Raw genomic sequence first — 53,858 nt, 5'->3', positions numbered from 1 at the left:
AATCTGCGTATGCAGAAAGCAACTGGCCAGTTGGGGCAGTCGCATCTGCTCTCGCAAGTTAAGCGTGACATCGCTCGCGTGAAGACTGTGCTCAACCAGCAGGCAGGTAAGTAATCATGGCTGAAGCCGAAAAAACTGTCCGTACGCTGACTGGCCGTGTTGTCAGCGACAAGATGGACAAAACCATCACCGTACTGATCGAGCGTCGCGTTAAGCACCCGATCTACGGTAAATACGTTAAGCGTTCGACTAAGCTGCACGCGCACGACGAAACCAATCAGTGCCACATCGGCGACAAAGTCACTATTCGTGAAACTCGTCCTTTGGCCAAGACCAAGTCTTGGGCGCTGGTTGATGTTCTCGAACGCGCTGTGGAAGTCTAAGGACTAGGGGTCGGAGAAATTATATGATTCAGACTCAATCCATGCTCGATGTGGCCGATAACAGCGGCGCTCGCCGCGTTATGTGCATCAAGGTGCTGGGTGGCTCCCATCGTCGTTACGCTGGTATCGGTGACATCATCAAAGTTACCGTGAAGGAAGCAATTCCTCGCGGTAAAGTGAAAAAAGGCCAAGTGATGACTGCTGTTGTAGTCCGCACTCGTCACGGCGTACGTCGTGCTGATGGCTCCATTATCCGCTTTGATGGCAACGCTGCTGTTCTTCTGAACAACAAGCAAGAGCCGATCGGCACCCGTATCTTTGGGCCAGTGACCCGTGAACTTCGTACTGAGAAGTTCATGAAGATCGTCTCGCTCGCCCCAGAAGTGCTGTAAGGAGATCCGACATGCAAAAGATTCGTCGTGACGACGAGATCATCGTGATCGCCGGCAAAGACAAAGGTAAGCGCGGTAAGGTGCTTAAGGTTCTCGCTAATAACCGTCTGGTTATCAGCGGTCTGAACCTGGTTAAGCGTCATACCAAGCCTAACCCGATGTCGGGCGTGCAAGGCGGTATCGTCGAAAAAGAAGCTCCACTGGATGCTTCTAACGTCGCCATTTTCAACGGCGAAACCAACAAGGCTGACCGCGTTGGTTTCAAAGTAGAAGACGGCAAGAAAATTCGTGTCTTCAAGTCGACCCAAAAAGCGGTTGATGCTTGAACACTGCTAGGTAGAAGACCATGGCACGACTAAAAGAGATTTACTGGAAGGAAATCGCACCGAAGCTTAAGGAAGAACTTAAGCTTTCGAACGTGATGGAAGTTCCACGCGTTACAAAGATCACCCTGAACATGGGTCTGGGCGAAGCTGTTGGTGACAAGAAAGTCATCGAGCATGCTGTTGCTGACCTGGAAAAGATCACCGGCCAAAAAGTCGTTGTGACCTACGCTCGTAAATCCATCGCTGGCTTTAAAGTCCGTGAAGGATGGCCGATCGGCGTCAAAGTGACTCTGCGCCGTGAGCGTATGTACGAGTTCCTGGATCGTCTGCTGTCGATCTCCCTGCCTCGGGTTCGCGACTTCCGCGGCCTGAATGCCAAGTCCTTCGATGGTCGTGGTAACTACAGCATGGGCGTGAAAGAGCAGATCATTTTCCCGGAAATCGACTACGACAAGATCGATGCTCTCCGCGGTCTGGACATTACCCTGACCACCACTGCCAAGAACGATGATGAAGGCCGCGCTCTGCTGCGTGCTTTCAAATTCCCGTTCCGCAACTGATTGGAGTAGGAAAATGGCCAAGAAGAGCATGAAAAACCGTGAGCTGAAGCGTCAGCTCACTGTTGCCAAGTACGCCACCAAGCGTGCAGCGCTGAAAGCTATCATCGTTGATCTGAACGCAAGTCCAGAAGCACGTTGGGAAGCTACCGTAGCTCTGCAGAAGCAACCACGTGACGCAAGCGCTTCGCGCATGCGTAACCGTTGCCGCCTGACTGGTCGTCCGCACGGCGTTTACCGCAAGTTCGGCCTTGGCCGTAACAAGCTGCGTGAAGCTGCAATGCGTGGTGACGTACCAGGTCTGGTTAAAGCCAGCTGGTAATTGCTGTCAAAGTCTCGATGTTCAGGTTCGCAAGAACCTGACCATCGGTGGCCTTGAATCTGAATCAAGCCCCTTTTGGGGCTTGATTCATTTCTGGGGTGTGTCTAGAATGACCGGCTCGCCTGAGCCCGTGTTTTTCATGCCCGGAAGTTCTCGGCGACAAGTAGTAGCCGCAAGGCTAATTTTTCTGTATTAGGAGCGTCTAGCCCATGAGTATGCAGGACCCGTTAGCGGACATGCTAACTCGAATCCGTAATGCCCAGATGGCTGAAAAGTCTGTCGTAAGCATGCCGTCTTCCACGTTGAAGGTGGCTGTAGCAAAAGTCCTGAAGGACGAAGGTTACATCGCGGATTTTCAGATCACCACCGACGCCAAGCCGTCGTTGTCCATCGAGCTGAAGTACTTCGAAGGCCGTCCGGTTATCGAAGAAGTGAAGCGCGTTAGTCGTCCAGGCCTGCGTCAGTACAAGTCCGTTGAAGATCTGCCGAAAGTTCGTGGCGGTCTTGGCGTGTCTATCGTCTCCACCAACAAAGGTGTGATGACGGATCGTGCTGCGCGCGCTGCCGGTGTCGGCGGCGAAGTTCTTTGCACTGTGTTCTAAGGGGGGATAAGCATGTCTCGCGTCGCTAAGAACCCCGTTAAGCTGCCAGCCGGTGTCGAAGTAAAATTCGCAGGCCAACAGCTTTCGGTGAAGGGTGCCAAGGGCACTCTCGAACTGAACATCCATTCGTCCGTTGAGATTGTTGAAGAAGCTGGTGAGCTGCGTTTCGCTGCTCGCAATGGCGATCAACAAACTCGCGCAATGGCCGGTACCACGCGTGCGTTGGTAAACAATATGGTCCAAGGCGTAAGCCAAGGCTTCGAGCGTAAGCTCCAGCTGGTCGGTGTTGGTTACAAAGCGCAAGCAAAAGGCACGGTTCTGAACCTTGCCCTTGGCTTCTCGCACCCAGTGGATTACGAACTGCCGGAAGGCATCACCGCTGAGACTCCTAGCCAGACCGATATCCTGATCAAGGGCATCGATAAGCAGCTGGTAGGTCAAGTGGCCGCTGAGATCCGCGACTTCCGTCCACCAGAGCCGTACAAAGGCAAAGGTGTGCGCTACGCGGACGAAGTCGTCCGTCGTAAAGAAGCCAAGAAGAAGTAGGGCATAGCAAATGACCGACAAAAAAGTTACTCGACTGCGTCGCGCTCGCAAAGCACGCCTGAAAATGCACGAACTAGAAGTCGTGCGTCTCTGCGTGTTCCGCTCGTCGCAGCACATCTACGCCCAGGTCATCTCGGCCGACGGCAACAAAGTTCTGGCATCTGCCTCGACTTTGGATAAAGAACTGCGTGATGGCGCCACTGGCAACATCGACGCGGCCACAAAGGTTGGCCAGCTGGTCGCTACGCGTGCTAAGGCCGCTGGCGTCTCGCAAGTGGCTTTCGACCGCTCTGGCTTCAAGTACCACGGCCGCGTTAAAGCGCTGGCTGATGCTGCTCGTGAAGCTGGGCTGGAGTTCTAAGTTATGTCAAATAACGACCAAAAGCGCGACGAAGGCTACATTGAGAAGCTGGTTCAAGTTAACCGCGTAGCCAAAACCGTTAAAGGCGGCCGTATCTTCACTTTCACCGCGTTGACCGTGGTTGGTGATGGTAAAGGGCGTGTTGGCTTCGGCCGTGGCAAGTCACGTGAAGTGCCTGCTGCGATCCAGAAGGCAATGGAAGCTGCTCGCCGCAACATGATCCAAGTTGACCTGAACGGCACCACTCTGCAGTACGCAATGAAGTCCGGTCACGGCGCTTCGAAGGTGTACATGCAGCCTGCTTCTGAAGGTACCGGTATCATCGCTGGCGGCGCTATGCGTGCTGTCCTCGAAGTTGCTGGCGTTCAGAACGTTCTGGCCAAGTGCTACGGCTCGACTAACCCGGTAAACGTGGTTCACGCCACTTTCAAAGGTTTGAAAGCTATGCAATCTCCTGAATCCATTGCCGCCAAGCGTGGCAAAAGCGTCAAGGAGATCTTCTGATCATGGCTACCGTTAAAGTAACGCTGATCAAAAGCATGACCGGCCGCATCCCTAACCACAAACTGTGCGTTAAGGGTCTGGGTCTGCGTCGCATCGGTCACACTGTAGAAGTCCAGGATACTCCCGAGAATCGCGGGATGATCAACAAGGCTTACTACATGCTGCGTGTCGAGGGTTAATCGATGAAACTCAATGATCTGAGTCCAGCGCCGGGTTCCCGTCGCGAAAAGCATCGTCCGGGCCGTGGTATCGGTAGCGGTTTGGGTAAGACTGGTGGCCGTGGCCACAAAGGTCAAACCTCCCGCTCCGGTGGCACTATTGCTCCAGGCTTTGAAGGCGGTCAACAGCCGCTGCATCGTCGTCTGCCGAAGTTCGGTTTCGTTTCCCTGAAGGCCATGGATCGCGCAGAAGTGCGTTTGTCCGAGCTGGCTAAAGTGGAAGGCGACATCGTTACCGTGCAGTCCCTGAAAGATGCCAACGTGATCAACGTCAACGTACAGCGTGTGAAAATCATGCTGTCCGGTGAAGTGACTCGCGCTGTCACTATCGGCAAGGGAATCGGCGCCACCAAAGGTGCGCGTTCGGCTATCGAAGCAGCTGGCGGCAAGTTCGAGGAATAAATGGCTAAGCAAGGTGCTCTCTCTGCGCTCGGCAAAGGCGGTATGTCTGAACTCTGGGCTCGTCTGCGTTTTCTGTTCCTGGCGATTATCGTCTACCGAATAGGCGCACACATCCCGGTTCCAGGTATTAACCCGGACCGACTCGCAGACCTGTTTCGACAGAATGAGGGGACCATTCTTAGCTTGTTCAACATGTTCTCCGGCGGCGCGCTGGAACGGATGAGCATCTTTGCACTGGGGATCATGCCGTACATTTCGGCATCGATCATCATGCAACTGATGACCGCCGTCAGCCCGCAGCTGGAGCAGTTGAAGAAGGAAGGTGAAGCTGGCCGTCGCAAGATCAGCCAGTACACCCGCTACGGCACCGTCGTCCTCGCTCTTGTTCAGGCTATTGGCATGTCCATAGGTCTGGCGGGGCAGGGCGTTGCGTTCACTGGTGACTTTGGCTTCCATTTCGTCGCGGTATCCACGTTTGTGGCTGGTGCGATGTTCATGATGTGGCTGGGTGAGCAGATTACTGAGCGCGGTGTAGGTAACGGTATCTCGATGTTGATTTTTTCGGGTATCGTCGCCGGTCTTCCGAGAGCAATCGGGCAGTCTTTCGAGTCTGCACGTCAGGGTGATATCAACATCTTCGCCTTGGTTGCCATCGGTTTGCTGGCAGTAGCGATTATCGGTTTCGTGGTGTTCATTGAGCGTGGTCAGCGTCGTATTGCTGTTCACTACGCCAAGCGTCAGCAGGGCCGCAAGGTTTTTGCTGCGCAGACAAGCCACTTGCCGCTGAAAGTGAACATGGCTGGTGTTATTCCAGCTATTTTCGCGAGCAGCATTTTGCTGTTCCCGGCTTCGTTGGGTGCCTGGTTTGGTCAGTCTGAAGGTATGGGCTGGTTGCAGGACATCTCGCAGTCGATCGCTCCTGGTCAGCCGTTGAATATTCTGCTGTTTAGTGCAGGGATTATTTTCTTCTGCTTCTTCTATACGGCGTTGATGTTCAATCCGAAAGACGTAGCGGAAAACCTGAAGAAGTCCGGTGCCTTTATTCCGGGCATCCGTCCAGGTGAGCAGTCTGCGCGCTACATTGATGGCGTTCTGACTCGCTTGACCATGTTCGGTGCTCTTTACATGACGGCCGTGTGCCTGCTTCCCCAGTTCCTGGTGGTCGCAGCAAACGTACCGTTCTACCTTGGCGGGACCTCGTTGCTGATCGTGGTCGTGGTTGTGATGGACTTCATGTCCCAAGTACAATCGCACCTCGTTTCGCACCAGTACGAATCCCTGATGAAGAAAGCCAACCTGAAGGGCTACGGCAGCGGCATGTTGCGCTGAGTACCCCATAAGGTTCGAGGAGTTGGTGATGAAAGTTCGTGCATCGGTGAAAAAGCTGTGCCGTAACTGCAAGATTATTCGCCGCGAAGGTGTTGTTCGAGTAATTTGCAGCGCGGAACCGCGTCACAAACAGCGCCAAGGCTGAGTGTGATCCGCTTGAAGCCCGGCAGCTAGTGCGCTGCCGGGTTGATTATTTGTTATTACAGCGATATTATCTCGCGCCCTATTTCTTGGCTTCCGGGGCGTAGGTAGCTGTCAATTGGAGTCCCACTGAATGGCCCGTATTGCAGGCGTTAACATTCCAGATAACAAGCACACTGTTATCTCGCTGACCTACATCTATGGTGTTGGTCGCACTACTGCGCAGAAAATTTGCGCAGTGACTGGGGTAAACCCAGCCGCAAAGATCAAAGATCTGAGCGATGAGCAGATTGAGCAATTGCGTGGCGAAGTGGCGAAGTTCACCACTGAAGGTGACCTGCGTCGCGAAATCAACATGAAAATCAAGCGTTTGATGGACCTCGGTTGCTACCGTGGTCTGCGTCATCGTCGTGGTCTTCCAGTACGCGGTCAGCGTACCAAGACTAACGCGCGTACCCGTAAAGGTCCGCGTAAGCCGATCCGCAAGTAATCGCCCACGCGAATCGACAGGAAATTAATCATGGCAAAACCTGCTGCTCGTCCTCGTAAAAAAGTTAAAAAGACAGTGGTTGATGGCATCGCCCACATCCATGCTTCTTTTAACAACACAATCGTGACCATCACCGACCGTCAAGGTAACGCGCTTTCTTGGGCTACCTCCGGTGGTTCGGGTTTCCGCGGTTCCCGCAAGTCCACCCCGTTTGCTGCTCAAGTAGCTGCTGAACGTGCTGGTCAAGCTGCGCTGGAATATGGCCTGAAAAACCTCGACGTTAACGTCAAAGGTCCAGGTCCAGGTCGTGAGTCTGCTGTCCGTGCATTGAACGGCTGTGGCTATAAGATCGCCAGCATCACCGACGTGACGCCAATCCCGCACAACGGGTGCCGTCCGCCGAAGAAGCGCCGCGTGTAATCCAGGAGATTGTAAAGAATGGCTCGTTACATTGGTCCAAAATGCAAACTCGCTCGTCGCGAAGGCACCGATCTCTTCCTGAAGAGCGGCGTGCGCGCGATCGAATCGAAGTGCAACATTGAAGCAGCACCTGGTATCCACGGCCAACGCCGCGGTCGCCAGTCCGATTACGGCACCCAACTGCGTGAAAAGCAGAAGGTCCGTCGTATCTACGGCGTTCTCGAGCGTCAATTCAGCGGCTACTACAAAGAAGCTGCTGGCAAGAAAGGTGCAACCGGTGAAAACCTGCTGCAACTGCTCGAATGCCGTCTGGACAACGTTGTATACCGTATGGGCTTTGGTTCGACTCGTGCCGAATCCCGTCAGCTGGTATCGCACAAGTCGATCAGCGTTAACGGTCAGACCGTAAACGTTCCGTCGTATCAGGTTCGTGCTGGTGACGTGGTTGCAGTTCGCGAAAAAGCAAAAAACCAACTTCGCATTGTCCAAGCTCTCGATCTGTGTGCCCAACGTGGCCGCGTAGAATGGGTAGAAGTAGACACTGAGAAGAAGTCGGGCGTTTTCAAGAACGTTCCTGCTCGCAGTGATCTGTCCGCCGACATCAACGAAAGCCTGATTGTCGAGCTCTACTCCAAGTAAGGGCTAGAAAATAGGTGCATCCATGCAGATTTCGGTAAATGAGTTCCTGACACCCCGCCATATTGATGTGCAGGTTGTCAGTCCAACCCGCGCCAAGATCACTCTCGAGCCTCTCGAGCGTGGTTTTGGCCACACCCTGGGCAACGCGCTGCGACGCATCCTGTTGTCCTCAATGCCCGGCTGCGCAGTAGTCGAGGCCGAGATTGACGGTGTACTCCACGAGTACAGCGCCATCGAAGGTGTACAGGAAGACGTAATTGAAATCCTGTTGAACCTTAAAGGTCTGGCTATCAAGCTGCACGGTCGTGACGAAGTTACGCTGACCTTGTCGAAGAAGGGTTCGGGGGTGGTTACCGCTGCCGATATTCAGCTGGATCATGATGTCGAGATCGTTAATCCCGATCACGTAATCGCTAACCTGGCGTCTAACGGCGCCCTGAACATGAAGCTCACCGTAGCTCGTGGTCGTGGTTATGAACCAGCAGACTCGCGTCAGAGCGATGAAGACGAAAGCCGCAGCATCGGTCGCTTGCAGCTTGACTCTTCGTTCAGCCCGGTTCGCCGTATCGCATACGTGGTGGAAAACGCCCGTGTCGAGCAGCGTACTAACCTGGACAAGCTGGTTATTGATCTGGAAACCAACGGTACTCTGGATCCTGAAGAGGCTATTCGCCGCGCTGCAACCATCCTGCAACAGCAGTTGGCTGCGTTCGTCGACCTCAAAGGTGACAGTGAGCCAGTGGTTGTCGAGCAGGAAGACGAGATCGATCCGATCCTGCTTCGCCCGGTTGACGATCTGGAACTGACTGTACGTTCGGCTAACTGCCTTAAGGCGGAAAACATCTACTACATCGGTGACCTGATTCAGCGTACCGAAGTAGAGCTGTTGAAGACTCCGAACCTGGGCAAGAAATCCTTGACTGAAATCAAGGACGTTCTGGCCTCCCGCGGTCTGTCCCTCGGCATGCGCCTCGACAACTGGCCGCCTGCAAGTCTTAAGAAGGACGACAAGGCGACTGCCTGATCGTCGTAATCACCGAACGTAGTGTTTGGTAAGGAATGAACCATGCGTCATCGTAAAAGTGGTCGTCACCTGAGCCGCACCAGCTCGCACCGCAAGGCCATGTTCCAAAACATGGCGGTGTCGCTGTTCGAGCACGAGCTGATCAAAACTACACTGCCGAAAGCCAAAGAACTGCGTCGCGTTGCTGAGCCGCTGATCACTCTGGCCAAGACAGACAGCCTGGCTAACCGCCGTCTGGCATTCGACCGTACTCGTTCGAAAGCCATCGTTGGTAAGCTCTTCAACGACCTGGGCAAGCGTTACGCTACCCGTGAGGGTGGCTACCTGCGCATCCTCAAGTGCGGTTTCCGCACTGGCGACAACGCGCCTATGGCGTACGTCGAGTTGGTTGATCGTGCTACTGCTGGCGAAGCTGTATCCGCCGAGTAAGACGTCAGTCTGAAACAAAGAACCGGGCCTAGTGCCCGGTTTTTTGTGTCTGCAAGAAAAATGCGCTGTTCGTACAAGCTTCTGACATAGGTCAGCTGTCACCATGGGCCGGGAATCATAATTAGTAATTATCTATCGATGTGCACGAGTTAATGAATTTGTGGCTGTTACATCGATGATCAATACTTCCCACCAAGCCGATTAGCCGGCAGTTCCAAGACTGACAGAGGAAGAAGACCGTATGAGCCAGATCAAAACGCTTACGACCGCCAGTGGCGCACCTGTCGCTGATAACCAGAATTCTCGCTCCGCCGGCCCACGTGGCCCGCTGCTTCTCGACGATTTCCACCTGCTCGAGAAACTTGCTCACTTCAATCGTGAAAACATTCCTGAACGTCGTGTCCACGCTAAAGGCTCGGGCGCTTACGGCACGTTCACTGTCACTCGTGATATCACCGAGTACACCAGCGCCAAACTGTTTGAATCTGTAGGCAAACAAACCCCGACGTTCCTGCGTTTCTCTACCGTGGGTGGCGAACGCGGTTCGGCCGACACCGAGCGAGACCCGCGTGGCTTCGCGCTGAAGTTCTATACCGAGGAAGGCAACTGGGACATTGTTGGCAACAACACCCCGGTGTTCTTCATTCGTGATCCTCTGAAATTCCCGGACTTCATTCACACGCAAAAGCGTCTGCCACAAAGCAACCTGAAAAGCGCGCAGATGATGTGGGACTTCTGGTCGCATTCGCCCGAAGCGCTGCACCAGGTGACCATTCTGTTCTCCGATCGCGGCATTCCTGACGGTTACCGTCACATGCACGGCTTCGGCAGTCACACGTACAGCCTCATCAGCGCGCAAGGCGAGCGTCACTGGGTGAAGTGGCACTACAAGACAAAACAAGGCATCAAGAATCTGGCACCTGCGGATGCTGCCCGTATTGCCGGCACCGACCCGGATTACGCCCAGCGCGATCTGTTCGAAGCGATCGAGCGTGGTGATTTCCCGAAATGGCGCGTGTGCATTCAGATCATGACCGAGGCGCAAGCGGCGGCGCATTACGAGAACCCGTTCGACGTGACCAAAACCTGGTCGCAGAAAGAATTCCCGCTGATCGAAGTGGGCGAGCTGGAACTGAATCGCAACCCGCAGAACTACTTCGCTGAAGTTGAACAAGCCGCGTTCGGCCCAAGCAATATGGTGCCAGGTGTCGGTCTGTCGCCGGATCGCATGCTGCAAGGTCGCGTCTTCGCTTACGCCGATGCGCATCGCTACCGCGTAGGCACCAATCACCAGCAACTGCCGGTGAACGCGCCACGCAGCCCGGTGAATACTTACCAGCGCGACGGTTCGATGGCGTTCGGCAGCAATGGCGGCGCAGCACCGAATTACGAGCCGAACAGCTACATCGAATCGCCAAAACAAGCTCCGCATTACGCTGAGCCTGCGCTGGCCCTGAGCGGCTCGGCTGATCGTTACGATCACCGCGAAGACACCGATTACTACAGCCACGCCGGTGCGCTGTTCCGGTTGATGAGCGACGATCAAAGAGCACTGCTGGTCAGCAACATCGCCGGTGCAATGAGTGGTGTTTCGAGCGATGTCGTTGATCGCCAGTTGCAGCATTTCTACAAAGCCGATCCGGCGTATGGAGAAGCAATCGCAAAGCTGCTCAACGTACAGCTTAACGAAGTCTAAACGAGAAGCAGAACCGCCCTCATTTGGGCGGTTTTTGCGTTATTTAGGCTGCTTTTCTCAGAATATCTTCGCTTTTATTGCGCTAAGCGGGTGACCTTCCGGTCATGTTGGTTCAAACTACAGACTTTCAAGTAGGGAGATGTAGGGCGATGCAAGGCCACCCAGACGTAATCGATTACCTCAACACGTTGCTGACCGGCGAACTGGCCGCGCGTGATCAATATTTCGTTCATTCGCGGATGTATGAGGACTGGGGGTTCACCAAGCTCTACGAGCGAATCAACCACGAAATGGAAGAAGAAGCGGGTCACGCTGATGCGTTGATGCGCCGCATTCTGATGCTCGAAGGCACACCGCGCATGCGTCCGGATGATCTGGATGTCGGCAGTACTGTGCCGGAGATGCTCGAAGCGGATCTGCGCCTTGAGTACAAAGTTCGTGCAGCGCTGTGCAAAGGCATCGAGCTGTGTGAACAGCACAAAGACTACGTCAGCCGCGAAATCCTGCGTGTGCAGTTGAACGACACCGAAGAAGATCACACCTACTGGCTGGAAAAGCAGTTGGGCCTGATCAAACTGATCGGTCTCGAGAACTACCTGCAATCGCACACCTCCTGATCGCAGTAGGTACAAAAAAGCCCCTGTCACTGTTGAAGTGACAGGGGCTTTTTCATGCCCGGCGTTTAAGCCCGATCGCGGATCAGCAACGGTTTGAGGTAATGCCCAGTGTGAGATTGTTTCATCTCGGCCACTTGCTCCGGCGTACCCACGGCGATGATCTGCCCACCCTTGGAACCACCCTCCGGCCCGAGATCGACCAGCCAGTCGGCCGTCTTGATCACGTCGAGGTTGTGCTCGATCACCACCACGGTGTTGCCGTGATCGCGCAGGCGATGCAGCACGTCGAGCAATTGCTGGATATCCGCGAAGTGCAGGCCTGTGGTCGGCTCGTCGAGGATGTACAGAGTTTTGCCGGTGTCGCGCTTCGACAGCTCGCGGGACAGCTTGACGCGCTGCGCTTCACCGCCGGACAACGTGGTCGCCGACTGCCCGAGCTTGATGTACGACAGGCCTACATCCATCAACGTTTGCAGCTTACGCGCCAGCGCTGGCACCGCATCGAAGAACACCCGCGCTTCCTCGATCGTCATTTCGAGAGTTTCGTGGATATTCTTGCCCTTGTATTTGATCTCAAGGGTTTCGCGGTTGTAGCGCTTGCTCTTGCACACGTCGCACGGCACATAGATGTCCGGCAAGAAGTGCATTTCGACCTTGATCAGACCGTCGCCCTGGCAGGCCTCGCAGCGACCGCCCTTGACGTTGAACGAGAAACGCCCCGGCCCATAACCACGGGAGCGCGACTCGGGCACGCCGGCAAACAGTTCGCGAATAGGCGTGAACAGCCCGGTGTACGTCGCCGGGTTGGAGCGCGGCGTACGACCGATCGGGCTTTGGTCGATGTCGACAACTTTATCGAGATGTTCCAGGCCCTTGATGCTGTCATGCGCGGCGGCTTCCAGCGTCGTCGCGCCGTTAAGTGCGGTGGCGCTCAGCGGAAACAGCGTGTTGTTGATCAGCGTCGATTTGCCCGAGCCGGACACGCCAGTCACGCAGGTCAGCAGGCCGATCGGGATTTCCAGATCGACATTGCGCAGGTTGTTACCGCGCGCGCCCTTGAGAGACAGGGTCAGCTTCTTGTTGCGTGGCGTACGTTTGGCCGGCACTTCGATCTTCACCCGGCCGGACAGGTATTTACCGGTCAGGGAATCCGGGTGCGCCATGACTTCGGCCGGCGTACCTTCGGCAACAATCTGCCCGCCGTGCACACCGGCGCCCGGGCCAATATCCACGACATAGTCGGCCAGACGAATCGCATCTTCGTCGTGCTCAACCACGATCACCGTGTTGCCGATGTCACGCAGATGTTTGAGTGTGCCGAGCAGGCGATCGTTGTCGCGTTGGTGCAAACCAATCGACGGTTCATCGAGGATGTACAAAACACCGACGAGGCCGGCACCGATCTGGCTGGCCAGACGGATACGCTGTGCTTCGCCGCCGGACAGGGTGTCGGCGCTGCGATCCAGCGACAGATAGTCGAGACCGACGTTAACCAGGAACTGCAGACGCTCGCGGATTTCCTTGAGAATCTTGTCAGCGATCTCGCCGCGACGCCCGGTCATCTTCAGTTCGCCGAAGTACACGCAGGCATCGCCGATCGGCAGGTTGGTCACCGCTGGCAGCGTCTTCTCGCCCACCCACACATGGCGTGCTTCGCGACGCAGACGTGTGCCACGGCAATCCGGGCAGGACTGGGTGCTGAGGAACTTGGCCAGCTCTTCGCGCACGCTCGCCGATTCGGTTTCGCGGTAGCGACGCTCCAGATTCGGCACGATGCCTTCAAATGGATGCGAACGTTTGACGATGTCGCCACGGTCGTTCAGATACTTGAAATCGACGTTCTGCGAGCCGCTGCCGTGGAGGATTTGTTTCTGCTGCTCGGCGGTCAGTTCGTTGAACGGTTTTTCCAGGCTGAACTTATAGTGCGAAGCCAGTGAGCCGAGCATCTGGAAGTAATAGACGTTACGCCTGTCCCAGCCGCGTATCGCGCCTTCGGCCAGGGTCAGCTCGCCGTTGACCAGTCGCTTGATGTCGAAGAACTGCTTCACCCCCAGACCATCGCACGTCGGGCAGGCGCCGGCCGGGTTGTTGAAGGAGAACAGCTTCGGTTCCAGCTCGCTGATCGCGTGGCCGCAGATCGGGCAGGCGAAGCGTGCGGAGAAGATCATCTCTTCACCCGGCTCGTCGTCCATCGGCGCAACCAGTGCGATGCCGTCTGCCAGTTTCAGCGCGGTTTCGAAGGACTCGGCCAGACGCTGTTGCAGATCGGCGCGCACTTTGAAGCGGTCGACGATCACATCAATCGAATGCTTCTTCTGTTTATCCAGTTTCGGCAGCTCGTCGAGCTCGCAAATGCGCCCGTTGACGCGCGCGCGGACGAAACCTTGCGCACGCAGCTCTTCGAAAACTGAAAGGTGTTCACCTTTGCGCTCGCGAATCACCGGCGCCAGCAGCATCAGTTTGCTGCCTTCGGGCTGCGCCAGCACCAGGTCGACCATCTGGCTGACGGTCTGCGCTTCCAGCGGAATATCGTGATCCGGGCAGCGCGGCGTACCCACGCGTGCATAGAGCAGGCGCAGGTAGTCGTAGATTTCGGTAATGGTGCCGACCGTGGATCGCGGGTTATGCGAGGTCGATTTCTGCTCGATGGAAATTGCCGGCGACAGGCCTTCAATGGTGTCGACGTCGGGTTTTTCCATCATCGACAGGAACTGGCGGGCATAGGCCGACAGCGATTCGACATAGCGGCGCTGACCTTCGGCGTACAGTGTGTCGAAAGCCAGGGACGACTTGCCGGATCCGGACAGGCCGGTGATGACGATCAGTTTGTCCCGTGGCAGGGTCAGGTCGATGTTCTTCAGGTTGTGGGTACGGGCCCCACGTATCAGGATCTTGTCCAAAGTGGCCTCGCTCGGCGGGCGTCGAAAGCGTAAGAGTATACGGGCAAATACTGGATGGATGCACACTATCAAGCGTAGCGTTGTTTGCCCTGAATGAAGAGTGTTTCATCTGTACGCGTCAAAGCGTCGCGATCTACCCCGTCTTTCGATGGGACTGGTAGAATCGCCGCCGGTTCACACGAGGTTTATCCATGCACGATCCCCACAGCGAACGCATGAGTGGCAGCGAGACCCGCGCAGCGAGCGGTCTGGCCCTGGTGTTCGCCTTCCGTATGCTTGGCATGTTCATGGTGTTGCCGGTACTGGCAACCTACGGCATGGATTTGGCGGGAGCGACCCCGGCCCTGATCGGGTTGGCCATCGGCGCTTACGGCCTGACCCAGGCGATTTTTCAGATCCCGTTCGGGGTCATTTCCGACCGCATTGGCCGTCGCCCGGTTATTTACCTCGGGCTGATCGTCTTCGCCCTCGGCAGCGTGCTCGCCTCTCAAGCCGATTCGATCTGGGGCGTGATCGCCGGGCGAATCCTGCAAGGCGCCGGGGCGATTTCCGCAGCGGTCATGGCGTTGCTTTCCGACCTGACTCGCGAGCAGCACCGTACCAAAGCGATGGCCATGATCGGCATGACGATTGGTCTGTCGTTCGCCGTGGCCATGGTCGTCGGGCCATTGCTGACCCGTGCGTTTGGCTTGTCCGGACTGTTTCTCGCCACCGGTGGCATGGCGCTGGTGGGCATCGTCATCGTCATGTTCATGGTGCCGAAATCGACCGGGCCGCTGACTCACCGCGAATCCGGTGTGGCGCGTCAGGCGTTGATGCCGACGCTCAAACATCCTGATCTGCTGCGCCTCGATCTGGGCATCTTTGTGTTACATGCCATGTTGATGTCGAGCTTCGTCGCGCTGCCTCTGGCACTGGTGGAAAAAGCCGGTTTGCCCAAGGAACAGCACTGGTGGGTCTACCTCACCGCGTTGCTGGTTTCGTTCTTCGCCATGATCCCGTTCATCATCTATGGCGAGAAGAAACGCAAAATGAAACGAGTTTTGCTCGGCGCCGTGACGACGCTGATGCTGACTGAGCTATTCTTCTGGCAGTTCGGTGACAGCTTGCGGGCTCTGGTGATCGGCACGGTGGTGTTTTTCACCGCGTTCAATCTGCTGGAGGCTTCATTGCCGTCGCTGATCAGCAAGGTTTCACCGGCGGGCGGGAAGGGCACGGCCATGGGCGTGTATTCCACCAGTCAGTTCCTTGGTTCGGCACTCGGCGGGATACTCGGCGGCTGGTTGTTTCAGCATGGCGGTCTGTCGGTTGTGTTCCTTGGATGTGCCGGGCTGGCTGCACTTTGGCTGGCCTTTGCTGTTACCATGCGCGAACCTCCCTACGTGACGAGCCTGCGCTTGCCGTTGTCGCCCGAGGCGATCCGCGAAGCGGGTCTGGTCGAGCGCCTCAAGGCCCTCGTAGGGGTAACCGATGCAGTGATAGTTGCTGATGAAGCGGCTGTTTACATCAAACTGGACAAAGAATTAGTGGATCGCGACACCCTCGAACGCCTGGTGAACAACCCGGCCGGGGCTGCTTGCGACGCCTAGGAGAACGTTATGGCCCGTGGGGTTAACAAAGTCATATTGGTCGGCACTTGCGGCCAGGATCCCGAAGTTCGCTACCTGCCTAACGGTAATGCCGTGACCAACCTGAGTCTGGCAACCAGCGAACAGTGGACCGACAAGCAAACCGGTCAGAAGGTCGAAAAGACCGAGTGGCACCGTGTTTCGATGTTCGGCAAAGTGGCCGAAATCGCCGGCGAATACCTGCGCAAGGGTTCGCAGGTTTACATCGAAGGCAAGCTGCAGACCCGTGAGTGGGAAAAAGACGGTATCAAGCGTTACACCACCGAAATCGTGGTCGACATGCAAGGCACCATGCAACTGCTCGGCGGCCGTCCACAACAGGGCGACCAACAAAGCGGTGGCAACAACTATCAGCAGTCCGCTCCGGCACCACGCCAGCAGGCGCCGCGTCCGCAGCAGTCGGCTCCGCAACAGCGTTCGGCCCCGGCTCCTCAGCAGGCCGCACCGCAACCGGCTCCGGATTTCGACAGCTTTGATGACGATATCCCGTTCTGATTTGCCCGCTGAATCACCTTTGATTTAGCCACGAAGCCCCCGCATTGCGGGGGTTTTGTCGTTCTGGACGGGCCAAAGATGTCGCCTCGTTCAACTCATGACCGATGAGTCGTTTGGTCTGCTCGCGGAAAGTTTCGCACTGAGTCTTGAAGGCTGCCGCCAGTCGCACCATGATCCTTACCTGCGACTGGATATTCAGGCGCCTTTTTGCAAAAGCAGGATCCCGGGGAGCTGGGCTGCGTCCATCACAAAAACAAGAGAAAACGATGAGCAGTAGCAAGAACAAGGAAATCGAGTATCTGCGCGGCGTGGCCATCCTGATGACGGTGTTGGCCCATAGTTCGTTGTTGTTGCCATTCCATAGCGACTTCATGCAGAAAGTATTCAATGTGTTTTCCCCGTGGTCAGGGGTGGATCTTTTTTTCTGTATTTCCGGTTACGTGGTCAGCAAAGCGTACCTCGATTATTTTGATAAAAATCGTGAGCAGGGCCGATTCGGCCTCGCGGCCACCTCGTTCTGGATCCGGCGGGCCTACCGCCTGCTGCCCACGGCATGGCTGTGGGTGTTGATTCCGCTGGCGTTCTCGATCTTTTTCAACCAGTCGAATGCATTCCAGTCGTGGTTCGATAATTTGCGCAGCTTCACGGCCGTCGCCACCTTCACCGGCAATCTGGCGAACCAGTACGGTGTGCTGCTGGGGCCGAACTCGGTGTACTGGAGCCTGGCGCTGGAGGAGCAGTTTTACTTTATCTTCCCGCTGTTTCTGCTGCTGATCACATCCACCCGTTGGCGAGTAATCGCCCTGCTCGCACTGATTGCCGTGCAGTTCCCGTTCAATCGCTATGCCTTCGGCGGGCCAACGGCGGCCATGCTCTTCTCGTTCCGTCTGGATGCGATGATGTGGGGCATTCTTCTGTGCCTGTTCACGCGCACCTCACTGTACAAAGACATTGAGCCAGTGGCGCTGGGCGCCAGCCTGATCAAACGGTTCGGGTTGACGCTGTTCCTGCTGTACATGCTCGGGGCCATTGCCGGGCAACTGATCGCCATGCCCATCGCGGTGGGGCTGATCGCATTGAATGCATTGGTTCTGGTCTGGCTCTCCAGTTATCAAAAAGGCTATGTCTACTGCCCGGCGTTCTTGAGTGGAATTGCCCAATGGCTAGGCTCGCGTTCTTACGCTTTGTACGTCATACACATGTTCGCCTACCACTTGAGTACCGAAATCTGGAGTCGAGTGGCCAGCGACAGAGGTGTCGAACTGGGGCCTGAGTTCACCGTGGAAATGTTGCTCACCTCGTTTGCGATCATGTTGGTCTGCAGCGAGTTGAACTACCGTTTTGTCGAAACTCCGCTGCGTCGACGCGGCGCGGAAATCGCACGGCGCAGAATGGCTGGTGTGAGCACGTCGGAAACCGCCAGGGACAAACTCCCGGCAGATCGTCCGGTACGCTCGACAGAGCTGTCTTGACCGAGGGCGAAAAAAAACCGTAGAGCTCACGCGCTACGGTTTTTTTATGGCTGAAAAAGTGGCCTATGGCTCAGTCGAGAATCAGGTGCGGCAGAAAGCGGCTCGAGTCTTTGGTGATCAGGCTGTTGTCTTCGCGCACGCCAATGCCTGCGGCTTGATCGCCAATCACCCACGAACCAATCAGCGTGTAGCTGTCGCCAAACTTCGGCAGTGGCGCAAATTCCTGCAGGATAAACGGCGCATCGGTGTAGGGCCCGTCTTCTTTGACGATCAGACCTTCAGCCGTCTGCAACTCAATGTTCGCGCCTTCACGGGAAAAGTACGGCTTGCGCACCCAACCCTTGGGCACCGCACTGGCCGGGTTTGGATCAAGGTGCGCCGCGAGCAAGTTCGGATGACCCTTGTGCAGTTCCCACAATAAAGGGAGCGCGCCTTTGTTCGACAGAATCGCCTTCCACGCCGGTTCAAAAAACTGCGTATCGCACTCGGCAATCGCCGCGCCGAAAGGTTCGTGGAAGATGAACTCCCAGGCGTGCAGCTTGAACAGGTGCGGGATCCAGCGATCCTGCAGATCGACAAAGCGGCCCTCAGAAGTCAGGCCAATGTCTTCAATGTCGATGTGCCGCGATTCGATGCCGACTTTTTCTGCGATCAGCCGCAAGTAATCGGTGGTGCCCTTGTCTTCGACCGAGTCTCTCATCGAAGAGAAATAGAACGGCCGCGTCAGCTTCAGTTCAGCAAAGGCCTGATGCAGCTTGGTGTCGATGCTGTTGAACTGGTCGGCATTCGCCGGCAGCGTGCCGCGCTCAATGCATTGCTCCAGCCAGCCCCACTGAAACGCCGCTGCCTCGTACAGGCTGGTCGGCGTGTCGTAGTTGAGCTCCAGCAGTTTCGCCGGGCCGTTGCCGCTGTAGGAAAAGTCCATGCGGCCGTACAGATGCGGATGACCTTCGCGCCAGGAGGTGCGGATCATGTCGTAGTACGGCGCCGGGATGCTCAGACGATCCAGCAACTCTTCGCTGTTGACCACGCGGTCGACCAGATCAATGCACATCTCGTGCAGCTCGGTGGTCGGATCCTCAAGATCGTTTTCGATCTGCGCGAGCGTGAACTGGTAGTACGCGCTTTCGTCCCAGTAGGGCTCGTCGTCGATGGTGTGGAACATAAAGCCGAGGCTTTCGGCGGTCTGTTTCCAGTCCGGGCGCTCGGCGCAGAGGATTTTCTTCATCGTCAGCTGCTCGAGCGACCGGAACTGCTGCCCCAGCCACCCCAACCGCTGCGAGCACTCGACTGGCTACCGAAGCCGCCGCGCGAGGTCGACGAGGCGACGTTGACCGGTTTGCTTTTGCTGCTTTCGTAATCCGTTTGGCTGCGCGTCGTGGTTTCGGCTCTGCGGTATTGCGTCGAAGTGTTGTAGGGCTGGCGCGTGTCGCGATCGCGGTACACCGTGCGATTGACGTTGTTGCTCATCGCGTTGCCGATCAGCCAACCGGTCAGCCAGCCACTGCCGCCGCCACTGGAGGTGTGCGAAGTGTTTTGCACATTCTGCGCGGCATCACCTGCCGGCATTTGCGCGCCGGCGATGGCGTCGAGGTTCTGCGCCGGTTCACCGTTCTGCGGCACTTTGAAGCCGCCGAGTTTCGGCACGAAGCGGCCGTCGGAATTTTTCTGACACCAGTCGGCGGCGAAGTCGGCGTCGCACTTGGCCTTGTCGTCGTACGCCGGGGCGATGCGCCGGTGTTCGGTCAGGGCAGCGACGTAAGCGTTGGAGCAGACATCGGCGGCCACTTCGGCATCGACGCACTGTTCCACGCTCTGGAAGTTACGCGGCTGCTCGACCGCCGCCGCTTCACCGGAGATGGCCATGGCCACCGACGCGGCGAGGGACAACTGCACATATTTACTGCGTTTCATCGAAGGCTTCCTGCCAGTCAGTTGGACGGGGTCATGCACGCGGCGTTAAGCATGCCAACGCTGATGGCGACCGCTGCCACGTAAATGCCCGAAGCGATTTCACCGTTGGCGATGCGCTGCGAGGTGCCCTTGAGCACCAGGCCGGTGGCGAGAAATGCCAGCAGTTGCACAACCGCGGCAATCACCGCCCACAGGACGAAGTCGAGGACGTTGACCGAGAAGGCGATCACGTTGCTGGCCGGGATCGCGAAACCGATGATCGCACCGGACAGGGCAATGGCTGCAGCGACGTTGCCGGAGCGAATCAACTCGAACTCTTTGTGCGGGGTGATGCGGGTGTAGACGAATTGGAACAGCATGAACAGCAGCACGGCGCCGATCAGGTAGACGACGAAACCGACCAGCGCGGTTTTGTTCAGGGAAACGGCCAGCACTTCCAGCATGAAAAACTTCCTTTTTTAGATGGGGCTCAGATCAGTCGTGTACAGCGAGATACCCAACGAGGTGCTCAGGCTGACGGTGCCTTCTTCGTCTTGTTCGACGGAGAACAGCAGCAATTCGCGGCGATCGGTCAGGCCGGTTTCGCGTGCGTAGAGCATCGAGTGGTGTTCGATGGTGTAGGACTCGTCCGGATTGATGACTTGTTCGGTCATCGGCACCAGTTCGGTCTGGCCCTGTTCGGTGCCCCATTCGCGGGTGTACTCGACGCCATCGTGGGTGTAGGTCGGCAGGCCGATCGCGCTGTTAGGGCCGGCCAGGCGCTGCAGTTCGGCGTCACTGTTGACGGTCACGTAACTGAGGTAGTTGAACAGCGTGACCGATTCGATCTGGTCGTCGCCTGTAACGTGGATCTGCAGCCAGAAATCCTCGTCGTTCATGTAATAGCGGTGCAGTTTGTTCGACTGGCCGAGATCGACCCAACCGGCGCTCCAGATCGCTTGATCGAAGGGCACGCGCACCGTGGTCGAACCGTCGAGCAACAGCGCCAGCGTCGTATCGAACCTGACAGCCTTGCCCTGGGCCATGCCGAGTGGGCCACTGGCAACGGTCGGTGTCGGCGCAGCGGTCTGCCAGTTGCTGGTGCCCAGCAAATCTTTAAACCATCCCATGGGTACGTTCCTTGAGGCGGGTGGAAGTGTTCGTCGGCGGAAAAAGCGTGGCTAGTGTACCGGGCCGGGATCCCATGTAGGAGCTGCCGAAGGCTGCGATCTTTTGATTTTGTTTTTAAATACAAGATCAAAAGATCGCAGCCTTCGGCAGCTCCTACACAGGGCAGGTTGCGATGTTACTGAGCGGATTTCTGCTTCAGGCGCTCAAGGATCGCATTGGCGCTGCCAGCATTCGGCGTGATGCCGGCTTCTTGCAGTTTGCGATCCAGGTCATTGCCGGCCGCGGCGTCTGCCAGTTCATCGGCAGCGCTCAGTTCGGCAGCGCGTTGTTGCTGCTTGGCTTGCAGGCGGTTCAGCGTACCCACTGCAGTTTCCAGTTTGCCGTTGGCGCCGCCGCTGGCGATGGATGCACTGACCTGAGCCTTTTGCACGCTGTCGCGGGCCTTGGCCATGTCGACTTGCTGGCGCAGGCTCTTGATGCGGGCTTCGGCCTTGTTGATGTCTTTGCGCATGTTTTCGGCGTAGACACCGAACTCGTCGCTCTGCTTTTTCTCGGCATCGAGGTCGTTGGTCAGGGTCGAAATCGCTTCGGCCACTTCCAGCGCCAGATCTTCACGGCCAGCGTTCAACGCCGACACAGCCTTGGCTTCGAGATCCTTGATCTTGGCGTCGTACTCGCTCACACGGTCGGCGGCCAGTTTGTGTTTGGCCATGATGGTGACCAGCTCGCGACGTGCGTTCGACAGGGCGGTGTCGGCATCGCGGATTTCCTGATCGAGGATGCGCAGGGCCTGTTGGTCGACGATCGATTCGCCGACTTCATTGGCGCCGCCGCGCAGTGCGGTGAACAACTTGCTCCAGATGGACTGAGTCATTGGATTTTCCCTGTTGATTACTTGAAGAAGTGTTCGAAGGCTTCGCTCGCGCGCTGCACGTTGTCGACCAGGGTTTTCACCTCGGTGACGACGTTGGTCAGGCTCGAGTCGGCGCTGAGGGCGCCAAACATGTTGTAAACGGTCTGTCCGTTGGGCATCGATTCGATACCGATCGACGACAGCGGGAACATTTCCCGGCTGCGCAACACGGCGTCATTGAAGGCGTGCACGTCGGTGATCGAATCGATATCGACCAGCACGGTGTCAACGATGATCTGTTGACCGGCGACGGCGATGTGAATCGGCAGACCGCCGAATTCGTTCATTTCCAGCTTGATGCTGGGTTCGGAGCTCTGGATCAGCGACAGCGTGATCTCGTGCGAAGCCACCTCGTCCAGGGCCTTGAGGGCGTTGAAGAGGCTATCGATATTCCAGTTGTTGCCTGCGCTCATGTAATTCTCCGACATGAAAGAGCCAGCCAGAATCGGTTGGCGTAGCTGTTGCTCCATTTGCTTGAGCAAGCTTCGGTTTTCGGGAAGCACCCAAGTTTCGTGTTTCACATAACCGGCAGCGGCCAGGCCCGCACGCATCTGCTTCATATAAAAGCTCGACGGTTTTTTTGCGGACGCCTTCGCGCGCTCTCCCTTGGGACTACCAGATTTCGCGGTGGGGGAACGGCTTTTCATGGCTATGACTCGGTTATGAACATCTCACGCGTGAGCCACACTACAACCAATCCAAAATGCCAGCAATGACTCACGCGTGAGTTTTTTATGACAGACGAAAAAAGGCCCGCAACGTGGCGGGCCCTCTGTTTATAGACTGTTTGCAAAGTGTTGCTTAGCGATCAGCCGACAGAAATTCGTCCGTCGAGATCACATTGGCGTAGGCAAAGCCCAGTGCCGACATGAACGCGGCGTGTACATGGGCGGCAGGCACGGTCAGGCCGTTGAATTCCAGATCGCGGCTGGCGCAGGCGTCGTGAATCACCGTCACGGTGTAGCCAAGATCCGCTGCCGCGCGAGTGATGCCATCGACGCACATGTGGCTCATACTGCCGACCACCACCAGCTCCTTGATGCCTTGCTCATCGAGGATCGATTGCAGTTCAGTCTCGCGAAACGAATTGACGAAGTGTTTGAGCACGACCGGCTCGTCGGCGCGGTTGAGCACTTTCGGGTGCAGTTTGGCGCCGTCCGAACCTGGAGTGAAAAACGGCGCATCCGGCGAAGTGAATTCGTGGCGGATATGCACCACCGAATCGCCCGCTTCGCGGAACGCTGCAATCAGTCGCACGGCATTGTCGGCGGCGGCATCCGCGCCGACCAGCGGCCACTTGCCTTGGGGGAAGTAGTCGTTCTGGATATCGACTACGATGAGTGCTTGCTTGGCCATGGGTGTGTCCTCGAAGTGCTTGTTGGTGTGGTGCAAGTATTGGCGCTGGCCGATGATTCGAGGATTGGCCGCACCGACAATAGACAGGGGAAAACTGACAATGGGCGTTGAAAAAGCCGCCATCGCTGAACTCGGCGTGCTGATTTATCCCGGCGCGCAGATGGCGGCGGTGCATGGCTTGACCGATCTGTTCGGCGTGGCCAACCGCATTGCCGCTGAGCATCAGACCGCGCAATTGCCGGTGCTGCGGGTCAGTCATTGGCAGGTCGACGGTGATCAGCCGCCCGTGCGGGTTTACGACAGTCATCCGGGCGACGAAAGCGATTTGCTGGCGGTGCTGATTCCGCCGTCAATTGGCGGCTTCAGTTCGGCAAACATGCCAGCCAGCCTTGCGCAGTGGTTGCGCGATCAACATGCCCGTGGCGCGACACTCGGCGGAGTCTGCGTGGGTTCGCTGATGTTGGCGGAAAGCGGTTTGCTCGATGGCCGTAGCGCCACCACCCACTGGACGTCGGCCAAGGCGTTTGCCGAGCAATACCCGAAGATCAAATTGAAAGCCGATACGCCCATCGTCGATGACGGCGACCTGATTACTACCGCTGGATTGATGGCCTGGTCGGAGCTTGGCTTGCGCCTGGTCGACAGGCTGCTCGGGCCGAGCATCGCCACCGGTACCGCGCGTTTTCTGGTGATCGAACACAGCGACAGTGCCAGTGAGTGCGGGAGCAATTTTGCGCCGATTCTCAGCCATGGCGATGCGGCGATTCTCAAGGTTCAGCATTGGCTGCAAAGCACCGGCGCGACGGATGTTTCGCTGACCGCGATGGCCGAGCGTGCAGGGCTGGAGGAGCGCACGTTTCTGCGGCGGTTTCGCGCGGCGAGCGGGTTGAAGCCGACCGAGTATTGTCAGCATCTGCGGGTGGGCAAGGCGCGCGAGATGCTCGAGTTCACCAATGGCACGATCGATCACATTGCGTGGACGGTGGGGTATCAGGATCCGGGAGCGTTTCGGGCGATTTTCAGGAAGATCACCGGGCTGGCGCCGAGTGATTATCGGGCGCGGTTTGGTGTGACCCCAACCCCAAAAGCAACGAATGCCTAATGTGGGAGCAGAGCTTGCTCGCGAAGGCAGTGTGTCAGTCACATATTTGCCACCTGACACAGCGCTTTCGCGAGCAAGCTTTGCTCCTACAAGGGCCATAGATCGTGCAATTTGCCGGGGTTTTGTCGGCGGTCGTGCAGATTGAAACAGGCGTGGTGCCAGCACGATTCCGCCAAGTTTTTGATTAAACGAGAGTTTCCGTAGAGCAGCGGTTGGCCTGATCTCTGCACCCTTCACCGCTACAGTCATCGAACCGAGGGAAGGGGGACGCATGACCCCGATCACCCGCAGGAAAATCGTCGTCGCCCACTCGGTGCGTGCCAGCGCGCCGCAGCACGAAGTGCAAACCAACAAAGCGCTGGCCCGCTGGCTGGCGCAAATTCTCGGGTTCAAATTCGGTGGCAGTTACGACCCGGAAAAACATCGCGGTCGTGACCTCTACTTGCTGCCGACGCAAACCATCGTCGGCGCCACCCACGCTCACGAGCTCGGCATCAAAGGCCCGGAAGATTTGTGGGGCGGATTTGTCGAGCACGACTTCATTTGCACCAAAGCCATCAGCCACGGTTTGCGCAGCCACTTGGCCCATGCGCCTGAGGGCTGGTCGCCGCTGTTTTCCGAACGGGTGCGCAACGTGGTGCTCGACGGCCTCAGCGTATTTTCCCTGGAAGATGCGCGACCCGCCGCCGAGCATTTGCTGTACAGCGGGCCGATTCGTTTGAAGCCGGTTCACGCCTGCGCGGGTCGTGGCCAGGAAGTGATCAAGAGCCTCGACGCCTTCGATGAAATCCTCGCCCGGCCCGATATCGCAAAACAGTTCAGCGAAGGCGTGGTACTGGAACAGGACTTGAGCGACGTCGTCACCCACAGCGTCGGCCAGACGTTCATCGGCGACAAAGTGCTGAGCTACTGCGGCGATCAATACTTGACCAAAGATGCCCACGGCGAAGACGTGTATGGTGGTTCGAACCTGCTGGTGGTGCAGGGCGGCTATGCTGATCTGCTGGCGCTGGATCTGGCGGACGATGTCCGGCTGGCCATCGAACAGGCGCAGATTTTCGACAGCGCTGCCGATGAAGCTTATCCGCGCTTCTACGCCTCGCGGCGCAATTACGACATCGCCCAAGGGTTGGACAGCAACGGCAAAACCCGCAGCGGCGTGCTCGAACAATCCTGGCGCATGGGCGGTGCCAGCAGTGCTGAAGTTGCCGCGCTGCAAAGCTTCGTCAACGACCCGGGGATGCGCGCGATTCGTGTGTCGTCGGTGGAAACCTACATCGATCAGCCGCTGCCGGCAGACGCCATCGAGGTGTATCGCGGCCCGGCGGAAAACAGTGAATTTCTCCTCAAATACGTAACGGTCAAATCTTATGACGGCTAGAAGCGAAAGCATTCAAATCGACATTGATGATGAACAGATGAGCGGGACGTTTCTCAGTCCCAAATCGAAAGTCCCGGGGGTGTTGTTTGTTCACGGATGGGGCGGCAGTCAGGAGCGAGATCTTGAACGGGCCAAAGGTATTGCAGGGCTAGGGTGCGTGTGCCTGACCTTCGACTTGCGCGGGCATACCGGTGGCACCGGGATTCCGCTGACTCGCGTCACCCGTGAAGACAATCTGCGAGATCTGCTCGCGGCGTATGACCGCTTGCTCGCGCATCCTGCGCTCGATACCTCGGCGATTGCCGTGGTCGGCACCAGTTATGGCGGTTATCTGGCTGCAATCCTGACGTCGCTGCGCCCGGTGCGCTGGCTGGCGCTGCGGGTGCCGGCGCTGTATCGCGACGAGCAATGGCACACGCCGAAGCGGGAGCTGGATAAAGCGGATTTGCGTGATTATCGAAGCACACTGGTGCGCGCTGACAGTAACCGTGCGCTGCATGCGTGCTCGCAGTTCACCGGGGATGTGTTGCTGGTGGAATCGGAAACCGATGACTACGTGCCCCACGCGGCGATCATGAGTTACCGCGCGGCGTGTCAGCAGACGCATTCGCTGACGCACCGGATTATTGATGGCGCCGATCACGCGCTGAGCGAGCCGGTTTCGCAGCAGGCGTACACCTCGATATTGGTGGACTGGATTACCGAGATGGTCGTCGGCGAACGGTTGAGCATTATTCAGTCTTGAAGATCAAAAGATCGCAACCTGCGGCAGCTCCTACAGGGAGAATGCATTCCAACTGTAGGAGCTGCCGAAGGCTGCGATCTCTTGATCTTAATGCCTAGGTTTTTTCTCTATCCGCAACGCCTTGGCTTTGGCCTCAACCACCAAATACATCACCACCGTAATCAACAACGGCAACAGAAAATAAATCGCCCGATACGCCAGCAACCCCGCCACCAGACTCCCTCGCGAAGCCTCGTGTTGCAGCAGCGCAACAAACACCGCTTCCAGCACGCCAAGCCCCGCCGGAATATGCGTGATCACCCCGGCAATCGCGCTGATCAACAACACGCCCAGCACCAACGGATAATCCAATTTGCTCGGCAATAATGTGAAAATCACCGCCGCCATCAGCGACCAGTTCAACGCGCCCAACAGCAGCTGCAACACCGCCATGCGCAGCGACGGCAGGTTGATTTCCACGCCACGAATCGACCACTCGCGGCGCTTGGAAAACTGACACGCCGCGAGGTAACCGGCGCTGACCAGCAGCAACAAAATCCCGATGCCCTGCAACGCGCCGCTGCTGACTTTCCACCCCGGCGGCATAGTCACCAGACCGCTGCTGAATACCGCACCGGCAATGGTCATGTAGCCAAACCAGTTAGTCGCCAGGCTCAGCCCGAGAATCTTGGCGATGTTGCCTTTACTCACGCCCAACCGTGAATACAGCCGATAACGCATGGCGATGCCGCCGACCCACGCGCTCAGGTTCAGATTGAACGCGTAGCTGATAATCCCCACCGGCAGGATCTGTTTCCAGGTCAGATCCTGACGAATGTAAGTGCGGCCGATGAGGTCGAAACTGGCGTACACCAGAAAGCTCAGCAGCGTCAGGCTGGCGGCAATGATCAGCGTGCGCACCTTGAAGTCGGCGAGGGTTTCCAGCACTTCTTTCCATTCGATGCGCGTGGCGAACATCGTCAGCAGCACGATCAGTGCGAGGAAAAACAGCAGCGTCAGCGGACGTTTCCAGCGGCTCCATTTCGAGTGCGTCGCTGGCGCCGCGTGACCGCTCGGGTGCGCTTCGGAATGGCTCATGAGCGGTTACCTCGAAACGGCTTGAGCCGCGGTTTGTGCGCCGGCAACCAACCCGCCATCGCCGGGAAATGCCGCAGAAAGTGGAACACCAGAAAGCCCACGGTCATGTGCCAGATGCGCCCTCGTGGCGACTTGCTGGCGTCCATGGCTTTGCAATGGTTTTGGCTAAGGTCTTCGAGGCGCTCGAACAGATGCTGATTGAACGCGCGATCGCGGATCAGCACATTGGCTTCCAGGTTCAGCGACAGACTCAGCGGATCGAGATTGCTCGAGCCGACGGTGCTCCATTCTTCATCGACCAGCGCGACTTTGCCGTGCAGCGGACGCTGGCAATATTCGTGAATCTGCACGCCAGCCTTGAGCAAATAATCGTAGGTCATGCGCGCCGCGAGTTTCGCCACCAGCATGTCTGGCTGGCCTTGCAGGATCAGCCGCACATCGACACCGCGCCGGGCGGCATTGCGCATTTCACGCAGCAAGCGGTAACCGGGGAAGAAGTAGGCGTTGGCGATCACTACACGGCGTTTGGCGCGGCGCAGCACTTGCAGATAAACGTCTTCGATATCAGTGCTGTGTTGGTCGTTGTCGCGGAACACCAAGCGTACCTGACCGTCATGATCATCGAAGGCCATTTCCGCGCGACGCTGGCGCCGGCGTTGCCACCAGAACCGCGCGCGACCGGGGCGACCACTTTGCAGCAGGGCGAAGTGATGGATATCGGCGACCGCCGGGCCCTGAATTTCCACCGAATAATCCTGCTTGGCTTCAGGGCCGAAATCAGCCAGATGATCGCCGGAAAAATTGATCCCGCCGATGAACGCAACCATGCCGTCGACCACGACGATTTTGCGGTGCAAGCGGCGGAACCAGTTGGTACGAATGCCGAGACGTTTTGGCGCCGGATCGAAAATCTGCAAATGCACGCCGGCCTCACTCAGCGCGGCGAGATAGCCGGTGGTCAACTCGCCACAACCGAAGCCGTCGAGGCTGACGGTGGTGCGCACACCGCGCTTGGCCGCATCAATCAGAATCTCCTGCAACTCGGCGCCGACCTTGTCTTCGAAAACGATGAAGGTCTCGAGAATGATTTCACTCTTCGCCGCGCGCATCGCTTCAAACACACGCGGGAAGTATTCCTCGCCGTTTTCCAGCAATTGCACATGGTTGCCGCCCTGCCAGCGGTACTCGACGTCGACCTGACCGGGCTCGCGCACTGGCGGGGTAATGCTGATGGGTTCCACGGCGGATTTCTCCAGCGGCGCGCTGTTCATAGTTCGATCTCCACCGATAACGGTGCGTGGTCGGAAAGGTGAGACCAGGGCCGGTTGGCAAGGACTTTCGGCTGGCTGGCTTTGAGGTTGCGTACATAAATACGGTCGAGGCGCAGGGTCGGCAGACGTGCGGGGAAACTGCGCGCCGGTTTGCCGTGGTGCTCGGCGAACACTTCACGCAGGCCCGAGGGTTTGAGCAACGCATCGGCGCGCTGGCGCCAGTCATTGAAGTCACCGGCGACGATCACGGGCGCGTCGTCCGGCAGTTCGGCCAAGCGTTCGCCGAGTAGCTTCAACTGGGCGTTGCGATGACTTTCACGCAGCCCCAGATGCACGCAGATCGCATGGATCTCGGCGCCGTCGCCGGGCAGACGCAGCACGCAATGCAGCAGGCCACGGTTCTCATGGCCGCTGATCGACACGTCGAGATTGTCGTGGCGGATGATCTGGAATTTCGACAACAACGCATTGCCGTGATCGCCGTCCGGGTACACCGCGTTGCGCCCATAGGCGAACTGCGGCCAGAGGCTGTCGGCGAGAAATTCGTACTGTGGCATTGTCGGCCAATTGCTGTAGCGCTTGTGATGATGCTCGTGGGTGCCATGGACTTCCTGCAGGAACACCACGTCGGCGGCGACGCTGCGCACCGCTTCGCGCAATTCCGGAAGGATGAAGCGCCGATTCAGTGCGGTAAAACCCTTATGGGTGTTGACCGTCAGCACGGTGAATGTGCGCACGGACGGCGCGACGACCGAGCCTTCGTCAGTGAAACCGACCGGTTCTGAAATACTCATGCCAGCACTCCTTCGCCAGCGGGTTCGCCGGGGGTGGTGGCGAGGTCTTTATCCAGCTCGAAACGATGCAAAAGATCACGGGCGTCGTAGGGCGCGCGGACTTTGATGTCGTTGTCGAAATAGCAGAACACTTCGCGGGATTTGCGTGCGCGTGGCTTCAAGCGCGGGGCGATCAGATGGGCATCTTTCGGTTGCTCGCCGTGGTGCCAGGCGTCGATGCGCTCGGCCCAGCGCTTGAGGGCTGGCGCCGTGTAACCGCTGGCGTAGAGTTCTTCGGCACCGTGCAGGCGCAGGTAAACGAAGTCGCTGGTGAGGTCTTCGCGGTACGGCCATTTATCGGCGGTGTCGGCGATTACCAGCGCGGTGTTATAGCGCTTCAGTAACTGCACAAATTCGGGATCGAGGAAGCTGTCGTTGCGGATTTCCACGGCATGGCGCAGCGGCTTTTTGCGCCAGGCTTTCATGCTCGCGTGACCGTGCAGGTGGGAATCGTGTTGGTGGGCGAGGGCGGCGGCCGCTTCGGTGTCGTGGGGCAATAGCGCGAGGAAATGTTCGAAACGCTCGGGCTCGAATTTGAAGTTCGGCGGGAACTGCCAAAGAATCGGCCCGAGTTTTTCCTTGAGCTCCAGAATTCCCGAGGCGAAGAAATTCGCCAGCGGTTTTTCGATATCGCGCAAACGGCGGATATGGGTGATGAAGCGCGGGGCTTTGACGCTGAAGACGAAGTCGTCGGGTGTTTCGGCGTACCACTGCGCATAGCGTTCGGGCCGTTGCAGGGCGTAGAACGATCCGTTGATTTCGATGCTGTTGACCGCCCTCGACGCGAATTGCAGTTCGCGCTTTTGCGCCAGTCCCTTGGGGTAGAAATCCCCGCGCCACGGTTCGTAGCGCCAGCCAGAAATACCGATGTGAATCGTCGCCATGCCACCCTCCCGTTGAAAGCCCTCGTGTTGCCGCTGTCTTTTGATGACTGCGGGCGGATCGGGAAAGTTTCGGCGGTATTACGGACGGTCACATCTATGGCGAAGATCAAAAGCGCTCCCCCTCACCCCAACCCTCTCCCCCAAGGGGGCGAGGGGGAAGGGAGCAGATCTGCGTGGTTTTGAAGGCCTGAGTTCGACTGTAGACCTTCAGGTCGATGCATCAAGACCAGTCAACTCGGTCAGTTCCCTCTCCCTCTGGGAGAGGGCTAGGGTGAGGGGGCTCTTGAACTTGCCGCGCAAAACTTGATCAGTTCCTTACAGGTTCAGCCACGGGAGATCGGAGTTTTGGTCAAGTTCAGGATCGCCATTCTGCTGGGAGCATTGCTGTTTCTCGGTGCCAGTGAAATCGACGCCGCCGCGCTGCCGGGTGTTCCGGCCGCTGCCGAAGAACCGGCCAAACCCGAGCCGCTGGTGCAGGGCGGTCTGCTCGGTGCGATCAGTTCGAGCATCGACGACGTGCAGGACAAACTCGACATCAACGAGCATCTGGTCGACGCCTGGCGCCTGCGCGCCGACCGTGCGGCCGATGAAGTCGACAAACTGGTCAACCAGCCGTCGAACCGCTCAGGCTGGAGTGTCGCCGGAGATTTCCTCACGCTGTCCGGCACCTGGCTCGGCAGTTTTGCGCTGCTCACCGTTCTCGGCAGTTTGTTGGCCAACCGTATGCGTGGAGGCCGCTGGTTACGCACCCGCCAGCGCAGTCAGGATCTGATCGGCTACTTGCTGCCGTACACGCTTCCAGCGCTGATCTGCCTGCCGTTAACCCTGTATGTCAGTCATTTTCTGCAAGCTTCGGTGGGGCGCGCGCTGGCGCTGTGTCTGGCTTATGCCACCAGCAGCGGCATCTTTTCCACCTCAATGCTGTTATGCGTGGTGGTGATGTTCAACGTCGGGCACAAACGTCCCGCCGCACGCATCATCCGCAATTATTGCCCGCGTCCGTTGTTCCTGATCGGCTTCCTCGCCGCCCTCAGCGATGCGCTGACCAGCCCGCAAATCGCCCGGCAACTGGGCGGCAATATCACCAGCAGCGTCGCCGTGTTTACCGGCCTGATCGCCTCGGTGATTTTCGGACTGTTGGTGATTCGCTTGCGTCGCCCAGTGGCGCATCTGATCCGCAACCGTTCGCTGGCCCAACGTTTGAAACAGCCCTCCTTGCAGGAGTCACTGCGGATTTTTTCCGGGCTGTGGTATTGGCCGATTGTGTTGATGGTGCTGGTCTCGGCGGTCAACCTCATCGGCATCGGCGAGGACAATCAAAAAGCCCTGCGCTGCGCGTTGTTCACTACGGTGCTGCTGATCGGCACGGTATTTCTCAGCACGATTCTGCAGCACTTGTTCAAGTCACGAAAAGCCGAAGCGATCCAGCGCAGCAGCGCCTACAAGGAACGCTTCCTGAGCCTGTTGCACGCCTTGCTGCGGATCGTGATCGCCATCGCCTTCATCGATATTCTCGGACGGATCTGGGGCGTGTCGCTGCTCGATTTCGCCCAGAGCAGCACGGTCGGGCGAGCGATCAGTAACGCGTTGAGCAGCATCGGTTTGATCTTCCTGGTGACCTGGCTGTTGTGGGTGGTGCTCGACACGGCGATTCAGGAGGCACTGAAACCGCCGCTCAGCAAACGCGCGGCGCGCCAACCGAGCACACGGGTGAAAACCATCCTGCCGCTGCTGCGCAACGCGATCAAAATCATCCTCGTGGTGATCTGCGCGATCACCACCATGGCCAACCTGGGGATCAACGTTGCGCCGCTGCTGGCGGGTGCCGGTGTGGTCGGTCTGGCCATCGGTTTCGGTTCGCAGCAACTGGTGCAGGACGTGATTACCGGGCTGTTCATCATCATCGAAGACACCCTGTCGATTGGTGATTGGGTGGTGCTTGATTCCGGGCATGCCGGTACGGTCGAAGGGCTGACCATTCGTACCTTGCGGCTGCGTGACGGCAAGGGTTTTGTGCACTCGGTGCCGTTTGGCCAGATCAAGGCGGTGACCAACCAGTCGCGGCAGTTCGCCTATGCGTTTTTCTCGGTGCAGTTCACTTACGACACGGATGTGGACAAGGCCATCGAGCTGATTCGTGAGACCGGCGATTCGATCCGCGAAGACCCGTTCCTCAAGTACAACCTGCAAGGGCCGCTGGATGTATTTGGCGTGGATCGGATGGATTTGAATGGCGTGGTGCTGACGGCGCAATTCAGAACGGTGTCGGGCGGGCAGTATGCGGTGAGCCGGGCGTTTAACCAGCGTTTGAAGAAGCTTGTGGATAACACCGAGACGGTGCATTTCGCGCAGACTTATCCACAGCAGGTTTTGTTGCCGAAGCGGCAGGTGCAGGAGGGTGAGGTGGTTGCGACCGAGGTGCCGCAAGGGTCGCGGACATAGCGCAGGTCTCGTGTGCTAATACTGGCCTTATCGCGAGCAGGCTCACTCCTACAGGGGAACGCATTCCAAAATGTAGGAGTGAGCCTGCTCGCGATGAGGTCAGAACAGTCACCCTCAATGCCGAATCAGCTTGCCGCGCACCTGCTCCATGGCAATCTGATCCAGCTCCAGCCAGAACTGCTGCTTGCCGGCAATCTCCGCCGCCGCCGGCAACCCATCGCGATACACCAACCGATTGCTCACCAACGCTGGCACTTTCACCCCCGGCAGCAACGTCCCGGCCAGGTTCAACGGATCAACCCCACACACCGCCACCAGACTGCCGTCATGCGGCCGCCGCCGTACCTCGCGCAACAGTGGAATGGCTTCGGGCAAGGCAAACTGTTCCCCCGCCAAACCACTGACAAACCGCCCGCCACGAATTTCGCCGCGCGCTTCCAGCCGATGAAACGTGCGCAGCAATTCCCGCCAACTCGGCAGCCAATCCGCCTCACGCTCCAGCAAGCGCCAGAACACCACGCCGTAGCGGCGCAGCAAGGTCATGGCGACATGCTCCAGGGTTTCGCTGTTATCCACAGCCGCCCCGCGCCGCAGCAAAGCCCAGCGCCCGGCATCATCCATGCCGCCAACAAACGCCCCGCGTCCACGCCGACTGCTGCGCTGCTGGCGCTTGCTTGCCGGGGTAATCAGCGCACGCAGGCCGGCGAAGCTGTCGGCGTTCACCAGCCCGGCGCCGACCAGTTCCTGCAAGGCGATTTCCAGTTCGGTGCGCAGCAAATGCGCTTCATGAATCAACTCATCGAAAAACAGCGCACCGTGCTGACTCAGGGCTTCAAACACTTTCTGGGTTTTCGGCGAGAGTTCGCTCACGGGCGTCTGTTCGGCCAGCGCGCTCCATAAGCCAACCTGATTGCGCGGCAGCAAAACGATTGGCGTACTGCGTAAAGCCGTGCCGCTGATTTTTTGCCGGGCACTGAGGCGCGTCCACACCAGTTTGCCGTTGCGGCACAGGTCATCCAGCCAGCTCGGCGAATAGTCTTTCAGGCGCGCCGGGAGAATATCGCTGTCCCACGCCGAGGCCGCCGCGGCGTAGCCTTCGAACTGGCCGATAATCGCCGGCAATACCGCGCTGCCTTGGCCACGAGTCGCGGGGGAAAGGTGCTGCCAGTCGAACAGAAAGCGCATGAAATCCTGCAACGCCACCGGTTCGATTTCCCGGCGCAGACGCTTGACCGTGTAGCGATGAATACGCGCGAGCAGGTGGCGTTCGCACCATTCTTCGATGTTCAGTTTCGGCGTGAATTGACCGCGCAGGACATAACCTTCGCGCTCCAGTTGGGCGAGCGCTTGGTTGACTTGAGTGGTTGGCAGTGCGAGCGGTTCAGCTATGGCGGGTAACGGCAGTGGGCCGAACGCACCGAGGCGCGCGCGGATTACTTCGACCAGCGCCTCATCGAATGCCCAGACCTCATCGAATCCCGGCAACGCCTCCAACTCAGGCTGCAATTTGGCCTGTGGATAAAGCGCTTGCAGGCAGGTCAGGCGTTCGCGAGCCAGCCACAAGGCATGCTGCTGATCGATCTGCAAACGACAGGCGCGACCGCTTTTGGCCAAGCTTTCCACCCATCCACGCCAGCCTTCGTTCGCTCGCACTTCAGCCTCGCTGATGCATGCCAGACTCATCAGCGCCTCATGCATTTCATCCACAGCGTTCGGCGTCGGCCACGCCTCTTCGCGCACAGCCGTAATCGCGTCGGCATCCAGCGCACCGAGATCATCAGTCGATTGCGGATCGCTCCAGCGGCGGTTGATCACCGCTTGGGTACGACGTTCTTCCAGCGGTGCATCGTCGAGGAAGGCGTACGGCCGCGCACTGAGAATTTCCGCCGCGAGCGGTGAGGGCACCGGCAAATCGCGGCTGATCAAACGCACCTCGCCACGTTCCATGCGCCGCAGCAGATTGAGCCAGCCTTCGCTGTCCATGGCCTCGTGCAGGCAGTCGTCGAGGGTTTGCTCGATCAATGGATGCTCGGGAATTTCCCGCTCGCCGGCGAGGTTTTCCAGGCAGGCGATCTGATCGGGAAACACGCTGGCAATCAGGTCTTCGCTTTTCATTCGCTGCAACTGCGGCGCGACTTTGCGCCCGCCGGTAAAACGCGGCAGCGCCAGCGCGACGCCGGCATTCCAGCGCCAGCGCACACCGAACAGCGGCGCATCGAGCACCGCTTGAATAAGGATGTGCTCGGCGCTGTTGCTGTGCAGGTAGCGCCAGATTTCATCCAGTTCAAAACTGTGGCTGGTGGACAGCGATAGGACGATGGCGTCCTCGCTGGCCGCCGCCTGCAATTCGAAATTGAACGTACGGCAGAAACGCTTGCGCAGGGCCAAACCCCAGGCGCGGTTGATGCGGCTGCCGAACGGTGAATGGATGATCAGTTGCGTGCCGCCGGACTCATCGAAAAATCGCTCCATCAGCAAGGTATCTTGCGAGGGCAGGGCGCCGAGGGTTTGCCGAGCGCGGGCGAGGTATTCGACCAGTTGTTCGGCGCTGGCGCGGTTGAGGCCGAGGGTCTGCGTCAGCCAGTCGAGGGCTGGTTGCAGGTCTCCGGGGCTGGCGCCAAGCAACGCGTCGAGTTGCGCTTGCAGGCGCGCCACGGCGAACGACAGTTCATCGCTGCGCCCCGGTGCTTCGCCGAGCCAGAACGGTATGGTCGGTGGCTGGCCGTGGGCATCCTCGACTCGAACCTTGCCGGTTTCCACACGGAGGATGCGGTAGGAGGTATTGCCGAGCTGGAACACATCGCCGGCAATGCTTTCCACGGCGAAGTCTTCGTTGACGCTGCCAATGTTCAAGCCTTGCGGCTCAAGCATCACGCTGTAATCGGCGTTGTCGGGGATGGTGCCGCCGCTGGTCACGGCAGCGAGTTTCGCCCCCCGGCGGCCACGCAAGGTGCGGCTGACGGCGTCGCGGTGCAGGTAGGCGCTGCGAATGCCCTGACGACCGTTGTAACCTTCGGCGAGCATGCTCAGCAGGGCCTGATAGTGTTTTTCGTCGAGGTCGCGATAGGGCGAAGCCTGGCGGAACATCGCCAGCAAGGCATCTTCTGACCATTCCTGACAGCTGACTTCGGCGATGATTTGCTGGGCGAGTACATCCAGCGGCGCGACGGGGATATGCAGCGTATCGAGTTCGCCTCGGCGCACGCAGTCGAGCAGGGCGGCGCATTCAATCAAGTCATCGCGGGTAGTGGCGAACAAGCGGCCCTTGGGCGTGCCGCCGACCTGGTGCCCAGAGCGACCGACCCTTTGCAGAAACCCGGCGATGGAGCGCGGTGAAGCGATCTGACAGACCAGATCGACTTCGCCGATATCGATGCCCAGTTCCAGCGAGGCGGTGGCGATCAACACCTGCAACTCGCCACGCTTGAGGCGTTGTTCAGCGTCGAGACGAAACTCCTTGGCCAGGCTGCCGTGATGCGCCGCCACTGCATGTTTGCCGAGGCGCTCGCTGAGGTGCCGGCTCAGACGTTCGGCCAGACGCCGGGTGTTGACGAAAATGAGCGTGGTGCGGTGTTCGCGGGCCAGTTCGGCGAGGCGGTCGTAGACCAATTCCCAGACATCATTGGCCATTACGGCTGAAAGCGGCACGGGCGGCACCTCGATGCCGAGATCCCGCGGGCGGGCGTGACCGATGTCGATGATTTCGCAGGGCCGGTCATGGCCGACGAGGAACTGCGCTACGGCTTCGACCGGTTTTTGCGTGGCGGAGAGTCCGATGCGGGTCAGCGGTTCGGCGCACAAGGCTTGCAGGCGCTCAAGGCTCAGGGACAAGTGGCTGCCGCGTTTGCCGGCGGCCATCGCATGGATTTCGTCGATGATCACCGTGCGCGTGGTGCCGAGCATTTTTCGCCCGGATTCAGAGCCGAGCAGGACGTAGAGCGATTCCGGCGTGGTCACCAGAATGTGCGGCGCGGTTTTGCGCATGGCGGCGCGGTCTTTTTGCGGGGTGTCGCCGGTGCGCACGGCGGTGGTGATGTGGACTTCCGGCAGGTTCATCTGCCGCAGCTGTTCGGTGATCCCGGCCAGGGGATTTTGCAGGTTGATGCGGATGTCGTTCGACAGGGCTTTGAGCGGCGAGACGTAAACCACCAGGGTTTCGTCGGGCAGGCCGTCGGGGTTTTCCAGTCCACGGTGGACGAGGTCGTCGAGTACGGCAAGGAACGCGGTGAGGGTTTTGCCCGAGCCGGTGGGCGCGGCAATCAGCGTCGAGCGGCGCTGGCGGATCAACGGCCATGCGCGGGCCTGGGCGGCGGTGACCGTCGGGAAGGTCTTGCGGAACCAGGCGCTGACGGCGGGGTGAAAGCCTGCCAGAGCGCTGTCGGCGGGGAGGAGCAGATTCATGGGATAAGTTATGCGGTCGCAGGGGGGAAGATGCAAGTACCGTTCGGGCCTCATCGCGAGCAGGCTCACTCCTACATATTGGAATGCGTTCCCCTGTAGGAGTGAGCCTGCTCGCGATGGCGCCAGTCGAGGCACTACAAATATCCGGGATGTACACTTTACGGATGACGGTTGCGCACTAAACCCGCAAAATGCAACGATTCCGGCAATTATCGGCGACGCTTCCACAAGATCCGTCGCTCAAGCCATCGTTCCAATCAGACTGGGCCTGCTGACTCTATGCGAATGCGCCTTATGTTACTGGGCGGCGGAAATGCCCTTGGGCAGGCGCTGATTCGCCTCGGTGCGGAGGAAGACATCGGTTTCCTCGCCCCCCGCCCGCCCGAAAACGGCTGGGATGCCGCGAGCCTGACCCAATTGCTCGACGACACCCGTCCCGATGCGTTGATCAACCTCGCCTACTATTTCGACTGGTTCCAGGCCGAAACGGTCAGCGAAAGCCGTATGGCCGGGCAGGAACGCGCGATCGAGCGTCTGGCCGAATTGTGCCAGCACCACAACATCGTCCTCGTGCAGCCCTCCAGTTATCGGGTGTTCGACGGCTCGCGCGCCACCGCTTACAGCGAAAAAGATGAACCAGTGCCGCTGGGCCTGCGCGGTCAGGCGCTGTGGCGTATCGAACAGAGCGTTCGCGCGACTTGCCCGCAGCATGTGTTGCTGCGTTTCGGCTGGCTGCTCGATGACAGCGCCGACGGCACCCTCGGGCGTTTCCTCGCCCGCGCCGAGCAACCGGAAGAATTGCTGCTGGCCGATGATCGCCGTGGCAATCCGACCCCGGTCGACGACGCTGCGCGGGTGATCATCTCGGTGCTCAAGCAACTCGATTGCGCGGCGCCGCTGTGGGGCACTTATCATTACGCCGGCCACGAGGCGACCACGCCGCTGGCGCTGGGTCAGGCGATTCTGACCGAAGCGCGCAGCCTGCACGCCCTGGCCATCGAAGCGCCGACCGCTCAGGCTCACGCCGCGCGCCCGGACGCTGCCGAAGAACCGCAACACGCGGTGCTGGCCTGCAAGAAAATTCTGCACACTTTCGGGATCAAGCCGCGCGCCTGGCGTGCCGCGCTCCCGGCTTTACTGGATAGGTTTTATCGTCATGGCTGAAGGCCCTGTTTTAATCACCGGCGGCGCCGGTTTCATCGGCTCACACCTGACTGACGCGTTGCTCGCCAAGGGCCATTCGGTGCGGATTCTCGATGACCTGTCGACCGGTAAACGCGCCAACCTGCCGCTGGACAATCCCAAGGTTGAACTGGTTGTTGGCGATGTTGCCGATGCGGCGCTGGTCGCTCAGGCGATGCAGGGTTGCAGCGCCGTGGCGCACCTGGCGGCTGTGGCCTCGGTGCAGGCTTCGGTGGATGATCCGGTGAAGACGCATCAGAGCAATTTCATCGGCACGCTGAATGTCTGCGAAGCCATGCGTCAGGCCGGGGTCAAGCGTGTGCTGTTCGCCTCCAGCGCGGCGGTGTATGGCAACAATGGTGAGGGTGAGTCGATTGATGAAGACACGCCGAAAGCACCGCTGACACCGTATGCCTCGGACAAATTGGCCGGTGAGCATTACTTCGATTTCTATCGCCGCCAGCACGGTCTGGAACCGGCGATTTTCCGCTTCTTCAACATTTTCGGCCCACGCCAGGATCCGTCCTCGCCGTACTCCGGGGTGATCAGCATCTTCAGCGAACGCGCGCAGAAAGGGTTGCCGATCACCGTGTTTGGTGATGGCGAGCAGACGCGGGATTTCCTCTATGTCGAGGATCTGGTCGACGTGCTGGTGCAGGCGATTGAAAAGCCTGAAGTGGAAGCCGGCGCGGTGAATGTTGGCTGGAATCAGTCGATGAACCTCAAGCAAATGCTCGCGGCGTTGCAGACGGTGGTGGGGGAATTGCCGCCGATCAGCTACGGGCCGGCGCGGTCGGGGGATATTCGGCATTCGCGGGCGAATAATCAGCGCTTGCTGGCGCGGTTTAAGCTGCCGGAGCAGACGCCAATGAGCGTGGGGTTGGCGCGGTTGTTGGGGCGTTCCTGAGAAGAGCCCCTCACCCTAGCCCTCTCCCGGAGGGAGAGGGGACTGATTGCGGTGGATGTTCGATTTACGCCGACGTGAAATACCGAGTCGAACTCAGGTTTTGAACAGCACACAAATCTGCTCTCTCTTCCTTCTTCCTGAAGGACTGATCGCGGTAGATGGTCGATTTACGCCGACGTGAAATACCGGGTCGAGCTCAGGTTTTGAAAAGCATGAAGATCGGCTCCCTTTCCCCCTCTCCCTGAGGGAGAGGGCTGGGGTGAGGGGGTTGGATTTCAGCCACCCAACAATTCCATCAGACATGAAAAAGGCGCCCTTCAACAGGCGCCTTTTTCACGGCCGGAATGTACCGCTATCCCTTGTGGCGAGGGGATTTATCCCCCGATCAACTAACTGGCAGTCGCCTTCAGATTCAAGTCTGCCCACCACCAAGCCTCATCCACCACCACGCGAATGTTCTTTAGAACTTGTAACCCAACCCCACCATGTACACAAACGGATCGACATCCACATTCACCCGTGCCCGAGTGCCCGGCGCCACTGCGTTGTTCTCCACTGTCGCGCGAGTATCGATGTCGATATAACGCACTTGGGCGTTGATCATCACCTTGTCAGTCAGCATGTAATCGGCACCGACCTGCCACGCCAGCCCCCACGAGTTTTTCGCCTTGAAGTTGCTGAAGCCTGCAGTCTGCGCTTCGCTGCCGACGTGTTCGTCATAGATCCAGGTGTAGTTGATGCCGCCGCCCACATACGGTTGGAAGGCCGACTTCGAATCCAGCGGGTAGTAGACGACGCTGAGGGTCGGCGGCAGGTGTTTCAGGGTGCCGAGTTTGCCGTTGGCTGCTGGCAGGGCCGTGTTTTTGAGCTTCACGTCATGTTCGAACGGCGAGGCCGCCAGCAACTCGATACCGATGTTGTTGGTGATCATGTAAGCGAAGTTGAGACCCAATTGGGTGTCGCTGCTCATGGTCGCCTTGCCGCCCAGATTGGCGCCGCTCAGCGGACCCTGATCGACCTTGACGCTGGAGCTGTCGGCCTTCGGGTTGACGGTGATTGCACCGGCGCGAACGATGATGTCACCGGCATCGTGGGCGTGGGCGAGCGGGGCTGCGAGCGCGAGGGCAAACAACGAAGCGCTGAGCAAGGACTTGTTCATGGGGGCTCCAGAGGACGTTAAAAATTTCTGATGCCCTATGGTACGAAGCCAATTGATACGGTCTTTTGACGCAGCTCAATGAAACAGTGAAGTCGCCGGTTTTTATGGAACCTCTGAAGGCCTCTTCGCGGGCAAGCCTTGCTCCTACAGAGGGTGAATACCGTAGGAGCAAAGCTTGCTCGCGAAGGCGTCTATATATTCAACACAAAACTACCGGGGTTTACTCCGGCAGCTCATATACATAAATCTTGTCCGCCTCCATCTGATACCCGGCATCCGCCAGCTCGCTGCTCGACGCCTTGACCTGCAACGGCCCCTCGATCCAGTAAGGCTGATACAGCTCATCCAGCTTCACGCCCAACTCGCTTTTCACATGCACGATCTGGTTCGACGGCGGTGGCGGCACGTGGATGCAGGCGCCGAAATACGGCACCAGCAGGAAGTCCGTGGTGCGCCCCTCTTCATTGACCTCGAGCGGCACGATGTAGCCCGGCAAACGAATGTTCTGACCGTCGAGCGACTGCACCACCGGCGCATTCGGCAGATCCTGCTTCGCCGCTGGCGCCGACTCCGCCGACAGCGCATCGCTCATTTTCGACATGTCGTGCAGCGGGGTCATGTTCGGCACTTCCGGCGCGGCGTCCGGCGGGATCATTTCCGACCATGTCAGGTCTTTCGGCGCTGCGGCCCACACGGGCAGGGCAACCAGCAACAGCAGCGCAAGTACGGCGCGGGGCATGGTGAACATCCTCATAAACGGATCGACAGGCCATCGGCCAACGATTGGCGATAAGCGCGCCAGGCCGGCACGCTGCCCATCAGCAGCGCGGCCGCCAGAATGCCACCGAGCAGCGTCCATTCATACTCGCTCGGCCACGCCAGCGGTAGAAACAAACCGTAGTTGGCCTGCACATAACCCTGCGCAGCGGCGATGCCGATGTACAGCAACGCAACGCCGGCGATCACCCCGGTCAGCGCCAAAGCGAATGCTTCCAGCACCAACAGACTCGCGATGTGCCACGGCCGCGCACCGACCGAACGCAGAATCGCCATCTCCCGGCGACGCTCGTTGAGGCTGGTGAGAATCGCCGTGAGCATGCCGATCAAACCGGTCAGCACGACGAACAGCGAAACCACGAACAGCGCTTTTTCAGCGGTGCTCATCAGGCTCCACAACTCCTGCAACGCCACGCCCGGCAGTATCGCCAGCATCGGCTCGCCACGGAATTCGTTGATCTCGCGTTGCAGCGCAAAAGTGGAAATTTTGCTGTTGAGACCGAGCATGAACGCGGTGATCGCTTGCGGCGTCAAATCCATGTTGCGCGCCTGATCCGCCGTGATCCGGCCATTGCCACGCGCCGGCACGCCGTTGTGCCAGTCGATGTGAATCGCCTCCATGCCACCGAGGCTGATGTGCAACGTGCGATCGACCGGGGTGCCGGTGCGCTTGAGAATGCCGACCACGGTGAACGGTTTGTCGTCGTGTTTGACCAGACTGATCGCCGCCACACCGTGGGCCAGCACCAGTTGGTCGCCGAGTTTGTAATGCAACGCGTCGGCGACTTCAGCACCGAGCACCACTTCAAACGGATCGGTGGCAAACGCACGACCGTCGGCCAACTCCAGATGCTGCTTGCGACCGTACTGGTAGTGCTCGAAATACGCTTCAGTGGTGCCCATCACGCGATAGCCGCGATGGGAATCGCCGAGGGACATCGGGATCGCCCACTTCACTTTCGGGTTGTTGGCGAAGTGTTCGAAGCTGTCCCAGCGAATGTTGTTGGTGGCGTTGCCGATGCGGAACACCGAGTACAGCAATAGATTCACCGAACCGGAGCGCGCGCCGACAATCAGGTCGGTGCCGCTGATGGTGCTGGCGAAACTGGCTTTGGCTTCGGTGCGCACCCGTTCAACGGCGAGCAGCAGACAGACCGACAGGGCGATGGCGAAAGCCGTGAGCAAAGCGGTGAAGCGGCGGTTGGCCAGGCTGGCCATGGCCAGACGAAACAAATACATCTCAGACCTCGGCAGACGTGGCGGCACGATTGAGTTCGGCCAGGGACAGATGACGGTCGAACAACGGCGCCAGGCTCTGATCGTGGCTGACGAACAGCAGACTCGATCCGGCTTCGCGGCACTCGGCGAACAACAGGCGAATGAAGTTTTCCCGGGCGTCGTAATCCAGCGCCGAGGTTGGCTCGTCAGCGATTACCAGCTCAGGCTGGCCGATCAATGCGCGTGCGGCGGCCACGCGTTGTTGCTGACCGATCGACAGCGAATCGGCGCGGCGGCTGAGAATGCTTTCATCCTTCAGACCCAAGTGGGCGAGTAAGGTAGCGGCGGCTTGATCGACGCTGCCGTGACGCTGTTTCGCCCGTTGCGCACGCAGTTTGGAGAAGTGGCATGGCAGCTCAACGTTCTCGCGCACCGAGAGAAACGGCAGCAAGTTGAACTGCTGAAAAATGTAGCCTGTGTGATCGACGCGGAAGGTGTCGCGGGCGCCGGCGGAGAGTTCGGTCAGTTCCTGGCCGAGCAAACGAATGCTGCCGCGATCCGGTTTCTGCACACCGCCGAGCAGGCCGAGCAGGGTGGTTTTGCCGCTGCCGCTCGGGCCTTTGAGAAACAGAGTTTCGCCCGGTTCCAGACGAAACGCCGGGATGTCCAGCAACGGCGGGTGACCGGGCCAACTGAAGCCCAGGTCAGACAGTTCGATGAGTGCTTGGGTCATGGCACCAATTTCATGAGTTTTCATAGCCCTGTAGGAGCTGCCGAAGGCTGCGATCTTTTGATCCTGATCTTCTTAAAGCAAGATCAAAAGATCGCAGCCTTCGGCAGTTCCTACAGGGGGATTTTCGGTGTGATCAGAATTTCAGGGAGGCAGCCTTGGCCGTCACTTCAGCACCTTGCTGGCCGCTCGCGCTGATCAGTTGTACCTGAATTTTCTGGGTCGCCGGGAAGGTATTGAAGATGTTCGCCAGATCCAGTGTCTTCAACGCGCCGGGCGTTGCGCACTTGATCTGGTAGTGCGCGTGGATTTCGCTGTGGTCGTGGTGATGTTCGTGACCGTCCTTGTCCGCTTCATCTTCGTCATGATCGTCGGCATCCGGTTTGTCGCCAAACAACGGGCTCTCGAGTTCTTGGCCGACGACCTTGCAACCGGCAGCGGCGGGCAGACTGAACAGCGCCAATGGTTTTTCCAGCTGCGCACGGGCGGCGGCGACTTTGGCTTTATCGGCATCCGTGGTCGCGAGGTGTTCGAAACCCACGAGGTTCATCGCCGGGCTTTCCAGCTCCAGCTCCAGCATCTGACCGTCGAGCGCGGCGTTCAGGCGACCGACACCGTGCTCATGTGCGCCGAGGCTGCCGTGTTCATGATCGTGGTCGTGCTCATCGGCAGCATGGGCGACGGACAGCGGCAACAGGGCAAACGGCAAAGCGAGCAGCAGACGGCGCATGGCGAACTCCGGGAGTAAAGTGAAGAGTTTGTTATGTAATCTTATAACGAAAGTCCGCAGAGTTTGCCCGTGCGCTTGGCGTTGCACAAGTCCCGTGGGAGCATGCAGGTCAGAAAAGTGCAGGAGCGAACTCAATGTTGCGGATACGCGGAACCGTCGGTGACCTGCCGGTGGATTTGACGGTGGAACTGGATGACAGCGACTGGGCACGGCTCGGCTCGGCCCTGAATGGGCAAGCGCAGACGGCGCAGCCTGAAGTGGCCACGTCGGCGCCAGCGGCGAAAACGCTGAATCAGGATGATGCGTTGTGGCAGGTGGCGCGGGATCTGTTGCGCAAGGCCGGGCAACTCAGCGGGCCGGATCTGCTCGATCAGCTTGAAGGGCTGACCGGTAGCGCGGTGGCGGGCAAGCGCTTGCTGGTGCGTCTGCGTCACAGTTCGGACGTGAAAGTGGTGAGTGGCGGGGATACGCCGCTTTACAGCTGGATCGAATAAATAATTGTAGGAGCATGGCTTGCCAGCGAAGGCGTTTTTGAAATCGCTTTCGCTGGCAAGCCATGCTCCTACAAGGGCGCTTAATAAAGCGCAGCAAACATCTTGCGGCGGTAAACGCTGACCAGCGGATGATCGTTGCCCAGCAACTCAAACACCTGCAGCAACGTCTTGTGCGGCAAGCCCTCGGCATAATTGCGATTGCGGATAAACAGCTTGAGCATCGCCTCCAGCGCGGCTTCGTACTGTTGACGCGCCAGTTGCTGGATCGCCAGTTGATACACCGCCTCATCGTCCTGCGGATCTTTCGCCAAACGGGCTTTCAAGTCAGCCGCATCCGGCAGATCACGCGCCAGACCAAGGAATTTGATTTGTGCCTTGGCCCCGGCCAGCGCGGCTTTGTGCTCGTCGCTTTTGACCGCATCCAGCACGGTCTGCGCTTCGCCCAGCTCACCGCGTTCAGTCAGGCAGCGCGCATAGAGAATCAGCGCTTTGGCGTTGGTGTTGTCTTCATTGAGCATCACCACCAGCGCCGCTTCGGCATCGGCATAACGGCCGTCATCGAACAACGCTTGAGCCTGTTCGAATGGATCGGCTTCGGCCGGCGGCGGCATCTGCACATGCGGCTCAAGCAGGGCACGCACGGCGGATTCCGGTTGCGCACCGGCAAAACCGTCGACCGGTTGACCGTCCTTGAACAGCACCACGGTCGGCAGGCTGCGAATGCCGAAACGGGCGACGATGTCCTGCTCGATGTCGCAGTTGACCTTGGCCAGCAGCAACTCGCCCTGATAGCTCTCGGCAATGGTTTGCAGCATCGGCATCAGCGCCTTGCACGGCGCACACCATTCGGCCCAGAAATCCACCAGCACCGGTTTGCTGAAAGAAGCCTCGATCACCGACTGGTCGAAATCGGCCGTCGTGGCGTCGAAGATGTACGGCGTTTGCTCACTCATGGGGGATCTCGTCAAAGCGTTAATGAACGCACTATAAGCGGTGGCGCAAAAGATCGCAGCCTTCGGCAGCTCCTACACGCGGATACGCATTGCACCTGTAGGAGCTGCCGAAGGCTGCGATCTTTTAACGATCTCAATCACGCCGCGCGTGGTACAGGCTGACATGCCGAAATTCCTCAGGCTCCGCGAGATCCGGCAACGTCATCGCCTCAAGCATTTCAATGCGCTGATACAACGGATGGCGAAAATCCCGCACCCGCGAATCCGCCACCAACGCCTCACGGCCACGGCTCAAAAACGCATCCAGCAGCGGCAGGTTCGCCCGGTCATACAACACGTCCGCCACCAGAATCAGATCAAAGCGGTCGGCCTCGGCAAAGAAATCCGTCGAATAACCCATCTCGACATCATTCAACGCGGCGTTCGCCCGGCAGGCGGAAATCGCCAGTGGATCGAGATCGCACGCCACCACCTCCAGTGCCCCGGCCTTCACCGCCGCAATCCCGGCAATCCCGGAACCAGCGCCGAAATCCAGCACGCGTTTACCGCGCACCCACTCGGGAAACTCCGCCAGATAACGCGCCACCGCCAGACCGCTGGCCCAGCAGAATCCCCAGTAGGGCGGCTCATGCAGAATTCGCTGGATTTCTTCCTGGCTGAATTGGCGATCCATGTTGTCGCCATCGATCAGCCATAGCTGTAAATCAGTGTCGGACAACGCGCAGACCTTGAGTCTGGCGTCGCCGAGCAATTCACCTAACGCTAGTTGCAGGTCGAGCGGTGCCGTCATGGTGCTTTGACAAATTGCAGTTGGCCCAACGCCTGAGTGGTCGGCTGGCTGATGGTTTGCGAAGGCAAATGCAGGATCAACTGGCCGGACTGGCTGGCGCGGCCACGCAGCTCAACCCGCGCACCGGCCGGGAACGCGTCCGGGTTGAAGCGCAGGCGGAACGGCAGGATCTGGTTGTTGCCGATCAGGCTGGAACTGGCGAGCAATTGTTGCGGGCGATCCTTCTCGTCGATCACCAGCAACGCCAGTTCGACTTCGGCGCCGGCCGGCACGCCTTGCAGGGTGCCACTCAGTTCACGCTGATAGGCCGGCAGCGGGCCGAGCTCGGCAGCCTCTTTGGCTTTTTTCTGCGCCTGTTGTGGCGCCGGCCCCGGAGTCGGCGGCTGCGGCTTTGGAGCATCGCTGCCACAGGCCACCAGCAGGCTGAAAAGACTGAGCAAAACGAGCGGACGTAACGGCATTGGAGGCTCCGGCAAAATGAAATCCATGGATCAAACGATCATGCCGTTCTGTATACCGCAAACCCTATGGCTTGTCTTGCCACCGGGATGCGCTACCATGGCCCTCCCTTTTTTTGTTGCCAGCCACCATGCACTGTCCCTTCTGCGGTGCCAACGACACCAAGGTCATCGACTCGCGTCTGGTCGCCGAGGGCGAACAGGTGCGCCGCCGGCGTGAATGCCTGGCCTGCGGCGAGCGTTTCACGACGTTCGAGACGGCCGAACTGGTGTTGCCGCGCCTGATCAAAACTGACGGCAGCCGCCAACCGTTCGACGAAGAAAAACTCCGCGCCGGCATGCAACGCGCCCTGGAGAAACGTCCGGTGAGCGTCGAGCGCCTCGAATCCTCTCTGGTTCACATCAAGCACAAACTGCGCGCCACCGGCGAGCGCGAGGTCAAATCCCTCGTGGTCGGCGAACTGGTCATGGCCGAATTGCAGAAGCTTGATGAAGTCGCCTACATCCGCTTCGCTTCGGTGTACAAGCGCTTCCAGGATCTCAATGAATTCCGCGAAGAAATCGACCGCCTCGCCCGCGAACCGGTGAAAGAATGACCACCGTCGCCGAGCAGGCCATCCTCGACGCCCACTTTATGGCGCGTGCGCTGGAACTGGCGCGTAAAGGTCACTACACCACCCACCCCAATCCTCGGGTCGGCTGTGTGGTGGTGCGCGACGGGCAGATTGTCGGCGAAGGCTGGCACGAACGCGCCGGCGAACCGCATGCCGAAGTCCACGCCCTGCGCGCCGCCGGTGAACTGGCCCGTGGCGCCACTGCTTATGTGACCTTGGAACCGTGCAGCCACCATGGCCGTACGCCGCCGTGTGCCGATGCGCTGGTGAATGCCGGGGTTGCTCGGGTTGTTGCGGCAATGCGTGACCCGAATCCGCAAGTTGCCGGACGTGGTTTGCAGCGTCTGGCCGATGCCGGCATCGCCGCCGCAAGCGGTGTGCTCGAAGCCGAGGCGCGCAAGCTCAACCAGGGTTTCCTGAAACGCATGGAACACGGCTTGCCGTTCGTGCGGGTCAAGTTGGCCATGAGCCTCGACGGTCGCACGGCGATGGAAAACGGCGAGAGCCAATGGATCACCGGCCCGGCCGCGCGTTCGGCGGTGCAGCGTTTGCGCGCTCAGGCCGCCGTGGTGCTGACCGGCGCCGACACCGTGCTGGCCGATGGCGCGCGTTTGACCGTGCGCGCCGACGAGTTGGGGCTGGATGGTGAGCAAACCGCGTTGGCCATGAGCCGTCCGCCGTTGCGCGTGCTGATCGACGGGCGCCTGCGCGTGCCACTCGATGCACCGTTCTTCAAGGCCGGCCCGGCGTTGGTCGCCACTTGCATGGCGGTCGAAGAGCAATACGCCAATGGCCCGGAATGCCTGATCGTGCCGGGTGATGACGGTCAGGTCGATCTGCATCAATTGCTGATCGAACTGGCCAATCGCGGCGTCAACGAAGTGCTGGTCGAGGCTGGCCCACGTTTGGCCGGCGCCTTCGCTCAGCTCGGCCTGGTGGATGAATTCGTGATCTTCATCGCCGGCAAGTTTCTTGGCTCCACGGCGCGTCCATTGCTCGACTGGCCGCTGGCCCATATGAAGGATGCCCCGGAGCTGAAAATCAGTGAAATTCGTGCGGTGGGCGATGACTGGCGAGTCACTGCCATCCCTGCGCCATCGGCGAGCGTATAATTCCCGGCCATCGCGTTAGCGCTGGCTTAGTTCTCAAGGAGAACCCCATGTTTACCGGCATCATCGAATCCATCGGCAGTATCCGCGCACTGACCCCAAAGGGCGGTGATGTGCGGGTACACGTCGCAACCGGCAAGCTCGACCTGAGCGACGTCAAACTCGGCGACAGCATCGCGGTCAACGGCGTGTGCCTGACTGCGGTCGAGCTGCCGGGCGACGGCTTTGCCGCCGACGTCAGCCGTGAAACCCTCGACTGCACCGCCATGAATGACCTGAAAAGCGGCAGCCCGGTCAATCTGGAAAAAGCCCTGACCCCGACCACCCGTCTCGGCGGGCATCTGGTCAGCGGCCACGTCGACGGTGTCGGCGAAATCGTCTCGCGCTCCGACAATGCCCGCGCCGTGGAATTTCGCATCCGCGCGCCGAAAGAACTGGCCAAGTACATCGCCCACAAAGGCTCGATCACTGTCGATGGCACCAGCCTCACCGTGAACGAAGTCGATGGCGCCGAGTTCATGCTGACGATCATTCCGCACACCCTGAGCGAAACCATCATGGCGTCGTACAAGCCGGGTCGCCGGGTGAACCTGGAAGTCGATTTGCTGGCGCGTTATCTGGAGCGTCTGCTGCTCGGTGACAAGGCGGCAGAGCCGAGCGCTGGTGGCATTACTGAAAGCTTTCTGGCCGCCAACGGCTATCTCAAATCCTGAAGCTCTAAATTTCGAAAGAAGGGGGGTGCCTTGTGGCGCTCAATAGCATCGAAGAACTGGTTGAAGACATCCGCCAAGGCAAGATGGTCATCCTCATGGATGACGAAGACCGCGAGAATGAAGGCGACCTGATCATGGCCGCCGAATGCTGCCAGGCCGAGCACATCAACTTCATGGCCAAGCACGCCCGTGGCCTGATCTGCATGCCGATGAGCCGCGAGCGCTGCGAACTGTTGAAGCTGCCGCTGATGGCACCGCGCAACGGTTCCGGTTTCGGCACCAAGTTCACCGTTTCGATCGAAGCGGCCGAAGGCGTCACCACCGGCATCTCCGCTGCTGACCGTGCGCGCACCGTGCAAGCGGCGGCGGCCAAAGATGCCAAGGCTGAAGACATCGTCAGCCCGGGCCACATCTTCCCGCTGATGGCTCAGGCTGGCGGCACCCTCGCTCGCGCTGGCCACACCGAAGCCGCCTGCGACCTCGCGCGCATGGCCGGTTTCGAGCCGAGCGGGGTGATCTGCGAAGTGATGAACGACGACGGCACCATGTCCCGTCGCGCTGAACTTGAAGCTTTTGCTGCCGAACACAACATCAAGATCGGCACCATCGCCGACCTGATTCACTACCGGATGATCCACGAACGTACCGTTCAGCGGATTGCCGAGCAGCCACTCGACAGCGAACTGGGCCAATTCAACCTGGTGACCTATCGTGATTCGGTGGAAGGCGACGTGCACATGGCACTGACCTTGGGCACTGTTTGCGCCGAAGAGCCAACGCTGGTTCGCGTGCACAACATGGACCCGCTGCGCGACCTGCTGATGGTCAAGCAACCGGGCCGCTGGAGCCTGCGCGCCGCGATGGCTGCGGTTGCCGAGGCTGGCAGCGGTGTTGTTCTGTTGCTCGGTCACCCGCTCGATGGCGACGTGTTGCTGGCGCATATCCGTGAAACCGGTGATCAGCCAGCGCCGAAAAAACCGACCACCTACAGCATTGTCGGTGCCGGTTCGCAGATCCTGCGTGACCTTGGTGTACGCAAAATGCGCCTGATGTCTGCGCCAATGAAATTTAATGCGATATCCGGTTTCGATCTGGAAGTTGTAGAATACGTGCCCTCCGAATAATGACCGGTCGTTTCCGGCATTGTTGACATGGATTCTTGTGGTGAGGGGATTCATCCCCGACGGGCTGCACAGCGGCCCCTGTTTTTGGGACTGCTGCGCAGCCCAACGGGGATAAATCCCCTCGCCACAAGGGTGCTATCCAGTCAGCAATGCGGTTTTTTCCGGCCATGTGTTCGTGGCTAATATCACTGAGGGATGCGTACGAGACGCGTCCCGGCTCTTTAAGAGATCTGACGAATGACCCTGAAGACCATCGAAGGTACCTTCATCGCCCCAAAAGGCCGCTACGCTTTGGTAGTAGGCCGTTTCAACAGCTTTGTTGTTGAGAGCCTGGTCAGCGGTGCAGTTGATGCCCTGGTTCGCCACGGCGTGAGCGAAAGCGACATCACCATCATCCGCGCGCCTGGCGCCTTCGAAATCCCGCTGGTTGCGCAGAAAGTCGCTCAGAAAGGCGAGTTCGCAGCCATCATCGCCCTCGGCGCGGTCATTCGTGGCGGTACTCCGCACTTCGAATACGTGGCTGGCGAATGCACCAAGGGTCTGGCCCAGGTGTCCATGGAGTTCGGCGTGCCGGTCGCGTTCGGCGTCCTGACCGTTGATTCCATCGAGCAAGCCATCGAACGTTCCGGCACCAAGGCCGGTAACAAAGGTGCCGAAGCTGCCCTGTCCGCTCTGGAAATGGTCAGCCTGCTGGCACAGTTGGAGGCCAAGTGATTAGCGACGAAAGCGATCGTTTCAACCCGCGCGAGCCGCGTCCAACCGACGCCGGCAAGCCTTCGAAAAGTGAAAAGCGCCGCGCTGCCCGTCAGTTGGCGACGCAAGCGTTGTACCAGCGCCACATGGCCGGTGCTTCGCTGAACGAAATCGAAGCGCAGTTTCGCGTCGATAACGATTTCACCTTCGCCGACCAGAGCTACTTCCACGACATCCTGCACGGTGTTCCGGCCAATCTTACCGAGATCGACACCGCGCTGGCGCCGTGCCTGGATCTGACCATCGAAGAGCTCGACCCGGTTGAACTGTGCGTACTGCGCCTGTCGACCTGGGAACTGCTCAAGCGCGTCGACGTGCCGTACCGCGTTGTGATCAACGAAGGCATCGAACTGGCGAAAGTCTACGGTTCCACCGACGGTCACAAGTTCGTCAACGGTGTGCTCGACAAGCTGGCCCCGCGCCTGCGTGAAGCTGAAGTGAAGGCGTTCAAGCGCTGAAACGCGCTTGATACTTCAATGGGCGAGTTTGAGCTGATCCGCAATTTCTTCGCCGCCGCGCCTTGTGCGCAGGGCGGCGAAGGCGTTGCTCTCGGGATTGGCGATGACTGCGCCTTGCTCGCTGTTCCCTCCGGGGAACAGTTGGCAATTTCCACCGATACGCTGGTGGCCGGTGTGCATTTCGCCGACCCCTGCGATCCGTTTCTGCTCGGTCAGCGCTCGCTGGCCGTTGCGGTCAGCGATCTGGCCGCCATGGGCGCCACGCCCGTTGCCTTTACCCTTGCCCTGACTGTACCGACGGTGACCGCCGATTGGCTGCAAGCCTATGCCCGCGGTTTGAACCGCATGGCGCAGAGTTGCGGCGTTGCATTGGTTGGTGGCGATACCACGCGCGGGCCGTTGAGCCTGACGGTGACTGTGTTTGGTCGCGTGCCTGCCGGTCAGGCGTTGACCCGCAGCGGCGCGCAACCGGGCGACTTGCTCTGTGTCGGCGGCGAGCTGGGCAATGCTGCCGGTGCGCTGCCGCTGGTGCTCGGTCAGCGTGATGCCGAACCTCATATCGCCCAACCGCTGCTCGATCATTACTGGTCGCCACAACCGCAACTCGCCCTCGGTCAGGCCCTGCGCGGCAAAGCCACGTCGGCGCTGGATATCTCCGATGGCCTGCTCGCCGACTGCGGCCACATCGCGTTGGCATCGCAGGTGCGACTTGAGATTGAACGCGAGCGCGTACCGTTGTCGGATGCTTTAGTGGCGTTTCTCGGTCAACGGGGTGCCGAGCGCGCGGCGTTGAGCGGTGGCGATGATTACGTGCTGGCGTTCACCCTGCCGTCCGTCGAGTTGTCGGCGCTGCTGGCCAATGGCTGGCCGATCCATGTGATCGGCCGCGTGGCCGAAGGGCAGGGCGTGGTGCTACTGGATCGCGAAGGGCACGACATCACCCCGCAAACCCGGGGCTATCAACATTTTCAGGAGACACCGTGACAGATCACCCGAAACAGGTTCCGGCCGAATTCGTTCCGCCGTCGGTCTGGCGCAATCCCTGGCATTTCCTCGCGTTCGGCTTCGGTTCCGGCACGCTGCCGAAAGCGCCGGGCACGTGGGGCTCGTTAGTTGCGCTACCCTTTATCCCGTTGTGGCAGATGCTGCCCGACTGGGGTTACTGGCTGATGCTCGGGATCACCATGCTGTTCGGCTTCTGGCTGTGCGGCAAAGTCGCCGACGATCTGCGAGTACACGACCACGAAGGCATCGTCTGGGACGAAATGGTCGGGATGTGGATCACTCTGTGGCTGGTGCCGGAAGGCTGGTACTGGTTGCTCGCGGGTTTTCTGGTGTTCCGCTTCTTCGACATTCTCAAGCCGTGGCCGATTCGCTGGATCGACCGGCATGTTCACGGCGGCGTCGGCATCATGCTCGACGACGTGCTGGCCGGCGTGTTCGCCTGGCTGGCCATGCAGGGACTGGTGTGGATTTTCGCCTGATCCGCGCCGTACAGGGTTAAGTGAGGACACTAGGGATGGCTCGACGCTGGCTGGCGCTGCTGATGTTGACCTTGTTGAGCACTTTCGCCAGTGCTCAGGAAGCTGTGCATGCGCCGGCGGTGATTCATCTGGCCAGCGAAGACTGGGAAGACTACACCGCCGCCGACGGCCACGGACTCGCCTGGGATGTGCTGCGCAAGGTCTTTGAGCCGATCGGCGTCAAAGTCGAGATCCGCAGCGTGCCATACACCCGCTCGATCGGTTTGGTGCAGTTGAAGGAAGTCGACGCGCTGGTCGGTTCCTATCGTGATGAAGCCGGGCAAGTGCTGTATCCGCACTGGAATTTCGATTCCGATCACATCTACGCGCTGGGTCTGGCGAGCAATCCGCCGCCGACCCTGGCGACACTCGGCAAATACCGACTGGCCTGGGTGCGCGGTTATCGCTACGAAAACTACCTGCCGAACGTCAAACGCTACAACCAGATCGAGCGCCGCACCGGCATCCTGCCGATGCTCAAACAGGGGCGGGCGGATTACTACATCGATGCGCTGACCGAGATCGAAGCGGTGATGCGCAGTGCGCCGGATCCGGCGCAGTATCGCTATTCACACCTGGTCGAGTTGCCGCTGTACCTCGGCTTCGCCGACACCCCGCAGGCTCGGGCCTTGATGGCGCTGTATGACCAGCGCATGGAGCAACTGGTGAAGAGCGGCGAGTTGAAGCCGATCTTCGAACACTGGAAGCAGCCGTATCCCTTCAACCCGAACTGAACACCGATCCGGATGCTTATACAAAACCCCTGTGGGAGCGGGCTTGCTCGCGAAAGCGTTGGCTCAGCCAGCCAATCTGTCGACTGACACACCGCATTCGCGAGCAAGCC

The 53,858-nt window shown here is 59.1% G+C and carries 61 protein-coding genes (1 of these 61 running past the window's edge); 40 read left to right on the top strand and 21 right to left on the bottom strand.

Going from position 1 to position 53,858, the window contains the following annotated elements; all coding sequences use genetic code 11:
• From rpmC to bfr, 21 genes are all read left to right on the top strand, one after another.
• A protein-coding gene (rpmC, locus tag QMX93_RS05345; RefSeq protein ID WP_002555481.1) for a 50S ribosomal protein L29 crosses the window boundary here: on the top strand, nt 1-114 show its 3' portion. The gene continues 78 nt to the left of window position 1, outside the view; the window shows 114 of its 192 coding nt (coding positions 79-192); the start codon falls outside the window, past its left edge; the stop codon is at nt 112-114.
• A 2-nt stretch (nt 115-116) separates the two neighbouring features.
• The gene (gene rpsQ, locus QMX93_RS05340; protein ID WP_003176419.1) at nt 117-383 is read left to right on the top strand and encodes a 30S ribosomal protein S17; all 267 of its coding nucleotides are present in this window, start codon (nt 117-119) and stop codon (nt 381-383) included.
• Nucleotides 384-406: 23 nt separating this feature from the next.
• On the top strand, nt 407-775 hold the full coding sequence (rplN, locus tag QMX93_RS05335; protein WP_002555479.1) for a 50S ribosomal protein L14: 369 nt from the start codon (nt 407-409) through the stop codon (nt 773-775).
• Nucleotides 776-786: 11 nt separating this feature from the next.
• On the top strand, nt 787-1,101 hold the full coding sequence (gene rplX, locus QMX93_RS05330; protein WP_008081905.1) for a 50S ribosomal protein L24: 315 nt from the start codon (nt 787-789) through the stop codon (nt 1,099-1,101).
• A gap of 20 nt (nt 1,102-1,121) precedes the next feature.
• Nucleotides 1,122-1,661, top strand: a complete 540-nt coding sequence (gene rplE, locus QMX93_RS05325; protein ID WP_003176415.1) for a 50S ribosomal protein L5 — start codon at nt 1,122-1,124, stop codon at nt 1,659-1,661.
• A gap of 13 nt (nt 1,662-1,674) precedes the next feature.
• Complete coding sequence (gene rpsN / locus QMX93_RS05320) at nt 1,675-1,980, top strand: 30S ribosomal protein S14 (protein ID WP_003228726.1); 306 nt, start codon at nt 1,675-1,677, stop codon at nt 1,978-1,980.
• Nucleotides 1,981-2,189: 209 nt separating this feature from the next.
• Nucleotides 2,190-2,582 carry a 30S ribosomal protein S8 gene (rpsH, locus tag QMX93_RS05315; RefSeq protein ID WP_007918458.1) on the top strand — a complete coding sequence of 131 codons (393 nt, stop codon included), beginning with the start codon at nt 2,190-2,192 and terminating at the stop codon, nt 2,580-2,582.
• A gap of 12 nt (nt 2,583-2,594) precedes the next feature.
• Complete coding sequence (gene rplF / locus QMX93_RS05310; RefSeq protein ID WP_003176412.1) at nt 2,595-3,128, top strand: 50S ribosomal protein L6; 534 nt, start codon at nt 2,595-2,597, stop codon at nt 3,126-3,128.
• Nucleotides 3,129-3,138: 10 nt separating this feature from the next.
• Nucleotides 3,139-3,489, top strand: a complete 351-nt coding sequence (rplR, locus tag QMX93_RS05305) for a 50S ribosomal protein L18 (protein ID WP_003186037.1) — start codon at nt 3,139-3,141, stop codon at nt 3,487-3,489.
• Between the two features lie 3 nt (nt 3,490-3,492).
• Nucleotides 3,493-3,993, top strand: coding sequence for a 30S ribosomal protein S5 (rpsE, locus tag QMX93_RS05300; RefSeq protein WP_007943782.1), 501 nt, complete (start codon nt 3,493-3,495; stop codon nt 3,991-3,993).
• Between the two features lie 2 nt (nt 3,994-3,995).
• Nucleotides 3,996-4,172 carry a 50S ribosomal protein L30 gene (rpmD, locus tag QMX93_RS05295; RefSeq protein ID WP_003176408.1) on the top strand — a complete coding sequence of 59 codons (177 nt, stop codon included), beginning with the start codon at nt 3,996-3,998 and terminating at the stop codon, nt 4,170-4,172.
• A gap of 3 nt (nt 4,173-4,175) precedes the next feature.
• Complete coding sequence (gene rplO, locus QMX93_RS05290; protein ID WP_042561340.1) at nt 4,176-4,613, top strand: 50S ribosomal protein L15; 438 nt, start codon at nt 4,176-4,178, stop codon at nt 4,611-4,613.
• Nucleotides 4,614-5,942: a preprotein translocase subunit SecY gene (secY, locus tag QMX93_RS05285; protein ID WP_003228718.1), complete on the top strand. Its 1,329-nt coding sequence runs from the start codon at nt 4,614-4,616 to the stop codon at nt 5,940-5,942.
• 28 nt (nt 5,943-5,970) lie between these two features.
• Complete coding sequence (gene rpmJ, locus QMX93_RS05280) at nt 5,971-6,087, top strand: 50S ribosomal protein L36 (RefSeq protein WP_002555468.1); 117 nt, start codon at nt 5,971-5,973, stop codon at nt 6,085-6,087.
• A 129-nt stretch (nt 6,088-6,216) separates the two neighbouring features.
• A complete protein-coding gene (gene rpsM, locus QMX93_RS05275; RefSeq protein WP_003186020.1) occupies nt 6,217-6,573 on the top strand; it encodes a 30S ribosomal protein S13 in 357 nt (118 codons plus the stop codon).
• Between the two features lie 30 nt (nt 6,574-6,603).
• Nucleotides 6,604-6,993, top strand: coding sequence for a 30S ribosomal protein S11 (gene rpsK, locus QMX93_RS05270; RefSeq protein ID WP_002555466.1), 390 nt, complete (start codon nt 6,604-6,606; stop codon nt 6,991-6,993).
• Nucleotides 6,994-7,011: 18 nt separating this feature from the next.
• A complete protein-coding gene (rpsD, locus tag QMX93_RS05265) occupies nt 7,012-7,632 on the top strand; it encodes a 30S ribosomal protein S4 (protein ID WP_003176404.1) in 621 nt (206 codons plus the stop codon).
• A gap of 22 nt (nt 7,633-7,654) precedes the next feature.
• Nucleotides 7,655-8,656, top strand: a complete 1,002-nt coding sequence (rpoA, locus tag QMX93_RS05260; protein WP_003186012.1) for a DNA-directed RNA polymerase subunit alpha — start codon at nt 7,655-7,657, stop codon at nt 8,654-8,656.
• Between the two features lie 42 nt (nt 8,657-8,698).
• Complete coding sequence (gene rplQ, locus QMX93_RS05255) at nt 8,699-9,085, top strand: 50S ribosomal protein L17 (RefSeq protein ID WP_007918448.1); 387 nt, start codon at nt 8,699-8,701, stop codon at nt 9,083-9,085.
• Nucleotides 9,086-9,326: 241 nt separating this feature from the next.
• On the top strand, nt 9,327-10,781 hold the full coding sequence (locus QMX93_RS05250) for a catalase (RefSeq protein ID WP_282353335.1): 1,455 nt from the start codon (nt 9,327-9,329) through the stop codon (nt 10,779-10,781).
• Between the two features lie 149 nt (nt 10,782-10,930).
• Nucleotides 10,931-11,398, top strand: a complete 468-nt coding sequence (bfr, locus tag QMX93_RS05245; RefSeq protein ID WP_053124309.1) for a bacterioferritin — start codon at nt 10,931-10,933, stop codon at nt 11,396-11,398.
• 65 nt (nt 11,399-11,463) lie between these two features.
• Here the strand turns inward: bfr and uvrA are convergent, their stop codons facing one another.
• On the bottom strand, nt 11,464-14,298 hold the full coding sequence (gene uvrA / locus QMX93_RS05240; protein WP_008081903.1) for an excinuclease ABC subunit UvrA: 2,835 nt from the start codon (nt 14,296-14,298) through the stop codon (nt 11,464-11,466).
• A gap of 191 nt (nt 14,299-14,489) precedes the next feature.
• Here uvrA and QMX93_RS05235 point away from each other — a divergent pair, with 191 nt between their 5' ends.
• From QMX93_RS05235 to QMX93_RS05225, 3 genes are all read left to right on the top strand, one after another.
• A complete protein-coding gene (locus tag QMX93_RS05235) occupies nt 14,490-15,887 on the top strand; it encodes an MFS transporter (protein WP_053124304.1) in 1,398 nt (465 codons plus the stop codon).
• A 9-nt stretch (nt 15,888-15,896) separates the two neighbouring features.
• Nucleotides 15,897-16,421 (top strand): single-stranded DNA-binding protein, encoded by a 525-nt coding sequence (locus QMX93_RS05230; protein ID WP_282353328.1) that lies wholly within the window; start codon nt 15,897-15,899, stop codon nt 16,419-16,421.
• Nucleotides 16,422-16,567: 146 nt separating this feature from the next.
• Nucleotides 16,568-17,893: an acyltransferase gene (locus tag QMX93_RS05225; protein WP_282353326.1), complete on the top strand. Its 1,326-nt coding sequence runs from the start codon at nt 16,568-16,570 to the stop codon at nt 17,891-17,893.
• 70 nt (nt 17,894-17,963) lie between these two features.
• Here the strand turns inward: QMX93_RS05225 and QMX93_RS05220 are convergent, their stop codons facing one another.
• The 7 genes from QMX93_RS05220 to QMX93_RS05190 form a co-directional block, all read right to left on the bottom strand.
• Nucleotides 17,964-19,121 (bottom strand): glutathionylspermidine synthase family protein, encoded by a 1,158-nt coding sequence (locus tag QMX93_RS05220; RefSeq protein WP_282353324.1) that lies wholly within the window; start codon nt 19,119-19,121, stop codon nt 17,964-17,966.
• A 2-nt stretch (nt 19,122-19,123) separates the two neighbouring features.
• Nucleotides 19,124-19,807, bottom strand: coding sequence for a DUF1190 domain-containing protein (locus tag QMX93_RS05215; protein ID WP_053124299.1), 684 nt, complete (start codon nt 19,805-19,807; stop codon nt 19,124-19,126).
• Nucleotides 19,808-19,824: 17 nt separating this feature from the next.
• Entirely contained in the window at nt 19,825-20,250 is a 426-nt protein-coding gene (locus tag QMX93_RS05210) for a DUF350 domain-containing protein (RefSeq protein ID WP_053124298.1), read from the bottom strand.
• 15 nt (nt 20,251-20,265) lie between these two features.
• Nucleotides 20,266-20,916 carry a DUF2491 family protein gene (locus QMX93_RS05205; protein ID WP_053124297.1) on the bottom strand — a complete coding sequence of 217 codons (651 nt, stop codon included), beginning with the start codon at nt 20,914-20,916 and terminating at the stop codon, nt 20,266-20,268.
• A 176-nt stretch (nt 20,917-21,092) separates the two neighbouring features.
• Nucleotides 21,093-21,791 carry a PspA/IM30 family protein gene (locus tag QMX93_RS05200; RefSeq protein ID WP_159814924.1) on the bottom strand — a complete coding sequence of 233 codons (699 nt, stop codon included), beginning with the start codon at nt 21,789-21,791 and terminating at the stop codon, nt 21,093-21,095.
• Nucleotides 21,792-21,808: 17 nt separating this feature from the next.
• A complete protein-coding gene (locus QMX93_RS05195) occupies nt 21,809-22,390 on the bottom strand; it encodes a YjfI family protein (RefSeq protein ID WP_246542012.1) in 582 nt (193 codons plus the stop codon).
• Nucleotides 22,391-22,631: 241 nt separating this feature from the next.
• Nucleotides 22,632-23,186, bottom strand: a complete 555-nt coding sequence (locus tag QMX93_RS05190) for a cysteine hydrolase family protein (protein WP_053124293.1) — start codon at nt 23,184-23,186, stop codon at nt 22,632-22,634.
• 100 nt (nt 23,187-23,286) lie between these two features.
• Here QMX93_RS05190 and QMX93_RS05185 point away from each other — a divergent pair, with 100 nt between their 5' ends.
• From QMX93_RS05185 to QMX93_RS05175, 3 genes are all read left to right on the top strand, one after another.
• The gene (locus QMX93_RS05185; RefSeq protein WP_282353302.1) at nt 23,287-24,288 is read left to right on the top strand and encodes a GlxA family transcriptional regulator; all 1,002 of its coding nucleotides are present in this window, start codon (nt 23,287-23,289) and stop codon (nt 24,286-24,288) included.
• Nucleotides 24,289-24,559: 271 nt separating this feature from the next.
• Entirely contained in the window at nt 24,560-25,669 is a 1,110-nt protein-coding gene (locus QMX93_RS05180) for a DUF3182 family protein (protein ID WP_282353300.1), read from the top strand.
• Nucleotides 25,659-26,414, top strand: coding sequence for an alpha/beta fold hydrolase (locus QMX93_RS05175; RefSeq protein ID WP_008081888.1), 756 nt, complete (start codon nt 25,659-25,661; stop codon nt 26,412-26,414). The genes QMX93_RS05180 and QMX93_RS05175 overlap by 11 nt, the downstream gene beginning before the upstream one ends.
• Nucleotides 26,415-26,501: 87 nt before the next feature.
• Here the strand turns inward: QMX93_RS05175 and QMX93_RS05170 are convergent, their stop codons facing one another.
• The 4 genes from QMX93_RS05170 to QMX93_RS05155 are packed head-to-tail and all read right to left on the bottom strand — an operon-like array spanning nt 26,502 to nt 30,479.
• Nucleotides 26,502-27,491 (bottom strand): lysylphosphatidylglycerol synthase domain-containing protein, encoded by a 990-nt coding sequence (locus QMX93_RS05170; protein ID WP_282353297.1) that lies wholly within the window; start codon nt 27,489-27,491, stop codon nt 26,502-26,504.
• Nucleotides 27,488-28,762: a cardiolipin synthase ClsB gene (clsB, locus tag QMX93_RS05165; protein WP_212551335.1), complete on the bottom strand. Its 1,275-nt coding sequence runs from the start codon at nt 28,760-28,762 to the stop codon at nt 27,488-27,490. The genes QMX93_RS05170 and clsB overlap by 4 nt, the downstream gene beginning before the upstream one ends.
• The gene (locus QMX93_RS05160) at nt 28,759-29,556 is read right to left on the bottom strand and encodes an endonuclease/exonuclease/phosphatase family protein (RefSeq protein WP_212551336.1); all 798 of its coding nucleotides are present in this window, start codon (nt 29,554-29,556) and stop codon (nt 28,759-28,761) included. Before QMX93_RS05160 ends, clsB begins: the two co-directional genes overlap by 4 nt.
• Nucleotides 29,553-30,479 carry a DUF72 domain-containing protein gene (locus QMX93_RS05155; protein WP_282353293.1) on the bottom strand — a complete coding sequence of 309 codons (927 nt, stop codon included), beginning with the start codon at nt 30,477-30,479 and terminating at the stop codon, nt 29,553-29,555. Before QMX93_RS05155 ends, QMX93_RS05160 begins: the two co-directional genes overlap by 4 nt.
• Nucleotides 30,480-30,824: 345 nt before the next feature.
• Here QMX93_RS05155 and QMX93_RS05150 point away from each other — a divergent pair, with 345 nt between their 5' ends.
• Complete coding sequence (locus tag QMX93_RS05150) at nt 30,825-32,921, top strand: mechanosensitive ion channel family protein (protein WP_053124278.1); 2,097 nt, start codon at nt 30,825-30,827, stop codon at nt 32,919-32,921.
• Nucleotides 32,922-33,035: 114 nt separating this feature from the next.
• Here the strand turns inward: QMX93_RS05150 and QMX93_RS05145 are convergent, their stop codons facing one another.
• A complete protein-coding gene (locus QMX93_RS05145) occupies nt 33,036-37,322 on the bottom strand; it encodes a DEAD/DEAH box helicase (protein WP_282353289.1) in 4,287 nt (1,428 codons plus the stop codon).
• 279 nt (nt 37,323-37,601) lie between these two features.
• On the opposite strand from QMX93_RS05145, the gene QMX93_RS05140 reads away from it, so the two are divergent.
• Nucleotides 37,602-38,486 (top strand): sugar nucleotide-binding protein, encoded by an 885-nt coding sequence (locus QMX93_RS05140; protein WP_201231465.1) that lies wholly within the window; start codon nt 37,602-37,604, stop codon nt 38,484-38,486.
• On the top strand, nt 38,479-39,411 hold the full coding sequence (locus QMX93_RS05135) for an NAD-dependent epimerase/dehydratase family protein (RefSeq protein WP_212551339.1): 933 nt from the start codon (nt 38,479-38,481) through the stop codon (nt 39,409-39,411). Before QMX93_RS05140 ends, QMX93_RS05135 begins: the two co-directional genes overlap by 8 nt.
• A 460-nt stretch (nt 39,412-39,871) precedes the next feature.
• On the opposite strand, the gene QMX93_RS05130 is transcribed toward QMX93_RS05135, so the two are convergent.
• The 5 genes from QMX93_RS05130 to QMX93_RS05110 form a co-directional block, all read right to left on the bottom strand.
• Nucleotides 39,872-40,570 carry an OmpW family outer membrane protein gene (locus QMX93_RS05130; protein ID WP_053124272.1) on the bottom strand — a complete coding sequence of 233 codons (699 nt, stop codon included), beginning with the start codon at nt 40,568-40,570 and terminating at the stop codon, nt 39,872-39,874.
• 220 nt (nt 40,571-40,790) lie between these two features.
• Nucleotides 40,791-41,309 carry a DUF3299 domain-containing protein gene (locus tag QMX93_RS05125; protein WP_282353275.1) on the bottom strand — a complete coding sequence of 173 codons (519 nt, stop codon included), beginning with the start codon at nt 41,307-41,309 and terminating at the stop codon, nt 40,791-40,793.
• An 11-nt stretch (nt 41,310-41,320) separates the two neighbouring features.
• Nucleotides 41,321-42,586 carry an ABC transporter permease gene (locus QMX93_RS05120; RefSeq protein WP_053124270.1) on the bottom strand — a complete coding sequence of 422 codons (1,266 nt, stop codon included), beginning with the start codon at nt 42,584-42,586 and terminating at the stop codon, nt 41,321-41,323.
• 1 nt (nt 42,587) lies between these two features.
• On the bottom strand, nt 42,588-43,298 hold the full coding sequence (locus QMX93_RS05115) for an ABC transporter ATP-binding protein (RefSeq protein WP_053124268.1): 711 nt from the start codon (nt 43,296-43,298) through the stop codon (nt 42,588-42,590).
• A 133-nt stretch (nt 43,299-43,431) separates the two neighbouring features.
• Nucleotides 43,432-44,025, bottom strand: coding sequence for a DUF2796 domain-containing protein (locus QMX93_RS05110; protein WP_282353272.1), 594 nt, complete (start codon nt 44,023-44,025; stop codon nt 43,432-43,434).
• A gap of 134 nt (nt 44,026-44,159) precedes the next feature.
• On the opposite strand from QMX93_RS05110, the gene QMX93_RS05105 reads away from it, so the two are divergent.
• Nucleotides 44,160-44,519: a hypothetical protein gene (locus QMX93_RS05105; protein ID WP_282353270.1), complete on the top strand. Its 360-nt coding sequence runs from the start codon at nt 44,160-44,162 to the stop codon at nt 44,517-44,519.
• Between the two features lie 80 nt (nt 44,520-44,599).
• Here QMX93_RS05105 and trxA read toward each other — a convergent pair whose 3' ends face one another.
• The 3 genes from trxA to QMX93_RS05090 form a co-directional block, all read right to left on the bottom strand.
• Nucleotides 44,600-45,472 (bottom strand): thioredoxin, encoded by an 873-nt coding sequence (gene trxA / locus QMX93_RS05100; protein WP_053124262.1) that lies wholly within the window; start codon nt 45,470-45,472, stop codon nt 44,600-44,602.
• A 133-nt stretch (nt 45,473-45,605) separates the two neighbouring features.
• Nucleotides 45,606-46,262, bottom strand: coding sequence for a 50S ribosomal protein L11 methyltransferase (locus tag QMX93_RS05095; RefSeq protein WP_282353267.1), 657 nt, complete (start codon nt 46,260-46,262; stop codon nt 45,606-45,608).
• Complete coding sequence (locus QMX93_RS05090) at nt 46,259-46,723, bottom strand: YbaY family lipoprotein (protein WP_053124259.1); 465 nt, start codon at nt 46,721-46,723, stop codon at nt 46,259-46,261. Before QMX93_RS05090 ends, QMX93_RS05095 begins: the two co-directional genes overlap by 4 nt.
• Before the next feature lie 128 nt (nt 46,724-46,851).
• On the opposite strand from QMX93_RS05090, the gene nrdR reads away from it, so the two are divergent.
• The 9 genes from nrdR to QMX93_RS05045 all read left to right on the top strand — a co-directional run bounded on the left by nrdR (nt 46,852) and on the right by QMX93_RS05045 (nt 53,748).
• Entirely contained in the window at nt 46,852-47,316 is a 465-nt protein-coding gene (nrdR, locus tag QMX93_RS05085; RefSeq protein ID WP_007910946.1) for a transcriptional regulator NrdR, read from the top strand.
• Nucleotides 47,313-48,446 carry a bifunctional diaminohydroxyphosphoribosylaminopyrimidine deaminase/5-amino-6-(5-phosphoribosylamino)uracil reductase RibD gene (ribD, locus tag QMX93_RS05080; protein ID WP_282353261.1) on the top strand — a complete coding sequence of 378 codons (1,134 nt, stop codon included), beginning with the start codon at nt 47,313-47,315 and terminating at the stop codon, nt 48,444-48,446. The genes nrdR and ribD overlap by 4 nt, the downstream gene beginning before the upstream one ends.
• A 47-nt stretch (nt 48,447-48,493) precedes the next feature.
• On the top strand, nt 48,494-49,156 hold the full coding sequence (locus tag QMX93_RS05075) for a riboflavin synthase (RefSeq protein ID WP_150694725.1): 663 nt from the start codon (nt 48,494-48,496) through the stop codon (nt 49,154-49,156).
• A 32-nt stretch (nt 49,157-49,188) separates the two neighbouring features.
• Complete coding sequence (gene ribBA, locus QMX93_RS05070; protein WP_008081846.1) at nt 49,189-50,280, top strand: bifunctional 3,4-dihydroxy-2-butanone-4-phosphate synthase/GTP cyclohydrolase II; 1,092 nt, start codon at nt 49,189-49,191, stop codon at nt 50,278-50,280.
• Between the two features lie 237 nt (nt 50,281-50,517).
• Nucleotides 50,518-50,994 (top strand): 6,7-dimethyl-8-ribityllumazine synthase, encoded by a 477-nt coding sequence (gene ribE, locus QMX93_RS05065; protein ID WP_003228649.1) that lies wholly within the window; start codon nt 50,518-50,520, stop codon nt 50,992-50,994.
• Entirely contained in the window at nt 50,991-51,491 is a 501-nt protein-coding gene (nusB, locus tag QMX93_RS05060) for a transcription antitermination factor NusB (RefSeq protein ID WP_282353252.1), read from the top strand. Before ribE ends, nusB begins: the two co-directional genes overlap by 4 nt.
• 18 nt (nt 51,492-51,509) lie before the next feature.
• The gene (gene thiL / locus QMX93_RS05055) at nt 51,510-52,475 is read left to right on the top strand and encodes a thiamine-phosphate kinase (RefSeq protein WP_212546253.1); all 966 of its coding nucleotides are present in this window, start codon (nt 51,510-51,512) and stop codon (nt 52,473-52,475) included.
• The gene (locus QMX93_RS05050; protein ID WP_007910933.1) at nt 52,472-52,975 is read left to right on the top strand and encodes a phosphatidylglycerophosphatase A; all 504 of its coding nucleotides are present in this window, start codon (nt 52,472-52,474) and stop codon (nt 52,973-52,975) included. The genes thiL and QMX93_RS05050 overlap by 4 nt, the downstream gene beginning before the upstream one ends.
• A 35-nt stretch (nt 52,976-53,010) precedes the next feature.
• Nucleotides 53,011-53,748 carry a transporter substrate-binding domain-containing protein gene (locus QMX93_RS05045; RefSeq protein ID WP_282353244.1) on the top strand — a complete coding sequence of 246 codons (738 nt, stop codon included), beginning with the start codon at nt 53,011-53,013 and terminating at the stop codon, nt 53,746-53,748.
• Nucleotides 53,749-53,858: the final 110 nt, after the last annotated feature.

Origin of the sequence: Pseudomonas sp. PS01303 (genome assembly GCF_029959385.1) — a bacterium.
Taxonomy (GTDB): domain Bacteria; phylum Pseudomonadota; class Gammaproteobacteria; order Pseudomonadales; family Pseudomonadaceae; genus Aquipseudomonas; species Aquipseudomonas rustica.
This window is presented reverse-complemented; position numbering and strand designations above follow the sequence as displayed.

What these genes read in the sequence shown, in the direction of transcription:
- rpsQ (WP_003176419.1), top strand. Translation starts at nt 117, where the DNA reads ATGGCTGAAGCCGAAAAAACTGTCCGTACGCTGACTGGCCGTGTTGTC.
- rplN (WP_002555479.1), top strand. Translation starts at nt 407, where the DNA reads ATGATTCAGACTCAATCCATGCTCGATGTGGCCGATAACAGCGGCGCT.
- rplX (WP_008081905.1), top strand. Translation starts at nt 787, where the DNA reads ATGCAAAAGATTCGTCGTGACGACGAGATCATCGTGATCGCCGGCAAA.
- rplE (WP_003176415.1), top strand. Translation starts at nt 1,122, where the DNA reads ATGGCACGACTAAAAGAGATTTACTGGAAGGAAATCGCACCGAAGCTT.
- rpsN (WP_003228726.1), top strand. Translation starts at nt 1,675, where the DNA reads ATGGCCAAGAAGAGCATGAAAAACCGTGAGCTGAAGCGTCAGCTCACT.
- rpsH (WP_007918458.1), top strand. Translation starts at nt 2,190, where the DNA reads ATGAGTATGCAGGACCCGTTAGCGGACATGCTAACTCGAATCCGTAAT.
- rplF (WP_003176412.1), top strand. Translation starts at nt 2,595, where the DNA reads ATGTCTCGCGTCGCTAAGAACCCCGTTAAGCTGCCAGCCGGTGTCGAA.
- rplR (WP_003186037.1), top strand. Translation starts at nt 3,139, where the DNA reads ATGACCGACAAAAAAGTTACTCGACTGCGTCGCGCTCGCAAAGCACGC.
- rpsE (WP_007943782.1), top strand. Translation starts at nt 3,493, where the DNA reads ATGTCAAATAACGACCAAAAGCGCGACGAAGGCTACATTGAGAAGCTG.
- rpmD (WP_003176408.1), top strand. Translation starts at nt 3,996, where the DNA reads ATGGCTACCGTTAAAGTAACGCTGATCAAAAGCATGACCGGCCGCATC.
- rplO (WP_042561340.1), top strand. Translation starts at nt 4,176, where the DNA reads ATGAAACTCAATGATCTGAGTCCAGCGCCGGGTTCCCGTCGCGAAAAG.
- secY (WP_003228718.1), top strand. Translation starts at nt 4,614, where the DNA reads ATGGCTAAGCAAGGTGCTCTCTCTGCGCTCGGCAAAGGCGGTATGTCT.
- rpmJ (WP_002555468.1), top strand. Translation starts at nt 5,971, where the DNA reads ATGAAAGTTCGTGCATCGGTGAAAAAGCTGTGCCGTAACTGCAAGATT.
- rpsM (WP_003186020.1), top strand. Translation starts at nt 6,217, where the DNA reads ATGGCCCGTATTGCAGGCGTTAACATTCCAGATAACAAGCACACTGTT.
- rpsK (WP_002555466.1), top strand. Translation starts at nt 6,604, where the DNA reads ATGGCAAAACCTGCTGCTCGTCCTCGTAAAAAAGTTAAAAAGACAGTG.
- rpsD (WP_003176404.1), top strand. Translation starts at nt 7,012, where the DNA reads ATGGCTCGTTACATTGGTCCAAAATGCAAACTCGCTCGTCGCGAAGGC.
- rpoA (WP_003186012.1), top strand. Translation starts at nt 7,655, where the DNA reads ATGCAGATTTCGGTAAATGAGTTCCTGACACCCCGCCATATTGATGTG.
- rplQ (WP_007918448.1), top strand. Translation starts at nt 8,699, where the DNA reads ATGCGTCATCGTAAAAGTGGTCGTCACCTGAGCCGCACCAGCTCGCAC.
- QMX93_RS05250 (WP_282353335.1), top strand. Translation starts at nt 9,327, where the DNA reads ATGAGCCAGATCAAAACGCTTACGACCGCCAGTGGCGCACCTGTCGCT.
- bfr (WP_053124309.1), top strand. Translation starts at nt 10,931, where the DNA reads ATGCAAGGCCACCCAGACGTAATCGATTACCTCAACACGTTGCTGACC.
- QMX93_RS05235 (WP_053124304.1), top strand. Translation starts at nt 14,490, where the DNA reads ATGCACGATCCCCACAGCGAACGCATGAGTGGCAGCGAGACCCGCGCA.
- QMX93_RS05230 (WP_282353328.1), top strand. Translation starts at nt 15,897, where the DNA reads ATGGCCCGTGGGGTTAACAAAGTCATATTGGTCGGCACTTGCGGCCAG.
- QMX93_RS05220 (WP_282353324.1), bottom strand. Translation starts at nt 19,121, where the DNA reads ATGAAGAAAATCCTCTGCGCCGAGCGCCCGGACTGGAAACAGACCGCC.
- QMX93_RS05215 (WP_053124299.1), bottom strand. Translation starts at nt 19,807, where the DNA reads ATGAAACGCAGTAAATATGTGCAGTTGTCCCTCGCCGCGTCGGTGGCC.
- QMX93_RS05210 (WP_053124298.1), bottom strand. Translation starts at nt 20,250, where the DNA reads ATGCTGGAAGTGCTGGCCGTTTCCCTGAACAAAACCGCGCTGGTCGGT.
- QMX93_RS05205 (WP_053124297.1), bottom strand. Translation starts at nt 20,916, where the DNA reads ATGGGATGGTTTAAAGATTTGCTGGGCACCAGCAACTGGCAGACCGCT.
- QMX93_RS05200 (WP_159814924.1), bottom strand. Translation starts at nt 21,791, where the DNA reads ATGACTCAGTCCATCTGGAGCAAGTTGTTCACCGCACTGCGCGGCGGC.
- QMX93_RS05195 (WP_246542012.1), bottom strand. Translation starts at nt 22,390, where the DNA reads ATGAAGCAGATGCGTGCGGGCCTGGCCGCTGCCGGTTATGTGAAACAC.
- QMX93_RS05190 (WP_053124293.1), bottom strand. Translation starts at nt 23,186, where the DNA reads ATGGCCAAGCAAGCACTCATCGTAGTCGATATCCAGAACGACTACTTC.
- QMX93_RS05185 (WP_282353302.1), top strand. Translation starts at nt 23,287, where the DNA reads ATGGGCGTTGAAAAAGCCGCCATCGCTGAACTCGGCGTGCTGATTTAT.
- QMX93_RS05180 (WP_282353300.1), top strand. Translation starts at nt 24,560, where the DNA reads ATGACCCCGATCACCCGCAGGAAAATCGTCGTCGCCCACTCGGTGCGT.
- QMX93_RS05175 (WP_008081888.1), top strand. Translation starts at nt 25,659, where the DNA reads ATGACGGCTAGAAGCGAAAGCATTCAAATCGACATTGATGATGAACAG.
- QMX93_RS05170 (WP_282353297.1), bottom strand. Translation starts at nt 27,491, where the DNA reads ATGAGCCATTCCGAAGCGCACCCGAGCGGTCACGCGGCGCCAGCGACG.
- clsB (WP_212551335.1), bottom strand. Translation starts at nt 28,762, where the DNA reads ATGAACAGCGCGCCGCTGGAGAAATCCGCCGTGGAACCCATCAGCATT.
- QMX93_RS05160 (WP_212551336.1), bottom strand. Translation starts at nt 29,556, where the DNA reads ATGAGTATTTCAGAACCGGTCGGTTTCACTGACGAAGGCTCGGTCGTC.
- QMX93_RS05155 (WP_282353293.1), bottom strand. Translation starts at nt 30,479, where the DNA reads ATGGCGACGATTCACATCGGTATTTCTGGCTGGCGCTACGAACCGTGG.
- QMX93_RS05145 (WP_282353289.1), bottom strand. Translation starts at nt 37,322, where the DNA reads ATGAATCTGCTCCTCCCCGCCGACAGCGCTCTGGCAGGCTTTCACCCC.
- QMX93_RS05140 (WP_201231465.1), top strand. Translation starts at nt 37,602, where the DNA reads ATGCGAATGCGCCTTATGTTACTGGGCGGCGGAAATGCCCTTGGGCAG.
- QMX93_RS05135 (WP_212551339.1), top strand. Translation starts at nt 38,479, where the DNA reads ATGGCTGAAGGCCCTGTTTTAATCACCGGCGGCGCCGGTTTCATCGGC.
- QMX93_RS05130 (WP_053124272.1), bottom strand. Translation starts at nt 40,570, where the DNA reads ATGAACAAGTCCTTGCTCAGCGCTTCGTTGTTTGCCCTCGCGCTCGCA.
- QMX93_RS05125 (WP_282353275.1), bottom strand. Translation starts at nt 41,309, where the DNA reads ATGCCCCGCGCCGTACTTGCGCTGCTGTTGCTGGTTGCCCTGCCCGTG.
- QMX93_RS05120 (WP_053124270.1), bottom strand. Translation starts at nt 42,586, where the DNA reads ATGTATTTGTTTCGTCTGGCCATGGCCAGCCTGGCCAACCGCCGCTTC.
- QMX93_RS05115 (WP_053124268.1), bottom strand. Translation starts at nt 43,298, where the DNA reads ATGACCCAAGCACTCATCGAACTGTCTGACCTGGGCTTCAGTTGGCCC.
- QMX93_RS05110 (WP_282353272.1), bottom strand. Translation starts at nt 44,025, where the DNA reads ATGCGCCGTCTGCTGCTCGCTTTGCCGTTTGCCCTGTTGCCGCTGTCC.
- QMX93_RS05105 (WP_282353270.1), top strand. Translation starts at nt 44,160, where the DNA reads ATGTTGCGGATACGCGGAACCGTCGGTGACCTGCCGGTGGATTTGACG.
- trxA (WP_053124262.1), bottom strand. Translation starts at nt 45,472, where the DNA reads ATGAGTGAGCAAACGCCGTACATCTTCGACGCCACGACGGCCGATTTC.
- QMX93_RS05095 (WP_282353267.1), bottom strand. Translation starts at nt 46,262, where the DNA reads ATGACGGCACCGCTCGACCTGCAACTAGCGTTAGGTGAATTGCTCGGC.
- QMX93_RS05090 (WP_053124259.1), bottom strand. Translation starts at nt 46,723, where the DNA reads ATGCCGTTACGTCCGCTCGTTTTGCTCAGTCTTTTCAGCCTGCTGGTG.
- nrdR (WP_007910946.1), top strand. Translation starts at nt 46,852, where the DNA reads ATGCACTGTCCCTTCTGCGGTGCCAACGACACCAAGGTCATCGACTCG.
- ribD (WP_282353261.1), top strand. Translation starts at nt 47,313, where the DNA reads ATGACCACCGTCGCCGAGCAGGCCATCCTCGACGCCCACTTTATGGCG.
- QMX93_RS05075 (WP_150694725.1), top strand. Translation starts at nt 48,494, where the DNA reads ATGTTTACCGGCATCATCGAATCCATCGGCAGTATCCGCGCACTGACC.
- ribE (WP_003228649.1), top strand. Translation starts at nt 50,518, where the DNA reads ATGACCCTGAAGACCATCGAAGGTACCTTCATCGCCCCAAAAGGCCGC.
- thiL (WP_212546253.1), top strand. Translation starts at nt 51,510, where the DNA reads ATGGGCGAGTTTGAGCTGATCCGCAATTTCTTCGCCGCCGCGCCTTGT.
- QMX93_RS05045 (WP_282353244.1), top strand. Translation starts at nt 53,011, where the DNA reads ATGGCTCGACGCTGGCTGGCGCTGCTGATGTTGACCTTGTTGAGCACT.